57 protein-coding genes, 2 tRNA genes and 1 pseudogene (2 of these 60 only partly in view) are annotated in these 56,357 nt (G+C 69.4%); 30 read left to right on the top strand and 30 right to left on the bottom strand.

Annotation, left to right across the window (positions count from 1 at the left end):
* The 5 genes in view from AU194_RS09545 to AU194_RS09560 are tightly spaced (at most 56 nt apart) and all read left to right on the top strand, a layout consistent with a single transcriptional unit that may run on beyond the window.
* Positions 1-1,281: the 3' portion of a hypothetical protein gene (locus AU194_RS09545; RefSeq protein ID WP_059089077.1), read on the top strand. The gene continues 474 nt to the left of window position 1, outside the view; 1,281 of the gene's 1,755 nt are visible here — the last part of the coding sequence; its start codon lies off the left edge, out of view; the stop codon is at positions 1,279-1,281.
* Positions 1,282-1,337: 56 nt separating this feature from the next.
* Positions 1,338-3,593: an EspA/EspE family type VII secretion system effector gene (locus AU194_RS09550; protein ID WP_059088971.1), complete on the top strand. Its 2,256-nt coding sequence runs from the start codon at positions 1,338-1,340 to the stop codon at positions 3,591-3,593.
* Positions 3,590-4,399, top strand: coding sequence for a hypothetical protein (locus AU194_RS31715; RefSeq protein ID WP_157575965.1), 810 nt, complete (start codon positions 3,590-3,592; stop codon positions 4,397-4,399). Before AU194_RS09550 ends, AU194_RS31715 begins: the two co-directional genes overlap by 4 nt.
* Before the next feature lie 19 nt (positions 4,400-4,418).
* A complete protein-coding gene (locus AU194_RS09555) occupies positions 4,419-4,790 on the top strand; it encodes a carboxymuconolactone decarboxylase family protein (RefSeq protein WP_059088972.1) in 372 nt (123 codons plus the stop codon).
* Positions 4,787-5,659, top strand: coding sequence for an alpha/beta fold hydrolase (locus AU194_RS09560; protein ID WP_059088973.1), 873 nt, complete (start codon positions 4,787-4,789; stop codon positions 5,657-5,659). The genes AU194_RS09555 and AU194_RS09560 overlap by 4 nt, the downstream gene beginning before the upstream one ends.
* 58 nt (positions 5,660-5,717) lie before the next feature.
* Here AU194_RS09560 and AU194_RS09565 read toward each other — a convergent pair.
* Both AU194_RS09565 and AU194_RS09570 read right to left on the bottom strand, forming a co-directional pair.
* Positions 5,718-5,790 (bottom strand) — tRNA-Thr (locus AU194_RS09565).
* 55 nt (positions 5,791-5,845) lie between these two features.
* A complete protein-coding gene (locus AU194_RS09570; RefSeq protein WP_059088974.1) occupies positions 5,846-7,054 on the bottom strand; it encodes a DNA polymerase III subunit delta' in 1,209 nt (402 codons plus the stop codon).
* 81 nt (positions 7,055-7,135) lie between these two features.
* Between AU194_RS09570 and AU194_RS09575 the strand changes: the two genes are divergently transcribed.
* Positions 7,136-8,722, top strand: coding sequence for an adenylate/guanylate cyclase domain-containing protein (locus tag AU194_RS09575; protein WP_059088975.1), 1,587 nt, complete (start codon positions 7,136-7,138; stop codon positions 8,720-8,722).
* A 4-nt stretch (positions 8,723-8,726) separates the two neighbouring features.
* Here AU194_RS09575 and topA read toward each other — a convergent pair whose 3' ends face one another.
* From topA to AU194_RS09590, 3 genes are all read right to left on the bottom strand, one after another.
* Positions 8,727-11,561 carry a type I DNA topoisomerase gene (gene topA / locus AU194_RS09580; RefSeq protein ID WP_059088976.1) on the bottom strand — a complete coding sequence of 945 codons (2,835 nt, stop codon included), beginning with the start codon at positions 11,559-11,561 and terminating at the stop codon, positions 8,727-8,729.
* Positions 11,562-11,658: 97 nt separating this feature from the next.
* The gene (locus tag AU194_RS09585; RefSeq protein WP_059088977.1) at positions 11,659-12,252 is read right to left on the bottom strand and encodes a hypothetical protein; all 594 of its coding nucleotides are present in this window, start codon (positions 12,250-12,252) and stop codon (positions 11,659-11,661) included.
* A 136-nt stretch (positions 12,253-12,388) separates the two neighbouring features.
* Entirely contained in the window at positions 12,389-12,592 is a 204-nt protein-coding gene (locus AU194_RS09590) for a cold-shock protein (protein ID WP_011562175.1), read from the bottom strand.
* 303 nt (positions 12,593-12,895) lie between these two features.
* Here AU194_RS09590 and AU194_RS09595 point away from each other — a divergent pair, with 303 nt between their 5' ends.
* Together AU194_RS09595 and AU194_RS09600 are read left to right on the top strand one after the other, a co-directional pair.
* The gene (locus AU194_RS09595; RefSeq protein WP_157575966.1) at positions 12,896-15,229 is read left to right on the top strand and encodes a DEAD/DEAH box helicase; all 2,334 of its coding nucleotides are present in this window, start codon (positions 12,896-12,898) and stop codon (positions 15,227-15,229) included.
* 182 nt (positions 15,230-15,411) lie between these two features.
* Positions 15,412-16,446, top strand: coding sequence for a PAS domain-containing protein (locus AU194_RS09600; protein ID WP_059088978.1), 1,035 nt, complete (start codon positions 15,412-15,414; stop codon positions 16,444-16,446).
* Here the strand turns inward: AU194_RS09600 and AU194_RS32545 are convergent.
* The 7 genes from AU194_RS32545 to ssd are packed head-to-tail and all read right to left on the bottom strand — an operon-like array spanning position 16,435 to position 20,940.
* A complete protein-coding gene (locus tag AU194_RS32545) occupies positions 16,435-16,785 on the bottom strand; it encodes an Rv3654c family TadE-like protein (RefSeq protein WP_231743248.1) in 351 nt (116 codons plus the stop codon). The two genes, AU194_RS09600 and AU194_RS32545, sit on opposite strands and share 12 nt — an antisense overlap.
* On the bottom strand, positions 16,775-17,053 hold the full coding sequence (locus AU194_RS32550; RefSeq protein ID WP_369804063.1) for a TadE family type IV pilus minor pilin: 279 nt from the start codon (positions 17,051-17,053) through the stop codon (positions 16,775-16,777). The genes AU194_RS32545 and AU194_RS32550 overlap by 11 nt, the downstream gene beginning before the upstream one ends.
* Before the next feature lie 50 nt (positions 17,054-17,103).
* A complete protein-coding gene (locus tag AU194_RS09615; RefSeq protein WP_059088979.1) occupies positions 17,104-17,310 on the bottom strand; it encodes a DUF4244 domain-containing protein in 207 nt (68 codons plus the stop codon).
* A 48-nt stretch (positions 17,311-17,358) separates the two neighbouring features.
* A complete protein-coding gene (locus AU194_RS09620) occupies positions 17,359-17,934 on the bottom strand; it encodes a type II secretion system F family protein (RefSeq protein WP_059089081.1) in 576 nt (191 codons plus the stop codon).
* The gene (locus AU194_RS09625) at positions 17,931-18,719 is read right to left on the bottom strand and encodes a type II secretion system F family protein (protein ID WP_059088980.1); all 789 of its coding nucleotides are present in this window, start codon (positions 18,717-18,719) and stop codon (positions 17,931-17,933) included. The genes AU194_RS09620 and AU194_RS09625 overlap by 4 nt, the downstream gene beginning before the upstream one ends.
* Positions 18,716-19,882, bottom strand: coding sequence for a TadA family conjugal transfer-associated ATPase (locus tag AU194_RS09630; protein WP_059088981.1), 1,167 nt, complete (start codon positions 19,880-19,882; stop codon positions 18,716-18,718). The genes AU194_RS09625 and AU194_RS09630 overlap by 4 nt, the downstream gene beginning before the upstream one ends.
* Positions 19,879-20,940: a septum site-determining protein Ssd gene (gene ssd, locus AU194_RS09635; RefSeq protein ID WP_059088982.1), complete on the bottom strand. Its 1,062-nt coding sequence runs from the start codon at positions 20,938-20,940 to the stop codon at positions 19,879-19,881. Before ssd ends, AU194_RS09630 begins: the two co-directional genes overlap by 4 nt.
* A 467-nt stretch (positions 20,941-21,407) precedes the next feature.
* Here ssd and AU194_RS09640 point away from each other — a divergent pair.
* Positions 21,408-22,231 (top strand): annotated as a pseudogene (locus AU194_RS09640) (HAD-IB family hydrolase).
* A gap of 405 nt (positions 22,232-22,636) precedes the next feature.
* Here AU194_RS09640 and AU194_RS09645 read toward each other — a convergent pair.
* Positions 22,637-23,368 carry a hypothetical protein gene (locus tag AU194_RS09645; protein WP_059088984.1) on the bottom strand — a complete coding sequence of 244 codons (732 nt, stop codon included), beginning with the start codon at positions 23,366-23,368 and terminating at the stop codon, positions 22,637-22,639.
* Positions 23,369-23,482: 114 nt separating this feature from the next.
* Between AU194_RS09645 and acs the strand changes: the two genes are divergently transcribed.
* On the top strand, positions 23,483-25,438 hold the full coding sequence (gene acs, locus AU194_RS09650) for an acetate--CoA ligase (protein WP_059088985.1): 1,956 nt from the start codon (positions 23,483-23,485) through the stop codon (positions 25,436-25,438).
* A 3-nt stretch (positions 25,439-25,441) separates the two neighbouring features.
* Here the strand turns inward: acs and AU194_RS09655 are convergent, their stop codons facing one another.
* Positions 25,442-26,146 carry a S1 family peptidase gene (locus tag AU194_RS09655; RefSeq protein ID WP_059088986.1) on the bottom strand — a complete coding sequence of 235 codons (705 nt, stop codon included), beginning with the start codon at positions 26,144-26,146 and terminating at the stop codon, positions 25,442-25,444.
* Positions 26,147-26,273: 127 nt separating this feature from the next.
* Between AU194_RS09655 and AU194_RS09660 the strand changes: the two genes are divergently transcribed.
* Positions 26,274-26,786, top strand: coding sequence for a phage holin family protein (locus tag AU194_RS09660; RefSeq protein ID WP_059088987.1), 513 nt, complete (start codon positions 26,274-26,276; stop codon positions 26,784-26,786).
* Positions 26,786-27,739: an alpha/beta fold hydrolase gene (locus AU194_RS09665; protein WP_059088988.1), complete on the top strand. Its 954-nt coding sequence runs from the start codon at positions 26,786-26,788 to the stop codon at positions 27,737-27,739. Before AU194_RS09660 ends, AU194_RS09665 begins: the two co-directional genes overlap by 1 nt.
* Position 27,740: 1 nt before the next feature.
* Here the strand turns inward: AU194_RS09665 and marP are convergent, their stop codons facing one another.
* The 4 genes from marP to nth are packed head-to-tail and all read right to left on the bottom strand — an operon-like array spanning position 27,741 to position 31,036.
* The gene (gene marP, locus AU194_RS09670; RefSeq protein ID WP_059088989.1) at positions 27,741-28,928 is read right to left on the bottom strand and encodes an acid resistance serine protease MarP; all 1,188 of its coding nucleotides are present in this window, start codon (positions 28,926-28,928) and stop codon (positions 27,741-27,743) included.
* On the bottom strand, positions 28,925-29,701 hold the full coding sequence (locus AU194_RS09675; RefSeq protein WP_059088990.1) for a CoA pyrophosphatase: 777 nt from the start codon (positions 29,699-29,701) through the stop codon (positions 28,925-28,927). The genes marP and AU194_RS09675 overlap by 4 nt, the downstream gene beginning before the upstream one ends.
* Positions 29,698-30,345 (bottom strand): TlpA disulfide reductase family protein, encoded by a 648-nt coding sequence (locus AU194_RS09680; RefSeq protein WP_059088991.1) that lies wholly within the window; start codon positions 30,343-30,345, stop codon positions 29,698-29,700. Before AU194_RS09680 ends, AU194_RS09675 begins: the two co-directional genes overlap by 4 nt.
* A gap of 10 nt (positions 30,346-30,355) precedes the next feature.
* Positions 30,356-31,036, bottom strand: coding sequence for an endonuclease III (gene nth / locus AU194_RS09685; RefSeq protein WP_059088992.1), 681 nt, complete (start codon positions 31,034-31,036; stop codon positions 30,356-30,358).
* A 239-nt stretch (positions 31,037-31,275) separates the two neighbouring features.
* On the opposite strand from nth, the gene AU194_RS09690 reads away from it, so the two are divergent.
* Together AU194_RS09690 and crp are read left to right on the top strand one after the other, a co-directional pair.
* Complete coding sequence (locus AU194_RS09690; RefSeq protein WP_059088993.1) at positions 31,276-31,551, top strand: hypothetical protein; 276 nt, start codon at positions 31,276-31,278, stop codon at positions 31,549-31,551.
* Between the two features lie 102 nt (positions 31,552-31,653).
* On the top strand, positions 31,654-32,328 hold the full coding sequence (crp, locus tag AU194_RS09695; RefSeq protein ID WP_011562195.1) for a cAMP-activated global transcriptional regulator CRP: 675 nt from the start codon (positions 31,654-31,656) through the stop codon (positions 32,326-32,328).
* A gap of 59 nt (positions 32,329-32,387) precedes the next feature.
* On the opposite strand, the gene AU194_RS09700 is transcribed toward crp, so the two are convergent.
* Genes AU194_RS09700 through AU194_RS31720 form a run of 3 tightly spaced genes read right to left on the bottom strand, consistent with a single transcriptional unit; the run spans position 32,388 to position 33,788 of the window.
* Positions 32,388-33,167, bottom strand: coding sequence for an MBL fold metallo-hydrolase (locus AU194_RS09700; protein ID WP_059088994.1), 780 nt, complete (start codon positions 33,165-33,167; stop codon positions 32,388-32,390).
* A gap of 4 nt (positions 33,168-33,171) precedes the next feature.
* On the bottom strand, positions 33,172-33,630 hold the full coding sequence (locus AU194_RS09705; protein WP_059088995.1) for a RidA family protein: 459 nt from the start codon (positions 33,628-33,630) through the stop codon (positions 33,172-33,174).
* Entirely contained in the window at positions 33,627-33,788 is a 162-nt protein-coding gene (locus AU194_RS31720; RefSeq protein ID WP_157531067.1) for a DUF4177 domain-containing protein, read from the bottom strand. The genes AU194_RS09705 and AU194_RS31720 overlap by 4 nt, the downstream gene beginning before the upstream one ends.
* A 45-nt stretch (positions 33,789-33,833) precedes the next feature.
* Between AU194_RS31720 and AU194_RS09710 the strand changes: the two genes are divergently transcribed.
* The gene (locus AU194_RS09710; protein WP_197417566.1) at positions 33,834-34,856 is read left to right on the top strand and encodes an ArsA-related P-loop ATPase; all 1,023 of its coding nucleotides are present in this window, start codon (positions 33,834-33,836) and stop codon (positions 34,854-34,856) included.
* Entirely contained in the window at positions 34,853-35,983 is a 1,131-nt protein-coding gene (locus AU194_RS09715; RefSeq protein ID WP_059088996.1) for an ArsA family ATPase, read from the top strand. The genes AU194_RS09710 and AU194_RS09715 overlap by 4 nt, the downstream gene beginning before the upstream one ends.
* 24 nt (positions 35,984-36,007) lie before the next feature.
* On the opposite strand, the gene AU194_RS09720 is transcribed toward AU194_RS09715, so the two are convergent.
* Entirely contained in the window at positions 36,008-36,364 is a 357-nt protein-coding gene (locus AU194_RS09720; protein ID WP_059089083.1) for a WhiB family transcriptional regulator, read from the bottom strand.
* 295 nt (positions 36,365-36,659) lie between these two features.
* Between AU194_RS09720 and ponA2 the strand changes: the two genes are divergently transcribed.
* The 4 genes from ponA2 (at position 36,660) to AU194_RS09740 (ending at position 41,553) form a co-directional block, all read left to right on the top strand.
* On the top strand, positions 36,660-39,104 hold the full coding sequence (gene ponA2 / locus AU194_RS09725; RefSeq protein ID WP_059088997.1) for a transglycosylase/D,D-transpeptidase PonA2: 2,445 nt from the start codon (positions 36,660-36,662) through the stop codon (positions 39,102-39,104).
* A gap of 56 nt (positions 39,105-39,160) precedes the next feature.
* Positions 39,161-40,123, top strand: a complete 963-nt coding sequence (locus tag AU194_RS09730; protein ID WP_059088998.1) for a metallophosphoesterase — start codon at positions 39,161-39,163, stop codon at positions 40,121-40,123.
* Entirely contained in the window at positions 40,120-41,226 is a 1,107-nt protein-coding gene (locus tag AU194_RS09735; protein WP_059088999.1) for a PLP-dependent cysteine synthase family protein, read from the top strand. The genes AU194_RS09730 and AU194_RS09735 overlap by 4 nt, the downstream gene beginning before the upstream one ends.
* A gap of 253 nt (positions 41,227-41,479) precedes the next feature.
* Positions 41,480-41,553 (top strand) — tRNA-Pro (locus AU194_RS09740).
* Between the two features lie 61 nt (positions 41,554-41,614).
* On the opposite strand, the gene AU194_RS09745 is transcribed toward AU194_RS09740, so the two are convergent.
* The gene (locus AU194_RS09745) at positions 41,615-43,054 is read right to left on the bottom strand and encodes a cytochrome P450 (protein WP_059089000.1); all 1,440 of its coding nucleotides are present in this window, start codon (positions 43,052-43,054) and stop codon (positions 41,615-41,617) included.
* Between the two features lie 54 nt (positions 43,055-43,108).
* On the opposite strand from AU194_RS09745, the gene AU194_RS32185 reads away from it, so the two are divergent.
* Positions 43,109-43,804, top strand: coding sequence for a TetR/AcrR family transcriptional regulator (locus tag AU194_RS32185; RefSeq protein WP_369804066.1), 696 nt, complete (start codon positions 43,109-43,111; stop codon positions 43,802-43,804).
* Here the strand turns inward: AU194_RS32185 and AU194_RS31725 are convergent.
* Positions 43,710-44,270, bottom strand: a complete 561-nt coding sequence (locus tag AU194_RS31725; RefSeq protein WP_157575968.1) for a hypothetical protein — start codon at positions 44,268-44,270, stop codon at positions 43,710-43,712. The two genes, AU194_RS32185 and AU194_RS31725, sit on opposite strands and share 95 nt — an antisense overlap.
* A gap of 71 nt (positions 44,271-44,341) precedes the next feature.
* Between AU194_RS31725 and AU194_RS09755 the strand changes: the two genes are divergently transcribed.
* Both AU194_RS09755 and AU194_RS09760 read left to right on the top strand, forming a co-directional pair.
* Positions 44,342-45,151: an acyl-CoA thioesterase II gene (locus tag AU194_RS09755; protein WP_059089001.1), complete on the top strand. Its 810-nt coding sequence runs from the start codon at positions 44,342-44,344 to the stop codon at positions 45,149-45,151.
* 45 nt (positions 45,152-45,196) lie between these two features.
* A complete protein-coding gene (locus AU194_RS09760) occupies positions 45,197-46,216 on the top strand; it encodes an iron-containing redox enzyme family protein (protein WP_059089002.1) in 1,020 nt (339 codons plus the stop codon).
* On the opposite strand, the gene AU194_RS09765 is transcribed toward AU194_RS09760, so the two are convergent.
* Positions 46,196-46,423, bottom strand: a complete 228-nt coding sequence (locus AU194_RS09765) for a CDGSH iron-sulfur domain-containing protein (RefSeq protein WP_059089003.1) — start codon at positions 46,421-46,423, stop codon at positions 46,196-46,198. The two genes, AU194_RS09760 and AU194_RS09765, sit on opposite strands and share 21 nt — an antisense overlap.
* Entirely contained in the window at positions 46,420-47,115 is a 696-nt protein-coding gene (locus AU194_RS09770; protein ID WP_059089004.1) for a HemK2/MTQ2 family protein methyltransferase, read from the bottom strand. Before AU194_RS09770 ends, AU194_RS09765 begins: the two co-directional genes overlap by 4 nt.
* A gap of 39 nt (positions 47,116-47,154) precedes the next feature.
* On the opposite strand from AU194_RS09770, the gene AU194_RS09775 reads away from it, so the two are divergent.
* On the top strand, positions 47,155-47,880 hold the full coding sequence (locus tag AU194_RS09775; protein WP_082698557.1) for a phosphodiesterase: 726 nt from the start codon (positions 47,155-47,157) through the stop codon (positions 47,878-47,880).
* Here the strand turns inward: AU194_RS09775 and AU194_RS32190 are convergent.
* From AU194_RS32190 to AU194_RS09785, 3 genes are all read right to left on the bottom strand, one after another.
* Positions 47,877-48,035 (bottom strand): hypothetical protein, encoded by a 159-nt coding sequence (locus AU194_RS32190; protein ID WP_197417567.1) that lies wholly within the window; start codon positions 48,033-48,035, stop codon positions 47,877-47,879. The genes AU194_RS09775 and AU194_RS32190 overlap by 4 nt on opposite strands.
* 49 nt (positions 48,036-48,084) lie before the next feature.
* Positions 48,085-49,071 (bottom strand): LLM class F420-dependent oxidoreductase, encoded by a 987-nt coding sequence (locus AU194_RS09780; RefSeq protein WP_059089006.1) that lies wholly within the window; start codon positions 49,069-49,071, stop codon positions 48,085-48,087.
* A gap of 68 nt (positions 49,072-49,139) precedes the next feature.
* Positions 49,140-49,604, bottom strand: coding sequence for a GatB/YqeY domain-containing protein (locus AU194_RS09785; RefSeq protein ID WP_059089007.1), 465 nt, complete (start codon positions 49,602-49,604; stop codon positions 49,140-49,142).
* Positions 49,605-49,667: 63 nt separating this feature from the next.
* Here AU194_RS09785 and AU194_RS09790 point away from each other — a divergent pair, with 63 nt between their 5' ends.
* The 5 genes from AU194_RS09790 to AU194_RS09810 are packed head-to-tail and all read left to right on the top strand — an operon-like array spanning position 49,668 to position 54,921.
* On the top strand, positions 49,668-50,846 hold the full coding sequence (locus AU194_RS09790; RefSeq protein ID WP_059089085.1) for a hypothetical protein: 1,179 nt from the start codon (positions 49,668-49,670) through the stop codon (positions 50,844-50,846).
* A gap of 1 nt (position 50,847) precedes the next feature.
* Entirely contained in the window at positions 50,848-51,498 is a 651-nt protein-coding gene (locus AU194_RS09795; protein ID WP_059089008.1) for a DUF4129 domain-containing protein, read from the top strand.
* A complete protein-coding gene (locus AU194_RS09800) occupies positions 51,495-52,637 on the top strand; it encodes a DUF4350 domain-containing protein (protein WP_197417568.1) in 1,143 nt (380 codons plus the stop codon). Before AU194_RS09795 ends, AU194_RS09800 begins: the two co-directional genes overlap by 4 nt.
* Entirely contained in the window at positions 52,634-53,599 is a 966-nt protein-coding gene (locus AU194_RS09805) for a MoxR family ATPase (RefSeq protein WP_059089009.1), read from the top strand. Before AU194_RS09800 ends, AU194_RS09805 begins: the two co-directional genes overlap by 4 nt.
* On the top strand, positions 53,599-54,921 hold the full coding sequence (locus AU194_RS09810; RefSeq protein ID WP_059089010.1) for a DUF58 domain-containing protein: 1,323 nt from the start codon (positions 53,599-53,601) through the stop codon (positions 54,919-54,921). The genes AU194_RS09805 and AU194_RS09810 overlap by 1 nt, the downstream gene beginning before the upstream one ends.
* Here the strand turns inward: AU194_RS09810 and AU194_RS09815 are convergent, their stop codons facing one another.
* The gene (locus tag AU194_RS09815; protein ID WP_059089011.1) at positions 54,922-55,914 is read right to left on the bottom strand and encodes a stage II sporulation protein M; all 993 of its coding nucleotides are present in this window, start codon (positions 55,912-55,914) and stop codon (positions 54,922-54,924) included. It abuts the gene before it with no gap.
* Positions 55,915-55,940: 26 nt separating this feature from the next.
* On the opposite strand from AU194_RS09815, the gene AU194_RS09820 reads away from it, so the two are divergent.
* A protein-coding gene (locus tag AU194_RS09820; RefSeq protein ID WP_059089012.1) for an RDD family protein crosses the window boundary here: on the top strand, positions 55,941-56,357 show its 5' portion. It continues 417 nt past the right edge of the window; only the first 417 of its 834 coding nucleotides appear in the window; its start codon is at positions 55,941-55,943; the stop codon falls past the right edge of the window.

Raw genomic sequence — 56,357 nt, forward strand, 5'->3', positions numbered from 1 at the left:
CGCTACGCGGTGACGGCCGTTGCGGTGTACGTCGGCGGGTTGCTGTTCTTCGAGAAGGCGGCGGTGATCCCGTTCGTCGCGTTCGCGGTCGCGGCACTGCTGGCCTACGTCACGGGGACATCCTCGGCTTTGGTTGCGGTGTGGCGGCGCGGTTTTCGGCTGTGGGTCGCGGCGTTGGCGGTCACGGCCGCGTGGATCGGGGTGTACCTGCTCGTCGTCGACCAGAAGCGGTGGAGCTTCGATCTCGCGATGACGTGGGATCTACTGGCCCGGTCGTTCACGCATGGCATCGTGCCGGGGTTGGTTGGCGGGCCGTGGGATTGGCAGCGGTGGGCGCCGGCCTCCCCCTGGGCCACACCGCATCTGGCGGTGATGGTGCTGGGGTGGGTGGCGTTGGCCGCCGTAATCGCGGTGTCGTTCGCGCGGAAGCGGCGGATCGGACCGGTGTGGGCGGTGGCGGTCGGATATGCGGTGGCCTGCCAGGTGCCGATCTACCTGATGCGCTCATCGCGGTTCACCGCACTCGAGTTGGCGCAGACGCTGCGGTATCTGCCGGATCTGGTGGTGGTGCTGGCGCTGCTGATGGCGGTCGGCTTCTGCGCGCCGAATCGGGAGGGTGTGCGGTGGCTGGACGCCTCGCGGGCGCGGGCCGCGGTGGTGGCCGGGCTGACCGTGGTGTTCGTGGCGAGCAGCCTGTATTCGACGGTGACGTTCTCCCGCATCTGGCGCGACAGTCCGGTGCCGGAGTATCTCGCCAACGCGCGGGCGGGTCTGGCCACGGTGGCCGAGCCGATGCTGGACCAGGAGGTCGATCCGCTGATCATGCAGCGGGTGGCGGCGCCGGAGAACCTGGCCAGCCATATGTTCGCGTTGTTCGATGAGCGGCCGGAGTTCGCGGAGAGCACGACGTCGCTGCGGATGCTGGACCGGTCCGGGCATGTGGTCGATGCGTTGGTGACGTGGGTGCGGGCGATCCGGCCGGGGCCCGAACCGAACTGCGGGTATCTGGTGCAGCCGGACTTCCCGGTGCGGATGGAGTTGGACGGGCCGCTGCTGCCCGCGGACTGGACGGCGGAGATCAACTACCTGGCGAACAGCGACGGGTCGCTGATGATGGCGCTGTCGGAGGGTCCGGAGGTCAAGGTGCCGGTGCGGCCGGGCCTGAACCGGGTTTTCGTGCGGTTGCCGGGCGCCGGGGACGCAATCAATGTCAGCGCGAGCACCGCCGCGCTGTCGGTGTGCATATCGCCCGGTCCCGTCGGATTCGTGGCACCGAGGTAGTACGGGGTACGGGATACTGGGCAAATGACGTTGCGACGCGGAGAGGTTGCGCGCCGGTGAGCGCCCTCGACGGTTTCTACACGACCTGGAACAACGCCAGGCAGACGTTCGGGCAGGGCACCCCGCAAAGCGGTTCGGACTTCGACAAGAGCCCGCAACTGACCACCCTCGGATCGGGTCTGGACGCCGCCGCGCCCGGGTCGCAGTGGTCGGGGGCCGCTGCGACGAACTACGGCAAGGCCAACACCGACCACCAGGTCGTGTTCACGAAGCTGGCCGAGCTGGACCGCAAGATCGCCCAGCAGGTCGACCAGTCCGCGCAGGTGGTCGCGACCGGGCGGCAGAACCTCGACCAGCTGCGGCAGTGGGTGACCGACGCGGCGAACAGCGTGCCGCCGGGCAAGCAGCGCGACGCGATCCTGATGCAGATCGCCAACCGCGGGCTCGGGCAGTTGACCGAGGTGGTGCAGAAGACCAATGCCGAGTCGAATGTCGTCGCGCAGAATCTCGCCAAGCTCGGGCCGGAGTTCGAGGCGGTCTCGCGCGAGCAGAAGTTCGGGAACGGGGACAAGGACGACAAGAAGGACGACGTCCAAACGCTCGGAAATGAGGAGATGCACGCGGTTCCCGAGAATGAGCGAGCCGAGCGAGACGTGCAGGCCGCGCTGGCCGGCGATCAGGGTGCTGCCGCGCGGGTCGATGCTGTACTGAGCAAGATCGACCTGGAAAAGGGACTATCTCCCGAGCAAGGGTCCTACCTGAGCCAAATGCAGGCCCAACAGAACGGCATGAGCGTCGATGATCTCCATAAGGCCGAAGAACGGCTCGGGGACCACAAGAACATCATCGGCGACTCATGGCAGCTCATGAGCAACGAAGACGTGTGGATGCCGCACACCGAACTCGAAGAAGGCGCTCTCGACGACCCCAGTTGGCGGGTCAAAGGTGGCTTCGACCAACTCCCGGTAAGCGTTCAAGAAACGCTGCGGGAGGCAGACAAATTGACTCCCCTTGGTGAGGGCGTTGCCGGCCTCACCCATGACCAAGAGTTGCAGCGCATCTCCGAAATCGTCCGCGACGGCAATGATTCATTCCAAACCGGCACAGCGATTGATCGCGAGATGATCAACGCCGCCGACAAGATCATGGACACAAACCTCGGACCGTTGCAGCCCATGGGCGATCCCGAAGTGGTCCAAGGCTTATTCGACGCTGTCAACACCGATCATCAGGTGATCCATGACCACCTCATCGGCTCTGGCGGCGACGATTTCCTCCATGACGTCAACGCAGTCGAATGGAAGGACGACGGCAAGTCCGCCGCATCGCTGTTCAGCTGGACTCATGACGCCGCCGGGGGGCCCGAGCAAGTCATCGCAGGGGAAACAGCGGAGAAGTACGCGGCCTACGTCGGGTCACATAAGGATCTGATGAACATCGATGGTGAAACCCTGGGTCAGGTCAATCCCGAGTTGGTCAAAGGCTACGCGCACGGCTTGACGCCATACATCGCTGACATCGCCGGTTTGTCGACTGCGGACGCCCATAATGGTTTCGACTCAATCGATCTCGAGAGCCCGGCGGAACGGCCCGTCGCGAAAGGCTTGTTCTCGGTGCTGAGCACTCAATCTGACGCGTATACAGAGTTCCAGGGCGCAACTAATTCACACATCTTGGCTGAGAGCAAGTCATGGGCGGACGAGGTCAAGCAGGGTCACCCGATGAGCGCGCACGACGCGCGCCTAACCGATTGCGCGACTCTCAAGGCACTGGGAATGACTGGTACTACCGAGGCCGCTCGAGCGCTGGGCCTCAACGCGGAGCAGGTCTACAACCAGCAGAAAGCAGCTTACGACTTCGGCCTCGCAGCGTTGAGCGGTGGCGGAAGTGTCGTGCCCGGCGTTGGTCCGGCTCTCGGCCCCGGGTTGGACGTCTTCGGCACCGCCATGGCCAGCTCGATCCTCGGGCCGCCACCCGACACGAATTCACCCACCATCGCGAACATGTACGACGAGGAGGGGGCACGGTTCGTGGTCAACGCTCTGATCGCAAACGGAGTCGATGTTCCCGGGATAGATGCTCAATGGATGGCGAACCTGCCAGTCAACCCGAGCGACCCGAATGGCCCCACCGGGCAGCAGGTACTTCCCTTCGAGGAGCTCGCAAAGTTAGGAGTGACGCAGGCACAGATGAGTCAGGGTTTGAATGATCTACTCACAAACCAGCTCGGCGCTAGCAATCCAGCCGCGGCCTTCATCAGCCAGTACAACAACGTCATCAAGAATCCTTCGCCTCACGGGTCCGGCACATGACGGATTCCCCGAAGAGACTGCTGGCAGTACTAATGGCCTGCGGCACGTTGGGTGCGTGCGGGTCGGATGACACTTCGACGGAAACCGACCGTTGGAGTGGAAATCTCGATGGTTTGACTGTGCAGTGGAGCGCGGCTCCCGGCATCGAATTGGAAGGGGGCGTGTCGGTTCCGGTCCGGGCTTATTTCGAATCCCGCCTGCTAGCGCAATACAAAGGAACGTTAGATGCCGCGTACCCGGGTTTCACTGAAGCCGTTCCGCCGAACGAACCCGATGACAGTCCCACTATCAGCGCACGGGACCGCAGACCGCCGCTCAACGTCCCAGTGACATCTCCGGTGGTCGGAACCAACCGGTTCCTGATCCAATCGGCCGCCGAGCAGAACGGGCGCTACACCGTCACGGTTTGCAACTTCCTCTACGCCGCCGCGGAGCGTCAACCGGGCGGGGCCTACCGAACGCTCACCCGAGGCGGCGCACCAGCGACTCGCGGGATCGTCGCTATGCAGCTGCAGCTCACCGCCCCTTCGGAAGCCTCGTCATCCGCTCTTCCTCCACAGTCTGGGCCCTCTCCCGAACCCGGGCAGAACGTGTTCGGGGACTGGCGCATTACCGGATTTCTGGCTGCCACTACGGATTATGTTCGACCAGAGTGGGATGACTATTCCGAAGCCGCAAAACGATGTGTCGACGAAGCCCCGGATCCACTCGAGCGCCGAGCCTTCCTCACATCCGGTGAACATCCCCGCGAAGACTTTCCGTCGCTTCCACCCGAACCAGGCTGGCCCGACGCTTTATCCCAATAGCCGTGCCACTCTGTAGCCCATGACAGACACGCGCGAACAGGGTCAGCAAGTCCTCCGTGAACTCCTCGCCGGCTCCATTCCCGAGGACACGGAGTTCGCCAAGGACGGCCGCTTCGGGGATGACCTGTTGGAGATCGGCATCGAGAACATCTTCGGCCGCCTCTGGACGCGCGAGGGCCTCAGCCGCCGCGACCGCAGCCTCGTCACCATGGGCATCCTCATCGCGATGCGCGCCACCGACGAGTTCAAGGCGCACGTCAAAATCGGCCTCAACAACGGCCTCACCGAGGACGAGATCGCCGAGGTCATCTACCACGCCAGCGGCTACGCCGGATTTCCCAACGCCAACTCGGCATTGACTGCCGCCCGCGAGGTGTTGGAAGGGGCGTGAGCCCCGTCACCCACCACCGCACCACCGTCGCCGGCGTCGACACCTTCTACCGCGCCGCCGGACCCGCCGACGCGCCCGTCGTGCTGCTCCCCCACGGCTACCCGGCGTCGTCGTACGTCTACCGCAACCTCATGGCCGCCCTCGGCGATCGCTGGCGCCTCATTGCACCCGACCTTCCCGGATTCGGTTACAGCGCAACACCTTCCGCCGACGACTTCGCCTACACCTTCGCCGGCTACGCGCACTTCCTGCAAGCCTTCGTCGACGCCATGCACCTCGACCGCTACGTCATCTGGCTGCACGACTACGGCTCCCAGTTCGGCTTCCAACTCGCCCTGGCCCACCCCGAACGCGCCGCCGGCCTCGTCATCCAGAACGGCGACATCTACGAAGACGCGTTCGGCCCCAAGTACGACTTCCTCAAGGAATCCTGGAACAACCCCGGCCCCGACGCCCGCCGCCGCATCGCCCAACACGTCAGCCCGCACGGCTTCGAGACCGAGTTCCGCGGCGAACTGCCCGCCGACATCGCCGACCGCATCAGCCCCGACCTGTGGACCCTGCACTGGTCTCTGATGAACACCCCCGAGCGGATCGCCAACCTCGTCCGGCTCCTCGAGGACCAGCCCACCACCTTGGGATGGTTCGCAGACGAACAGGCCTACCTACGCGAGCACCGGCCACCCACGCTCATCGTCTGGGGCCGCCACGACGGATACATGCCCGAGCAATCCGCCCGCGCCTACCACCGCGACCTGCCCGACGCGCCGCTGCATGTATTCGACGGCGGCCATTGGCTGCTGGAGACCCACCTCGACGAGGTCGTACCTCTGCTCGACGAGTTTCTTCGCCGAGCCTACGGTTGTTGACCGGAAATGCGAGTAACGGCGTCAACAACCGTAGTCTCGCGCTCCACACACAAAAGAGAGCCGCCTAGGAGAATCGAACTCCTGACCTATTCATTACGAGTGAATCGCTCTACCGACTGAGCTAAGGCGGCGTGCCCGGCACACCGGGCGGCACGAGTCTACGGCAGCCCCCGCCCACGACCAAAGTCAGTCCCGCAGCGCCTGCCCGACGGTGGCCACCATCGCGTCGACCGCGAACTTCGGCTTGACGTTGACGGCCAGCGCCTCGCGGCACTCCAGCACCGCCTCGATGCAGCGCAGCAGCTTGTCAGCCGACGCGTGCGCGGCCAGCGCCGCCACCTTGTCCGCCATGTCCGGATGGTTGGCCTGCACGTGGCCCGCCCCCGACGACACCAGCAGCGCATCCCGGAAGTACGTCGCCAGGTCGATCAGCGCTCGGTCCAACGCATCGCGCGACGCCCGCGTCTGCCGCGACTTCTGCCGCTTCTCCAGCTCCTTGAGTGCGCCGGCCGACCCGCGCATGGTGCCCGCGGTGCCCTTGCCCGTACCGCCCGCACCGAGGGCGGTACGCAGCTCCTCGGCCTCGGTCTCGTTGCGGTCCACCGTCAGTGCCTTGGCCTCGGCCTCCGCCGACGCCACGAGCTCCTCGGCCGCGGCGTAGGCCCGCGACGGGGTGGCCGCATCGCGCGCCAGGCTCAGCGCCCGCTTGCGCCGGTCCCTCGCCTGCTCGTCGACCACCAGCCGCCGCGCGCGCCCGACGTGCCCCCCGCTCACCGACGCCGCCCAGCGCGCGTCCTCGATCGACAGCCCGTCGCCCTCGATGAGCACCTGGGTGATCGCCTCGACCGATGGCGTCACCAGCGCCACGTGCCGGCACCGCGACCGCAGCGTGATCGCGATGTCCTCGGGGTCCACCGAGGGCGCGCACAGCAGGAACACCGTCGACGGCGGCGGCTCCTCCACCACCTTCAGCAACGCGTTGGCGGCGCCCTCGGTGAGCCGGTCGGCGTCCTCGATCACCACGATCTGCCAGCGCCCGGTACCCGGCCGCCGCGACGCGATCTGCACGATCGAGCGCATTTCGTCGACGCCGATCGACAACCCCTCCGGGATGATGCGCCGCACGTCGGCGTGGGTGCCCGCCATCGTCGTGGTGCAGGCGCGGCAGTCACCGCAACCGGGCGTCCCCTCGGAGGTGCACTGCAGCGCGGCGGCGAAACACAGCGCCGCGATCGACCGTCCAGACCCCGGCGGACCCGTGATCAGCCACGCATGTGTCATGGTCCCCGTGGTCGACGCACTGTGAGCGGCGTCACCGCGGGCGGCCTGTGCGGCGCCCACGAGCTCTGCTTCCACTGCGTGTTGTCCCACCAAACGGGAAAAAACTCCGGCCATCACGGCCAACAGTAATGGTCAGCCCGACACAAACAGCTGACAGGAGCGCTGAAGGTCGGCTCGGCCCGATACGGTTAACAGGTGGCCTCGGAAGCGATACCGATCGGGCGGATCAGCGCATTCGTCCGCTGGGTCGCGCGTACGCCCTGGCCGGTCTTCACCCTCGGCATGCTGCAGGCCGACATCATCGGCGCGCTGTTCGTGCTCGGCTTCCTGCGCTTCGGCCTGCCGCCCGAGGACCGCGTGCAGCTGCAGGACCTGCCGGCGTTCAACCTGGCGATCTTCCTCGGCTACCTGTTCGTGTCGTTCACCGTCGGCGCCTACCTGAGCCTACGGCTGCTCATCCCGGTCATCCGCTGGCAGCGCCGCGACACCCTGCTCGCCGACGGCGACCCCAATACCACCGATCTGGCGCGGGCGCGGGCCCTGCGGATGCCGTTTTACCGGACGATCATCAGCGTCGCGAACTGGTGCCTGGGGTCGGTCGTCTTCATCGTCGCGAGTTGGCCGGTCGCCAGTAAGTCCGCCCCCGTCGTGGCCGTGGCCACCGCGCTGGGCGCGACGGCCACCGCGATCATCGGCTACCTGCAGTCCGAACGCGTGCTGCGCCCGGTCGCCGTGGCCGCCCTGCGCGGCGGCGTCCCGGAGAATTTCCGGGCCCCGGGCGTCATCCTGCGGCAGGTGCTCACCTGGGTGTTGTCGACCGGTGTTCCGGTGCTGGCCATCGTGCTGGCCCTGGTGGCCAGCCAGTTCGACATCCTGGAGGCCCCCGCCGACCGGCTCACCATGCCGATCCTGCTGCTGGCGATCGCCGCGCTGGTCATCGGCCTGGCCGGCACCGTCCTGGTGGCCATGTCGATCGCCGATCCGCTGCGCCAGCTGCGCTGGGCCCTCGGTGAGGTGCAGCGCGGCAACTACAACGCCCACATGCAGATCTACGACGCCAGTGAGCTGGGCCTGCTGCAGGCCGGCTTCAACGACATGGTGCGCGACCTGGCCGAGCGGCAGCGGCTGCGCGACCTGTTCGGCCGCTACGTCGGCGAGGACGTCGCCCGCCGGGCCCTGGAGCGCGGCACCGAGCTCGGCGGCCAGGAACGCGATGTGGCGGTGCTGTTCGTCGACCTGGTCGGTTCCACCCACCTCGCCGCGACCATCCCGGCCGCCGAGGTGGTCAACCTGCTCAACGACTTCTTCCGCGTCGTCGTCGACACCGTCAACCGTCACGGCGGGTTCGTCAACAAGTTCCAGGGTGACGCGGCGCTGTGCATCTTCGGCGCCCCGATCGAGCACCCGGACGCCTGCGGCGCCGCACTGGCCGCGTCCCGGGAACTGCACGACGATCTCATCGAGGTCCTCGGCGAGACCGAATTCGGCATCGGGGTGTCGGCAGGCCGCGCGATCGCCGGGCACATCGGCGCCCAGGCGCGCTTCGAGTACACGGTCATCGGCGACCCGGTCAACGAGGCCGCGCGGCTGACCGAGCTCGCCAAACTGGAGCCGGGCCACGTGCTGGCGTCGGCGATCGCCGTGAGCGGGGCCCTCGACGCCGAGGCGCTGTGCTGGAACGTCGGCGAGACCGTCGAACTGCGCGGGCGCATCGCACCCACCCAACTGGCCCGTCCGGTGAACCTGCTGTCACCGCGCGAGATCAGCGACGTCTCCAGCTAGCGGATCACGCCTTCTTCGCGGCGGCCTTCTTGGCCGCGGTCTTCTTGGCCGGTGCCTTCTTGGCCGTCTTCTTGGCGGCCTTCTTCTTCACCGGACCCCGGGCGCGCCGGTCGGCGAGCAGTTCGGAGGCCCGCGCATCGGTGATCGACATGACGTCGTCGCCCTTGCGGAGGCTGGCGTTGGTCTCACCGTCGGTGACGTACGGGCCGAAGCGTCCGTCCTTGATCACCATCGGCTTCTCGGAGACCGGGTCGACGCCGAGTTCGCGCAGCGGCGGCGTCGCGGCGCCTTGGCGGCCACGGCGTTTCGGCTCGGCGTAGATCTTCAGCGCCTCGTCGAGCGTGATGGTGAACATCTGCTCTTCGGTCGCCAGCGAGCGAGAGTCGGTGCCGCGCTTGAGGTATGGGCCGTAGCGGCCGTTCTGCGCGGTGATCTCCTCGTTCGTGTCGGGGTCGACACCCACCACTCGGGGCAACGACAGCAGCTTGAGTGCGTCCTCGAGCGTCACCGTCTCGAGATCCATTGTGCGCAACAGCGATCCGGTACGCGGCTTCGGACCGGTGGGTTTCTTGCCCTTCTTCGCCGTCGTCCCCGCATCGGGATCCTCCGGCGGCTCGGGCAGCACCTCGGTCACGTACGGTCCGTACCGCCCGTCCTTGGCGACGATCTCGTGCCCGGTTTCCGGGTCGATGCCCAGCGAGCGGCCCTCTTGCGGTGTGGAGAACAGCTTCTCGGCCAGTTCGAGGGTCAGCTCGTCCGGCGTCAACTCGTCTTTGAGGTTGGCGCGCTGCGGTTTCAGCTCACCCGGGTTGTCGTCGTCGGCGATCATCCGCTCCAGGTACGGGCCGTTCTTGCCGACGCGCACATAGATCGGACGCCCCTCGGCGTCGTCGAAGAGCTTGATGGAGTTGACTTCTCGCGCGTCGATCTCTTCGAGGTTGACGCCGACCAGTCGCTTCAGGCCACCGGCACGAGCGATCGAATCACCTTCACCGTGCTCGCCGCCGAAGTAGAAGTTCTTGAGCCAGTTGGTCCGCCGTTCGGCCCCGGCGGCGATCTCGTCGAGCTCGTCCTCCATGGTGGCGGTGAACTGGTAGTCCACCAACCGGCCGAAGTGCTGTTCGAGCAGCCCGATCACCGCGAACGCCACCCACGACGGGACGAGCGCGCTGCCCTTCTTGTGGACGTAGCCGCGGTCCTGAATGGTCTTGATGATCGACGAGTACGTCGACGGCCGCCCGATGCCGAGGTCCTCGAGCGCCTTGATCAGCGAGGCCTCGGTGTAGCGCGCGGGCGGGCTGGTCTGGTGCCCGGCCGGGGTGAGGTCCTTGGCGTCGACACGCTGACCCTGAGTCAGGTTCGGCAGCCGGCTCTCGGCGTCGTCGGCCTCGCCGCCGGCCTGGTCATCGATGCTCTCGACGTAGGCCTTGAGGAAGCCGGCGAAGGTGATGGTGCGACCGCTGGCGGAGAACACCACCGACTGACCGTCCCGCGACTCCCCGGCGATGCGCAGGCTCAGCGTGGTGCCGCGGGCGTCGGCCATCTGCGAGGCGACGGTGCGCTGCCAGATCAGCTCGTAGAGCCGGAACTCGTCGGTGTCGAGCTGGGCGTGTAGCTGGCCCGGGGTCTGGAACACGTCGCCGGCCGGGCGGATCGCCTCGTGCGCCTCCTGCGCGTTCTTCACCTTGCGCGTGTACTGACGCGGCGTCGGGTGTACGTACTCCTCGCCGTAGAGCTGGCGGGCCTGGGCGCGTGCCGCATCAACAGCGCTCGCCGACAGCGTGGTCGAGTCGGTACGCATGTAGGTGATGTAGCCGTTCTCGTAGAGCCGCTGCGCGATGCTCATCGTGCGCTCGGACGAGAACCGCAGCTTGCGGCCCGCCTCCTGCTGCAGCGTCGAGGTCATGAACGGCGCATACGGCTTACGGGTGTAGGGCTTCTGCTCCACCGACGAGACCGACAGCTGCGCGCCGCGCAACCCCGTGGCCAGCGCACCGGCGGCCGCCTCGTCGAGGACGAGCACCTCGTCGGGCTTCTTGACCGCACCGAGGGAGTCGAAATCGCGGCCGGTGGCGACGCGGCGCCCGTCGACCGTGGTGAGTTTGGCGGTGAACGTCGGCGGCGTGGCCTGCGCATCGGACACGCTGGCGTCGAGTTCGGCGCTGACGTCCCAGTAGCCGGCCGTGCGGAACGCCATCCGCTCGCGTTCGCGCTGGACGATGATGCGGGTGGCCACCGACTGCACCCGGCCCGCCGACAGCTTCGGCGCGACCTTCTTCCACAGCACCGGGCTGACCTCGTAGCCGTAGAGGCGGTCGAGGATGCGGCGGGTCTCCTGCGCGTCGACCAGGTCGTTGTCGAGGTCGCGCGGGCTTTCGGCGGCGGCGCGGATCGCGGGTTCGGTGATCTCGTGGAACACCATCCGCTTGACCGGGATGCGCGGCTTCAGCGTCTCCAGCAGGTGCCAGGCGATCGCCTCGCCCTCGCGGTCACCGTCCGTCGCGAGGTAGAGCTCGTCAACCCCCTTGAGGAGGTCCTTGAGTTCCGAAACGGTGCCCTTCTTGTCCGGGCTGATGATGTAGAGCGGTTCGAAGTCGTGTTCGACATCGACGCCGAGGCGGGCCCACGGCTCCGATTTGTACTTCGCGGGCACGTCAGCGGCGGCTCGGGGCAGGTCACGGATGTGTCCGCGCGACGATTCGACGATGTAATTCGAGCCAAGATACCCGGCGATCTTGCGTGCCTTCGTCGGCGACTCGACAATGACGAGTCGCCGCACGCTCCCGTTTCCGCTTCTGCGGCTACCGTCAGCCAACTGGATCCTGCTCCAATTCTTCATTTGCCATTCGGCGCCGGATGCCTGCGTCGGCGCCTGTCGGCACCTGACAATTTCGCACCCTACGCTGGCCGACGCAAACTGACCCCTTCGTCACCGGTCAGGGCACACCGGGCCAATGGGTCAACGCCGCGGCCTGCTCCGGAGGTTCCCCCACCGTCTCTACCAGGCGTGTCAGCCGCCGACGGCCACTGATCCGCAGCGCCGGACGCGACCCTCTGGTGCCGATCAAAGTCGGGGCGATCCCGACGCGCATCATCGCCGACGCCAGCGGCGAATGGGTGTCGGGAGCGTGCGGATCGAGCCCGAGTAGATAGCCGTTCGGTTCCCGGGTACCGGCCGCCAGCACCCAGGCCCGGAGTTCACGGGGGCCGGGCAACCACTGCGGCGGCACCGTCTTGACCGCACCACGCGTCCATTCGGCGGCGATCGCCACCAGACGCGGCTCGACGGCGGTGCGCACCAGCGGGTTGTTCTCGTCGGTGCGGGCGATTTCCGGGTGCAGCCCGGCGTCGGTGATCATCTCCGCCAGCGCCTCGGCCCGCCACAGGTCGTCGACGACCACCGACAGGCGCGCACCCTGCTCACGGCCAGCACCGACCAACACCACCTGCCCGGGCGCGGCGAGCAACCCGGTCAGGTCGGCGACGGCGGGGGGTACCGCCTCGGCCGAGAAGAAGGACAGCTGGCTCACGAGACCGACAGTAAGCCAGCCAGGCGTCCGCCGTGAGGTGCCCCGCGCACGGGAGGCGGACGTCACGTCAAAACGAGAACACCCCCGCGGCTCCGTTCACACGGATCAGCGGGGGTGTGTCTTCAGGCTCGCTGTACTAGATGGTGCGCACACCCGTAGCTTGCGGCCCCTTGGGGCTCTGGCCGACCTCGAACTCGACCTTCTGGTTCTCCTCCAGGGTGCGGAAGCCGCTGCCCTGAATTTCCGTGTAGTGGACAAACACGTCCGCGGAACCGTCTTCAGGGGCGATGAAACCGAACCCCTTCTCCGCGTTGAACCACTTCACAGTTCCCTGTGGCATTTCCAGTTGTTTCCTTTTCTTCTTCACCGGGTGCGGTCCACCGTTTCGGTACACCGGGCCCGTTCCGACCGCCATCCTTCGTGGAGTCGCCGGAACTCACCCGACCTACAACCCTCGCAGGAACCGCGATCGCAACGTCGATCCTGCGAGTGCGAGTACACGAACACAGAAGCTGCGACCGCGATAAGTCAACCACGTTCAGGGCTGGTGCGACAGTCTCAAGTCGGTTCCTTGGGGAACAATTCACCTGTGCATGGGCGTTGACGGCCGACGCACTGTTACAGGCGTGTTTCGAAAGGGTGGATGGTGTCGGATTTCGGCCGGGAACTGCTGTCGTGCGCGGTGGCCGGGGTCGGCGCCGACGAGCAGCCGCTGCGCCATGTCGCCGACCTGCCGCCGCGCACCGGGCGACCGGAATCCTGGCCGGAGTGGGCGCACCCAGATGTGGTGCAGGCGTTCATTGATCGGGGCGTCCGGACACCGTGGTCGCATCAGCGCGCTGCGGCCGATCTCGCCCACGCCGGTAGGCACGTGGTGATCAGCACCGGCACCGCATCAGGCAAGTCACTGGCCTACCAGCTGCCGATCCTGTCGGCGATGGCGTCGGAGCGCCGTACGCGCGCACTGTATCTGTCGCCGACCAAGGCGCTGGGCCACGATCAGTTGCGCACTGCCCAGACGCTCACCGACGCCGTCCCCGCCCTGCACGACGTGGCGCCGTCGTCCTATGACGGCGACTCGCCCGCAGACGTCCGGCGTTTCGCGCGGGAGCGCTCCCGCTGGATCTTCTCCAACCCGGACATGATCCATCTGTCGCTGCTGCGCAACCACGCCCGCTGGGCGGTTTTCCTGCGCCACCTCAAGTACATCGTGGTCGACGAATGCCATTACTACCGCGGCATATTCGGGTCCAACGTGGCGTTGGTGCTGCGCCGGCTGCTGCGGCTGTGCGCGCGCTACTCGGCCGAACCCGGCGGTCCGACGGTGATCTTCGCCAGCGCGACGACGGCCTCCCCCGCCGAGACCGCGGCCGAGCTGATCGGGCAGACGGTCAGCGAGGTCACCGCGGACGGCTCACCGCAGGGCGCCCGCACCGTCGCACTGTGGGAGCCGGCGCTGCTGACCGAGCTGATCGGTGAGAACGGCGCTCCGGTACGGCGTTCGGCGGGTGCGGAGGCCGCGCGGGTGATGGCCGATCTGATCGCCGAGGGCGCCCGCACGCTGACGTTCGTGCGGTCGCGACGCGGCGCGGAACTCACCGCGCTGGGCGCGCGGGCCCGCCTCGAGGATGTCGCCCCCGAGTTGGTCGAGCAGGTCGCCTCCTACCGCGCCGGGTACCTCGCCGAGGACCGCCGTGAACTCGAACGGGCACTGGCCGACGGGCGGTTGCGCGGTCTGGCGACGACGAACGCACTGGAACTCGGCGTCGACATCGCGGGACTGGATGCGGTGGTGCTGGCCGGCTTTCCCGGTACGGTGACGTCGTTCTGGCAGCAGGCGGGTCGCTCTGGCCGGCGCGGTCAGGGGGCGCTGATCGTGCTCGTCGCCCGTGACGATCCGCTCGACACCTACCTGGTGCACCACCCGCACGCGCTGCTCGACCGCCCGATCGAGCGGGTGGTGATCGACCCGTCGAACCCGTATGTGCTTGGTCCGCAACTGCTGTGCGCCGCCACCGAGTTGCCGCTGACCGATGCCGAGGTGCGGATGTGGGATGCCGAAGCGGTGGCCGACTCGCTGGTCGACGACGGGCTGCTGCGCCGCAGGCCGCACGGGTACTTTCCCGTACCGGGGCTGGATCCCCATCCGGCGGTGGACATCCGGGGGTCGATCGGCGGGCAGATCGCCATCCTCGAGGCGGACACCGGACGCATGCTCGGCAACGCCAACGCCGGGCAGGCCGCGTCGTCGGTGCATCCCGGCGCGGTGTATCTGCACCAGGGTGAGAGCTACGTCGTCGACTCGCTGTCGTTCGAGGACGGGGTCGCCTTCGTGCACGCCGAGGACCCGGGCTACACCACATTCGCCCGGGAGATCACCGATATCGCGGTCACCGGACGGGGTGAACGGGAGACGTTCGGCCCGGTGACCGTCGGGCTGGTCCCGGTGTCGGTGTCCAACACCGTCATCGGTTATCTGCGCCGCCAACTGACCGGTGAGGTCATCGATTTCGTTGAACTCGACATGCCGACCCGCACCCTGGACACCATGGCGGCCATGTGCACGATCACTCCGGAAGCATTGCTGGACAACGGGATCGACCCATTGCGTTTCCCAGGGGCGCTGCACGCCGCCGAACACGCCGCGATCGGTCTGCTCCCACTGGTGGCCAGCTGCGACCGCGGTGACATCGGTGGGGTGTCCACCGCGGTGGGGCCGGAGGACGGACTGCCGACGATCTTCGTCTACGACGGCCACCCCGGCGGGGCGGGGTTCGCCGACCGCGGGTTCCGGCAGCTGCGCACCTGGTGGTCGGCGACCGCGGATGCGATCGAGGCGTGCGAATGTCCGAGCGGGTGTCCGTCATGTGTGCAGTCACCGAAGTGCGGTAACGGCAACGACCCGTTGGACAAGGCCGGCGCGGTGACGGTGCTGCGCCTCGTGTTGCGGGCGCTGGCGGATCGTCGCGATCGCTGAGGGCGGACACGGGGAACCGACCGACCCCTCGACGGTCGACTCCTCCCACGTGATCACCGCGCGCCCAGACTCGGGCGTGGAAGCAAAATACCCCGTTGTGGCAGAGGCCGCCACTAAAACCGCGCTACCAGCGCAATCATGATCAACAGGGCGGCCGCGGCGCGACACGTAAAATCGACGGAATGAGCCACGACTGGCTGCTGGTGGAGACACTCGGTAGCGAGCCCGTCGTCGTCGCGCGGGGCGCCCATACCGAGCATATGGTCCCCATCAGGGCATTCCTGCGGCGCAACCCTCATCTGATGGCGGTGCAGACCGCGATCGCCGAGACCGTGCGCGCCGGTCAGGGGCTGTCGAGCATCACCCCCAAGAACGACCGCGTCATCCGCACCGAGGTGGTGCAGATGTCCGACGGGCGCATCCACGGTGTCCACGTGTGGATCGGGCCGCCGGACCTGGAGCCACCCGTGCGGCCGTTGCCCGGCCCCCTCAAATGGGACCTCGCGACGGGTATCGCGACGGCCACCCCGGAGTCGCTGGCGAACAGCGGGCGCGATCCGGAGGCCGAGGACACTCATGGCCGGGCGCTCGCCGAGGACCTGCCGATCCTCGACCTCAATCCGAGCGAGACCAAGGTGCTGTCGATGGCGATCCGGCCGGAGCCGGGTCAGACCTACTGCAGCACGTGGGACGTCACCGATCATCGGGGCGAGCAGATCGCGGTCGGGTTCACCGCGCGGGCCCTGCTCGAGCCCGACGAACGCGGGGGTGAACGGCTGGTGTGCCGCGCGATGAACTGGCGTGCCGAACACGACGGGCCGGCCCAGCCGCCACCCGATCAACTGGCGCGCCGGATCCTCGACGGGCTGGCCCAGAACGGAATCCATCGCGCGCTGGTCGACCTGGACACCTGGAAGCTGCTCAAGTGGCTCGATCCGCCCGCCCCGTTCTACGACTGGCGCGCCAACGAGGTCCACCCCGACGACAGCGACCGTCTCACCCGCATGTTCGTCGAGCTCGCCCAGGCGGGGACGACGACGGTGCTCAGGTTGCGCACCGCCGACGGCGACTGGACGCCGGTGCACGTGGCGATCAACCGCATCGAACTCGAACCCGACACCTTCGCCGGGCTGGCGTCGCTGCGGCGGGCCACCGACGAGGAGGTCCGCGAGGCGGGCCTGTCGGTGGGCGTGGCGCAACAGGCGTCACCGGACTGACACCGGTCCGGCGCGGGCGCCCGCACGCGCGTACCCGAACCGCCAGGCGCCGAGCCCCGGTGCGGCCTCGACGGTGACGACCGCCTCCAAACCCTCGACCGTGCAGTCGGCGACCGCGGTACGCATCGCCCGCGCCACCGAAGCAGCCTGCGCACAGGCGGATTCGGCGCCGTCGGCGACCCGGTTCGCCGCGGCCAGTGCGGCGAGGTCGGCGGCGGCCTGCGCCCGGTGGCGCGCGACGACCACCGCGCCCACCTGCACCATGCCACCGGTGACGACGAGCAGCACCGCGATGGCGGCGACCGCAGTGAGTGTGGCCGCGCCGTGGTCATCGGACACCGGGTTCGGTCGCGGCGACTGCCTGCGCGGTGATCGTGACGCCGAACAGCAGTGCCGGTCTGCTGCTGACGCGCGCGACCACCACTCCCCCGTCGCGGGTGAGGTCGACCCGCGCGCCGTCGGGCGCGATCCGGGCGGCCACCCGTGTCGCGGACCCGTCGTCGCCGCGGGCGGCGAGCCGGGCCGCCTCCCGCGCGGCGTCGATGCAGCGCACCTGCGCACCGACCGCCGACACGCCTGACACACACATGGCCAGAACGACCACCACCGCGGCGATCGCGAACGCGGCCTCGACCGTGGCGCCACCGGCATCGTCACTCAGACACTGGTGTTGAGCGCGCGGCTGATGATGTTGGTCAGTGCGCTGACGATGGAGTCGCCGGTGACCACGGTGTAGAGGATGGCGCCGAACGCCGCCGCGGCGATGGTGCCGATCGCGTATTCGACCGTCGACATCCCCGTCTCGTCGACCGCCAGCAGCGTCAGACGCGCCTTGATCTCGGCCAGCATCGGTTCCAGTGCCATCGTGCCCTCCCTTACTCCCGTCCGCGGACCGTCCGCGCACGCGTGTTCTCACCACAACCCCGCCTGCAGGACGTCACCGGCGAGCCCCGCGACCACCGGCACGATGCCCAGACACAGGAATGCCGGCAGATAGCAGACCCCCAGCGGCGCGGCGATCAGCACACCCGCCCGTTCGGCGGTGCTGCGCGCGGCATCGGCTGCATCGCTTCGGGATTCGTTCGCCAGTTCCGCGACGCCGTGCGCCAACGCGGTTCCCGACTCCGCCGACCGGCGGGCCAGGCGCAGCAGGGCGCGGGCGTGTTCGTCGAGCGGCGGACCGGGGTCCGACCAGGCCGTGGCAGCGTCGGCGCCGAGGGCCAGCATGTCGGCCGCCCTGGCGAGAACGCGGGCGAGGCCTGCCGGTGCGGATCCCGCCGCGGCGGCCGCCGCAGCCGACACCGCCATTCCCGACGACAGACATGCCGCGAACACGTCGAACGTCGACGCCGCCGCCAGCGGATCGGCCGAGGACCGCTCGACCGCACCGGTGCTGCTACTCCCCGGCCGCATCGTCCGTAGGCGGACGCCGCCGTCGCGTCCCGCGAGCAGCATCGCCACCGCGAGCAGCACCGCCGCCGCGCTCACGTGGTCACCCCCGCCGTGATGCGGTCCGACCACAGCAGCCCGGCGCAGGACAGGGTCACCCCGACCAGAAGCAGCCATTCGCCCGCGCCTGTGCCGCACAGGAACCGCACCGGATCCGCACCGATGAGTTGCCCGAGCCCGATACCCAGCACCGGCAGACCCGCCAGCACGGCGGCGGTGGCCCGCGCCCCCGCCATCCCCGCGTGCACCCGCGACGAAAATCGTTGCCGCTCTGCGATATCGCGCTGCGCGGTCTGCATCAGCGTCGCGATCGACAGCCCGTGGGTCTGAGCCAGCTGCCAACACACCGCGATGCGGTCCCAGTGCGGCGCGAGCGGCGACGTGGGCGCGGTGTCGCGCAGACCGGCCGCGACATCGGCGCCCAATCGCGCGCGGGCGGCCACCGCGTGCAGCGCACCGGCGACCGGCTCGTCGGTCTCCGCGGCCGCGGCCTCGAACGCGGTGACCGGGTGCGCGCCCACCCGCAGTTCGCCGACCAACACCTCCAACGCCGACTGCAGGGCGTCGGCCTCCCGGTCGCGCTGCCGCACCGCACGCCGGTGCCGCCACCGCAGCGCGGCGGTGCCCCCTGCCACGCATGCCGCCAGCACCACACCGGCCGTCGCCACCGACCACAGCGCCACCGCCGACACCGCGATGAGAACCACCAAGGCTCGCTTCGTCCCACCGCCCGCGGTGCGGGCAATCGGTGGCCGCAGCCGCCGGCCGACGTCGACGGGGTCGAGCAGCACCGCCAGCGCGAGGGCGAGCGCGGCGGCGCTCATGTCGCCCGCCGGGAGCTGACGAGGCGTTCCAGATCCGCGGCGCCGTCGGCCATCCCGCTGCCGTACCGCCACACCGGAACCACGCGGACCCGACCGTCGTCGTGCGGACGGAGCACCGCGATCTCGGTGAGCCGGCGCACCCCGGCGCTGTCCCGCGCGACGTGCAGCAGCACCTGCACCGCGGCCGCGAGCTGGCTGTGCAGCGCCGGGCCGGTGAGCCCGCCGACCGCGCCCAGCGCCTCCATCCGCGCGGGCACCTCGGCGGGATTGTTCGCGTGCACGGTGCCCGCTCCGCCGTCGTGGCCGGTGTTGAGCGCGGCCAGCAGGTCGACGACCTCCGCGCCGCGGACCTCCCCGACGACGATCCGGTCCGGCCGCATCCGCAGCGCTTGACGCACCAGATCGCGAACGGTCACCTCACCGGCGCCCTCGACGTTCGCGGCGCGGGCGATGAGTTTGACGACGTGGGGATGCTGCGGCGCCAGTTCGGCGGCGTCCTCGACGCAGATGATCCGCTCGTGGGCGGGCACCGCGCCCAACGCCGCGGCCAGCAGCGTCGTCTTACCCGCACCGGTGCCACCGCTGACCAGGAACGCCAACCGTGCCGCGATGATGTCGCGCAGCAGCGGATCGGCCTCGGCCACGATCGTCCCCGCGGCGGTGAGCGCGGCCAGATCCTGACGCGCCGGGCGCAACACGCGCAGGGACAGGCAGGTGCCGCCGGCCGCGACGGGCGGGAGCACGGCGTGCAGCCGGACGGTGAACTCTCCGGTGCCCAGCCCGTGCAGATGCCCGTCGACCCAGGGTTGGGCCTCGTCGAGACGCCGCCCGGCGGCCAGCGCCAACCGCTGCGCCAACCGGCGCACGGCCGACTCGTCGGCGAACCGGACCTCGGTGCGGCGCAGACCGCCACCGTCGTCGACCCACACCGCATCCGGCGCGGTGACCAGCACGTCAGTGGTTCCGTCCGCGCACAGCAGCAGGTCGAGTGGTCCGGCGCCGGTCAGCTCCGTCTGCAGGGCCCGCAGGTTGGTGAGCACCTCGGTGTCGCCGAGCACGCCGCCCGATTCGGCGCGGATGGCCGCCGCGACGACCGCGGGCTGCAGGGGCGCGGCCTCGGCGGCCAGGCGTTCCCGAACGCGGTCGATCAACGACGCGGTCATGCCGCCACCTCCGCGGGGTGGCGCTGCAGCACCGTCAACACGCGGTGCGCGGCGGCGGCCAACGGCGACCGCCGCGGAAGTTTCAACCCGCCCCGTTCGAGCGCCTCGGCGAGCCCGGGTTGCGGGCGCATCGCGGCCAGCAGTGGCAGCCCGACCGCGGCCGCGACTTCGGACGCGCGCAAACCGCCCGGCGCCGGCCCGCGAACAACCAGACCGACGTTCGGGTTGACCGCCGAGACCCAGGACGCCATCGCGCTCGCCGCCGCACAGGCGCGGACCTCGGCGGTGACGACGACGACCACCAGATCGGCCGCGTCGAGTGCGGACTCCGCCGCCGGCGTTGATCGGCGCGGCATGTCGCACACCACCGTCGCGCCCCCGCGGCTGCCCGCGGCCACCACCGATGTCAGGGCGGCCGGGTCGATCTCCCCGCCGCCGCGACCGTTGGCCAGCAGCGTCACCCCGGCGCGGCTGGGCAGCGACTTTTGCAGCGCCTGATAGCCGATCCGCCCACCGCCGAGCGCGAGATCCGGCCAGCGCAACCCGGGCGTGGTCTCGGCGCCGACCAGCAGGTCGAGGCCGCCGCTCCATGGATCGACATCGACGAGTAGCGGTTCGGTGGCGCTCAACGCGAGGGCGGCGGCGAAGACCGATGCACCCGCACCCCCACGACCGGCGACGACGGCGGCGACCGGCCCCCGGTGGGCGTTGTCGCGCACGGTGTCGGCCGCCTCGGAGAGCAGGACCACCAACTCGCCCTCCTGCTCCGGCAGGGTGAGGACGTGTTGCGCGCCGAGCGCGATCGCCGCGTGCCAGTGGTCGTCGGTGAGCGGCGCGTGTCCGATGAGGACGACCCGGTCCCGTCTCGGCAGCTCCCGTGCGGCGCACTTCCGCGCGGAGTCGACATCGAGGAGGACGACGGCCGCGGCGCTCCATGCCTTGCGGCTCGATGGCTCAGCGGTGTGCACGACCGTCACCGCGGCCGCCGCGGCGACCCGGTCGACGTCGTCGCGCAGCTGCGGACTGCTCGACATCACGAGCACGCCAGGGGTGGTCATGGCGCCCACTGTGCCGCGCGGTCGCGACGGTTCAGCGCCGTCCGGCGCCCGTTCCGCTACCTACTGTGGATGAATCAGCAACTGTGGACAACTCGTCGCCATACGCCCCGAGAGTCTCGTTCGGGCAACGTTTCCGCATCGGTTGAGTTATCCGGATTGCGAATGAAAGACCCCAGAAAAAGGGACGACCCCCGCCAGGGGGGGAGGAGGCGGAGGTCGTCGTGTATCAGCCCCGGGGGGTCGGGCTGATGCACACCCGGCATAACCCGGGTAACGCCCACTATACACACGGTACGTCTACGGAATGCAAGTCCCAGACGGGTTTGTCATCACTGATTCTTGCGAAAAGTGCGCATTCTGACACGTGTCTTGATCTGCCAATTTGTACATTCGGCACCCCGGATGTCACGAGAATCCCGTTTATGCTGGCCGCGTGAGCGCATCTGAGCCGCACGCCGCCCCGTCGGATGGTCCCCCAGCGGCATCCGAGCCCGACCGCCCCGTGCGGACCGCGGCATTCTTCGATCTTGACAAGACCGTGATCGCCAAGTCGAGCACGTTGGCTTTTAGCAAACCTTTCTTCGATCAGGGCCTGCTCAACCGGCGGGCGGTGCTCAAGTCGACCTACGCACAGTTCCTGTTCCTGATGTCGGGCGCCGACCACGAACAGATGGATCGCATGCGGTCCTACGTGACGAACATGTGCACCGGGTGGGACGTCGAACAGATCAAATCGATCGTCGGCGAGACGCTGCACGACATCGTCGACCCGCTCGTCTTCGCCGAGGCCGCCGACCTGATCGCCGACCACAAACTCTGCGGGCGTGACGTGGTGGTGGTGTCGGCCTCCGGCGAGGAGATCGTCGCGCCGATCGCCCGCGCACTCGGCGCCACCCACGCCATGGCGACCCGGATGGTCGTCGAGGACGGCCGCTACACCGGGGAGATCGCCTTCTACTGCTACGGCGAGGGCAAGGTCGAGGCCATCCGCGCGCTGGCCGCACGCGAGGGGTACGCGCTCGAGCACTGCTACGCCTACTCCGATTCGATCACCGACCTGCCAATGCTCGAGGCGGTCGGTCACCCCACGGTCGTGAACCCGGACCGTGCCCTGCGCAAGGAGGCGGTGGCCCGCGGCTGGCCGGTGCAGACCTTCACCAAGCCGGTGTCGCTGCGCGACCGGATTCCGGCCCCGTCGGGCGCGGCGGTCGCCACCACCGCGGCGGTGGGGATGAGCGCGCTCGCGGCCGGCGCGCTGACATACTCCCTGCTGCGTCGCTTCGCGCTCTGAGCGATTGCTGGATGGATCCGCCGTAACGATCCGGAATCGGGTGCGAGCCCCACTTGATGTGACAGTCGTCACGTAGTACAAAGGAAGGCAAGGAAGCCCGGGGAGGCCAAGATCTCACCGGAGGAGAAGGTGACATCTCCCGAACCAGGCGACCCAGCACGGAACCCCGGCACCCACGCGGAGCACATGCCGCGGAATAGGCAAAAGTGTTGCGGGCCTGCGTAATTGCGAAAAGCGAACGACATGGCGACTCCTTGGGCGGAGAAGTCGGTCGAGGCGCATCGCAACGACGCCGAGGCCGCCCCACGCAACCCCATCAGCACGCATGGTAACCGGGGCCCGTGCTAGCGGGCGGCGAGCCGAACTCGGATCGGGTCGTCGCCCGCTTTTGCGTTTGCTGGGCGGTCAGCCCGCCGCGATCTGCAGCGCCTCGCGCGCACCGGCGTGCAACGCCCGGCAGCTCAGCAGCAGCCACGCCGTGAGGCCGTCCGGCGTGCCGGAGGAGAAACCCCGCGCGGCGGCCTGGTAATCCCCGGACTGACGCATCCAGTAGACCTCGGGAACGCCGAGCCCGTGCGGGTCCAGGCCGCTGGTGATCGTCACCAACCGAGACACTCCCCTGGCCACCACCCCGTCGCCCGTCCCGAACGGCGCCAGCGTCAGCAGCTCGCCGTGGGCGACCGCCGCGCGCACCGGGGCCGGCACCCGCGACCCGCCGGTGAGGATCTCCACCAGCAGCTCCAGCCGCCTACCCACCCCGGGGTCGGCCCGCGGCCGGCCCAGGTGTTCGTCGTCGGTGAGGTCGGCCGCGGCCAGCGCGTGCAGCCGGGCCAGCGCCTGCAGCGGGGCGCGCTGCCAGACGTCGACGAGCGCGGTGGCGCCACCCTCGAGTGCCTGGGAGACCCGCAGCGCACCGGCGAGCACCGGATCGGGTTCACCGGCGTCGTCCAGTTGCAGCGAGCCACCGTCGAGCACCGATGACGCCCGTGCGGCCCGCAGCGCGGCCTCGGCCGCGGTGGCCGGCCAGCCCCGCAGGTTGGTCTTGTGCCGGTGTGCGCGTCCGAGCGCCTCGCGCGCCTCCTCGCTGGCCTCCCGCACTCCGGGCAGGTCGACGAGCGGGGCCAGCGGATCGGTCATGGCAGCCCACGGTAGTCGACCGCTGGGCCGCCGATTTTCCACGCTCGTCGCGTCACACCGGCCGTCTGCCAGGTATGCACCGGCGCATTGCATCGGGTGACTACGCTCACATACATGTCCGAGGCGCAAACCGAAGTCCAGTCCAGCTACCCGCCGGCCCCCGAGTTCGCCGAGCAGGCCAATGCGACCGCGGAGTTGTACCGCGAAGCCGAGAACGACCGACTCGCCTTCTGGGGCAAGCAGGCCGAGCGGCTGTCCTGGGACACCCCGTTCACCGAGGTGCTGGACTGGTCGGACGCCCCGTTCGCCAAGTGGTTCGTCGGCGGCAAGATCAACGTCGCCTACAACTGCGTCGACCGCCACGTCGAGGCGGGCAACGGCGACCGCGTCGCGATCCACTGGGAGGGTGAGCCCGTCGGCGACTCCCGCACGCTGACCTACGCCGAGCTCAAGGACGAGGTCTGCAAGGCCGCCAACGCGCTGACCGATCTCGGCCTGACCGCGGGCGACCGCGTGGCCATCTACATGCCGATGGTGCCCGAGGCGATCGTGGCGATGCTGGCGTGCGCACGCCTGGGCGTCATGCACTCGGTGGTGTTCGCGGGTTTCTCGTCCTCGGCGCTGCGGGCCCGCATCGAGGACGCCGAGGCGAAACTCGTCATCACCACCGACGGGCAGTACCGCCGCGGGAAGGCCGCCTCACTGAAGAACGCCGTCGACGAGGCGGTCGAGGGGCAGGATTCAATCGAGCACGTTCTGGTGGTGCGCCGCACCGGGATCGACGTCGACTGGACCGACGGACGCGACCTGTGGTGGCACGAGACCGTCGACGGCGCATCGACCGAGCACACCCCCGAGGCGTTCGACGCCGAACACCCGCTGTTCCTGCTCTACACCTCCGGCACGACCGGTAAGCCCAAGGGCATCATGCACACCACCGGCGGCTACCTCGTGCAGTCGTCGTACACGCATTACAACGTCTTCGACGTCAAACCCGAGACCGACGTGTATTGGTGCACCGCCGACATCGGCTGGGTCACCGGGCACACCTACATCGTCTACGGCCCACTCTCCAACGGCGTGACCCAGGTGGTCTACGAGGGCACCCCGACCTCGCCGAGCGAGCACCGGCACTTCGAGGTCATCGAGAAGTACGGCGTCACCATCTATTACACCGCGCCGACTCTGATCCGCACGTTCATGAAGCTGGGCCGCGCGATCCCCGATGCGCACGACCTGTCGAGTCTGCGGCTGCTCGGCTCGGTGGGTGAGCCGATCAACCCCGAGGCGTGGCGGTGGTACCGGGACGCCTTCGGCGACAAGAAGACTCCGATCGTCGACACCTGGTGGCAGACGGAGACCGGCGCCATCATGATCTCCCCGCTGCCCGGTGTGACCGCGGCCAAGCCGGGTTCGGCGATGGCCCCGCTGCCCGGCATCAGCGCCAAGATCGTCGACGACGACGGCAATCAGCTCGCCCCCGGCAGCGACCACGGCGAACAGGCCAACGGCTACCTCGTCCTCGACCAGCCGTGGCCGGCAATGCTGCGCGGTATCTGGGGTGACCCGCAGCGGTTCAAGGACACCTACTGGTCGCGGTTCGCCGAGCAGGGCTGGTACTTCGCCGGGGACGGCGCGCGCTACGACGCCGACGGCAACATCTGGGTGCTCGGCCGCATCGACGACGTGATGAACGTGTCCGGCCACCGCATCTCCACCGCGGAGGTGGAGTCCGCATTGGTCGGGCACTCGCACGTGGCCGAAGCCGCGGTCGTCGGCGCCACCGATGACCAGACCGGACAGGCGATCTGTGCGTTCGTCATCCTCGAATCGTCGGCAGCCGACAAACCGCACGAGCACATGGTCGAGGAGCTACGCGCCGAGGTGGCCAAGGAGATCTCCCCGATCGCCCGCCCCCGTGAGATCCATGTCGTGCCCGAGTTGCCCAAGACCCGTAGCGGCAAGATCATGCGCCGCCTGTTGCGCGACGTCGCCGAAGGCCGTGAACTCGGCGACACCTCCACCCTCCTCGATCCGGGCGTCTTCGAGGCGATCCGCGCCAGCAAGTAGGGCTCAGCCGACCGGGACGAACCCCGCTCCCGGTCGGTTCTTGGCGACGATGTCGGCCAACTGCGCGTTGAACGACATCGTCACCGCGGGGGTGTGCAGCGGGATGTACTTCACCACGCACGTCGGCAGACCCTCGGTGTAGGCGCCGTGGAGCATGCCGACCAGCCGGTTGTCGACGGTCACCGGGGCGCCCGAGTCCCCGGGCTGACCGCAAACCTGGTTGACGATCGTGCCCGGCGCCTCCCCCGGCCCCCACGTCACGCCGCAGGAGTAGCCGGTGGTGCGGCCGAGCTTGCAGGCGACCTGACCGAACGCGGGATCGGCGCCGAGCCCGTCGATCTGGAAGCCGTTGACGTTCTTGGTCGGCGTCACCTTCTGCGGATCGAACTGGATCACCGCGTAGTCGAGCGCCTCGTTACCCGCGACCATGGTGCCGAGCACACCGGCGTCCGGCACGCCCTCGGCCGACACCGTCGCGCCCGGGCCGCCGCAGTGCGCGGAGGTGAAGCCGATGAGGTTGCCGCGATTGTCGTTGCCGATCGTGGTCAGCGTGCAGAACGATTCGCCGTTGACGACGATGCCCGACCCGCCGCCGAGGACCACGGGTCCGGCCGCACCGGCCGTCGGCGCGACCGCCAGCAGGTAGACGGCCGGCCAAACAGCGAAGGCCGCGACGATCAACGCCAGTCGGCGGTGTCCGGTCCGCAATGTGCTCCCCCATCGATGTGCCCGACCCGCCTGATGATCAACAAGTCTATCGTCGGGCGGAATCGTTTAGCCGATTCCCACATGGCAACATGAACCGCGACTGTCATCACAGCGGGAGGAAGCGTCAGTGAGCCGAGGCGATCGCAAGACCGGCGTGCCCACCACCGTCACGTCGATCCCGCTGGTGGATCCACATGCGCCCAAACCGGACCCATCGATCGGCGATCTGGTCAAGGACGCCACCTCGCAGGTGTCGACGCTGGTGCGCGCCGAGGTGGAACTGGCCAAGGCGGAGATCACCCGCGACGTCAAGAAGGGGCTGACCGGCAGCGTCTTCTTCATCGCCGCGCTGGTGGTGCTGTTCTACTCGACGTTCTTCTTCTTTTTCTTCGTCGCCGAACTGCTCGACACCTGGCTGTGGCGGTGGGCGTCGTTCCTGATCGTGTTCGGTGTGATGGTGGTCGTCACCGCGTTCCTCGCGCTGCTCGGCTATCTGAAGGTGCGGCGCATCCGCGGTCCGCGGCAGACGATCGAATCGGTCAAGGAGACGCGCGAGGCGCTGACCCCCGGCCATGACAAGGCACCGAAGGCCGTCGCGATCACCGACGGTCAGAAGACCGGCGACCCGTCCGGCTGGTAATGCCGCCACCCGATCCGTCGGTCGTCCGGATCGACGGTCCCTGGCGTCATCTCGAGGTGCACGCCAACGGCATTCGTTTCCACGTCGTCGAGGCGGATTCTCCTGATGCGGCCACCGTCCCGGTGACCGAACGTCCGCTGGTCATCCTGCTGCACGGGTTCGCATCGTTCTGGTGGTCGTGGCGCCATCAACTCGAGGGCCTGACCGGCGCGCGGGTGGTGGCCGTGGACCTGCGCGGCTACGGCGGCAGCGACAAACCGCCCCGCGGATACGACGGTTGGACGCTGGCCGGCGACACGGCCGGGCTGGTGCGCGCGCTGGGCCATCAGACCGCGACGCTGATCGGACACGCCGACGGCGGGCTGGTGTGCTGGGCGACGTCGGTGCTGCATCCCCGGGTCGTGAAGGCGATCGCGGTGGTCAGTTCTCCGCATCCGGTCGCACTGCGGTCGTCGGTGACCCGGCGCCGCGATCAGGGCCGGGCGCTGCTGCCGTCGCTGCTGCGCTACCAGACCCCCATGCGGCCCGAACGCGTACTCACCCGGCACGACGGCGCCGAGGTCGAGAACCTGGTCCGCGCCAGGTCCAGCGTGGAATGGCAAGCGACGGACGATTTCTCGGAGACCATCCGACATCTCCGCAGGGCGATCCAGATCCCGGCGGCCGCGCACTCCGCGCTGGAGTACCAGCGGTGGGCGGTCCGCAGCCAGCTGCGCGCCGAGGGCCGCCGCTTCATGCGGTTGATGAACCGGCCGCTGGTCGTTCCGATGCTGCACCTGCGCGGCGAGGACGACCCTTACGTCCTGGCCGACCCGGTGTACCGCACCCAGCGCTTCACCCCGCACGGACGCTACGTATCGCTGCGCGGTGCAGGCCATTACGGCCACGAGGAGGCCCCGGGCGAGGTCAACGACCAGCTCGGCCGGTTCCTCGACCAGGTGTACCGCCGCTAGGTCAGCTGACGCAGACGCCGGTGGCCACCCGCGCGGTGTTGCCCACCTTGGTCAGCTGACGGCCCACCTCGTCGGAGGTCAGCACGAACCCGGTGTCGGCGTCGTCGACCGCGGCGCCGAACACCACGCCGAGCACCTTGCCGCCGCGGTTGATCATCGGCCCGCCCGAATTACCCTGGCGCACAGTCCCTCTGATCGTGTACACCTCACGGGTGACCGTGGTCTTGCGGTAGATGTCGGGCCCGTTGAGTTCGATGGTCTCGCGCACGCGGGCCGGTGTGGCGGTGAAGTCGCCGCCGCCGGGATACCCCATGACGATCGCATCGGTGCCGGGGGGCGCCAACTCGTCGACGAACTGCAACGGCGTCGCGGGCAGATCCGGGACGTCGAGGATCGAGATGTCGGCATTGGGGTCGTAGGAGACCACGAACGCGTCGTAGGTCTGCCCGTCGACGTCGACGGTGACGCTCTCGGATCCGGCGACCACGTGCGCGTTGGACATCACCCGGTTGGGCGCCACCACGAAACCGGTGCCCTCGAGCACCTTCTGGCAGCCGGGCGCCACCCCGCGGATCTTCACCACGCTGCCGCGGGTTGCGCCGACCACCGCGTCGGTGGCCAGGGCGGCGTCCGGGGCGTCGACGGTCGCGATCGGGGTGCGGCCGAACGGTTCGAGGACCTCGGGCAGACCGGAGGTGTCGAGCAGACTCGACAGCCGGGTGGGCACCGTCTTCAGCCACGGCGGCGCGACCTCGTCCACCTCGGCCAGCACCCGGGAACCCTTGACCGCGGCCACCAGGTTGGGTTGGTCCGACGACGTCAGCGGGGTCGCCAACAACCACGACGCCAGCAGCACCGCGACGATCTGCAGGCCGACGCCGATGACGGAGTCGAACAGGCGCAGCGTGCGGTTGCGGATCGCGCCGCGGACGGCGCGGCCGAGCACGACGCCTGCGATCTCCCCGATCACCACCAGCGCCAGGATCAGGAACAGTGCGGCGAACAGTTTCGTGCGGGGACCGCTGATGTGGGTGACCACGTGCGGTGCGAGCAGCACCCCGGCGACGGCGCCGCGCACCACGCCGATGAACGACATGAGGGACCCCAACGCGCCCGACCGCCAGCCGGAGACGGCGGCGACGAAGGCGACGGCGAGGACGAGGAGGTCGAGCCACTGAGACGGTGTCATTGTTGGGACTCACCGTATCGGTCATCGTGCCCGACGAGCGCCATTGCCTCGTCGAGTTCTCGAACGTCGTCGGTGTCCCACGGCACCGCCCACCCGGCGACGTCGAGGATCGCAGAGATGACCTGACCGGTGAAACCCCACACCAGCATCTCGTTGAGCAGGAACGCCGGACCCGCCCACCTGCGGGAATTGGCGTCGCGGTAGACCATCAGCCGGTTCTCCGGGTTGACGAACGCGCGCACCGGCACCCGCGCGACGATCGCGGTCTCGGATTCGTCGACCACCCCGACCGGACCCGGGTCGGGTGAGTAGGCCAGCACCGGCACCACGTGAAACCCCGACGGCGGGATGAACATCCGCTGCAGGGTCGCCAGCGGGCGGATGCGGCCGGTGTCGAGGCCGGTCTCCTCGGTGGCCTCGCGCAGCGCGGTGTGCACCGGACCGTCGTCGCCGGGATCGGTCGCGCCGCCCGGGAAGGCCGCCTGACCGGCGTGGTGGCGCAGGGTCGACGCCCGGACCGTCACCAACAGGTCGGCGTCGTCGGGCAGCCCGTCCCCGGACTCGGGTCCGGAGAACAGCACCAGCACGGCGGCGTCCCGCTTGGCGCGGGTGACGGTGGCGGTCGCGTTGGCCGCGGTGATGGCGGCGAGCACGTCCGGCGGGACGCGGCGGCGGTAGGCGCGGGGCACGCCGTCGGTGTTGTCGACCAGCGGGGTGAGCCACGGCGGGGCGGCGTCGGGCGTCAGGCGGTAGCCGTCGCGTGTGGCGCTCACCCCAGCTCTCCCATCGTCTGGTCCACCGCAACCTCGATCTCGTCGGCGGTGGCGAAGGAGCGCGGCAGAATCCCGGCAACGCTACCGTCCGAGCGCACGACCACCGTCGCAGGCATGACGTTCGGCGATCTGACCGCGGCGGCGATCAGGCGGCGGCCGTCCTGCAGGGTCGGCAGCCGGACGCCGAGTTCGGCCAGCCGCAGCAGCCCCGCCGCCTCGTTCTCGTCCTGGTGGACGGTCACCACGGTCACCGCGTCACCGACCCGGCGCTGATACTCCGCCATGGCGGGCAGTTCGTCGGCGCACGGTCCACACCAGTAGGCCCACAGGTTGAGCACCACGGTGCGGCCCGCCAGTGCACGGGCCACGTCGACCGGTAGGCCGTCACCCGCGCATTCGAGGGTGATCCCGCGCAGCGATTCGGGGCCGTCCCCGGTGCCGGGGCCAGGGCACGGCGGCAGATCGGCCTTCGCGCGCGGGCCGGCCAGCGCCTCGGGGGTGTCGGCGTCGCGGTGGTCACGCGCCTGCGCGGGCCCGTCGCGCCGGGTGGGCGCCGGGTCATCGGCCAGCTGCAGCGACAGCGCGACGATCAGGGCGAGCGCCACGGCGAGTGCGGCGACAGTCCACCGGGCCGTGGCGCTCATAGCGCGGGGGTCACAGGCCGGCGAGGGCGAGCAGGTGTTCGGTCTCGGGCCCCTTGACCAGCGCCGCGGCGGCCTCGCGATCGGTCGGGCCGATGCCGTAGGACGGGCAGTCCTTGGCGAGCACGCAGACACCGCACGCCGGCTTACGGGCGTGGCAGACGCGACGGCCGTGGAAGATCACCCGGTGGCTCAGCAGGGTCCACTCCCGGCGCTCGATGAGCTTGCCGATCGCGTGCTCGACCTTGACGGGGTCCTCCTCGGCGGTCCACCGCCAGCGGCGCACCAACCGGCCGAAGTGGGTGTCGACGGTGATCCCGGGGATGTCGAACGCGTTACCGAGGATGACGTTGGCGGTCTTGCGGCCCACCCCCGGCAGCGTCACCAGATCCTCGATGTTCCCGGGCACCTCACCGTCGAAGCGTTCGACGAGTTCCTGGCCCAGGCGGATCAGCGAGTTGGCCTTGTTGCGGTAGAACCCGGTCGGCCGGATGAGCTCCTCGAGTTCGGTGCGGTCGGCCTGCGCGTACTCCAGCGCGGTGCGGTACTTGGCGAACAGCGCCGGGGTGGTGAGGTTGACCCGTTTGTCGGTGCTCTGCGCCGACAGGATGGTGGCCACCGCCAGTTCGAGCGGATTGGTGAAGTCGAGTTCGCAGTACACATGCGGAAACGCCTCGGCCAGAGCGCGATTCATCCGGCGCGCACGACGCGTCAGTCCTATCGGGGTCTCCCCCTCCCATTTCTTGGCCGCCCGCCCCTTTGCGGCAGCACGCCGAGCCGGTTTCGGATCGGCCTTCGGGTCGGCGGGGGACGCACCTGCGGTCACGGAAGCCAGCGTAGGCCAGGGCCCGGACATCGATCGCGGTCAAGGTGCTCGATACCGGTGACGATTCGTGATCCCGCTGAGACCTTGAGCCGGTTTACTTCTGCGTTGTGTCCTGGTTGCTCGTGGCTTTCATCCCCTGGTTGCTGATGGTGGCAACATTCGGGCTCGAGCGCCTGGAGTCCGGTCTCACCCGCGACGCGGCGTCGACCGCGGATGTGGACGCCTTCCTCCAGCACGCCGAGGCGGAACGCCAGCAACGTCGACTGGATCCGGTGGAGACCCTTCCGACCCGCTCGACGACGGCCGGGGAGCCCGCGCGGGTCTACATCCCGCACCGGGCGAATACACAGTTTCAGCAGACCCGCCAAGCCAATCGTGTGTAGCGTTGGCACGTTGCGAAACGGCATACCTCTAGACTGGGCACGCTAACCAGTAAGACGGTCGGCTTCGTAGGTCATTCAAACCCAACAGCTAAGAGGGGCAACGTGGACGAGATCCTGGCGAGGGCCGGAATCTTCCAGGGAGTCGAACCCAGCGCCGTTTCAGCGCTCACCAAGCAATTGCAGCCTGTGGACTTCCCGCGCGGGCACACCGTGTTCGCCGAGGGCGAGCCCGGCGATCGGCTCTACATCATCATCAACGGCAAGGTGAAGATCGGCCGCCGCTCTCCGGACGGCCGCGAGAACCTGCTGACGATCATGGGGCCGAGCGACATGTTCGGTGAGCTCTCGATCTTCGACCCGGGTCCGCGTACGTCGAGCGCCACCACGATCACCGAGGTGCGCGCCGTGTCGATGGATCGCGAAGCGCTGCGCGCCTGGATCGCGGACCGCCCCGAGATCGCCGAGCAGCTGTTGCGCGTGCTGGCCCGCCGGCTGCGCCGCACCAACAACAACCTCGCCGACCTGATCTTCACCGACGTCCCCGGCCGCGTCGCCAAGCAGCTGCTGCAGCTCGCGCAGCGGTTCGGCACCCAGGAGGGCGGCGCGCTGCGCGTCACCCACGACCTGACGCAGGAAGAGATCGCCCAGCTCGTCGGCGCCTCCCGCGAGACCGTGAACAAGGCGCTCGCCGACTTCGCGCACCGCGGGTGGATCCGCCTCGAGGGCAAGAGTGTGCTGATCAGCGACTCCGAGCGGCTGGCCCGCCGAGCCCGCTAGTTTCCCGTGATTTCGGTGTAGTTCGTTGCGGTGAGCGCAACCAACTACACCGAAATCGCTCAGGGGCGCAGGTAGTCGAGCTGCGCCTGCACCGATTTCTCGGCGGCGTCCCACAGCTTCTGGTCGACGTCGGTGTACACGTGCTCGACGACCTGACGTGCCGACGCGTCGTCGCCGAGCTCCCGTAACGCGTCCCGCACCTGGTTCAGGCGCTCCTCGCGGTGCGCCAGGTACATCGCGGTGACGGCTTCGAGGTCGGGCAGGTCGGGTCCGTGGCCGGGCAGCACCGTCCGGCCGCCCAGGCCCTGCAGCCGGTGCAGCGATTCGAGGTAGTCGCGCAGGCTGCCGTCCTCGGTGTCGATGACGGTGGTGCCGCGCCCGAGCACGGTGTCGGCGGTCAGCACCGCGTCGTCGAGCACGAACGACAGCGAGTCGACGGTGTGGCCGGGGGTGGCCATCACGGTGATGCGCAGGCCCGCGGCGTCGATGACCTCACCGTCGGTGAGCGGACCGCCGAGGCCGCGCAGGAACCCGCTGCCGACCGCGCGGACGACGGCGCCGGTGCGTTCGACGATCTTGTCGATACCGCCGGTGTGGTCCTCGTGTTTGTGGCTGATCAGCACGAGTGCGATGCGCCCGAGCTCGGCGACCTTGGCGATGTGTTCGTCGTCGTCGGGTCCGGGGTCGACGATCACGATCTCGTCGCTGCCCGGGCCGCGCAGCACCCAGGTGTTGGTCCCGTCCAGCGTCATCAGGCCGGGGTTGTGGCACAGCAGGACCGAGGCGGTCTCGGTCACCGGGCGTAACAGCCCGTATGCCGGATGCTCGGGTGCGCTCACCGGACTACGCGACCTCGACGATGATTTCCACTTCCACGGCGGTGTTGCGCGGCAACTCCGACACTCCGACCGCCGAGCGGGCGTGCGCACCGGCGTCGCCGAAGATCTCCCCGAACAGTTCCGAGGCGCCGTTGATGACGCCGGGCTGGCCGTCGAAGCCGGGCGCCGAGGCAACGAAGCCGACGACCTTGACCACTCGCGTGACCGCGTCGATGCCCACCAGTGCGTGCACGGCGGCCAGCGCGTTGAGCCCGCACACCCGCGCCAGCGCTTTGGCGTCCTCGGGAGTGACGTCGGCGCCGACCTTGCCGGTCCCGGTCAGCTCACCGGCGACGATCGGCAGCTGACCGGAGGTGTAGACCAGATTTCCGGTCCGCACCGCGGGGACGTACGCCGCCAGCGGCGCCACCACCTCGGGCAGCTCGATCCCGAGCTCCGCGAGGCGTTCCGACCAGGCGCTCACTTCGGCCGCTTCAGGTAGGCGACGTGCTGCTCACCGGTCGGGCCGGGCAGCACCGCGACCAGCTCCCAGCCGTCGGCGCCCCACTGATCGAGGATCTGTTTGGTGGCGTGCGTCAGCAACGGCACGGTGGCGTATTCCCACTGGGTCGGTTCGCTCATGGGGCTGAGCTTATCGGTCCTCGATGGGCTCACAGCTAGCATGCAGTGGTGGCAACAACTACCAATGGCGGTAGAGCCGTCGGCTGGCCCTCGCGTCTGACCAAGGCGAAACTGCATTTCGTCACCGGGAAGGGCGGAACGGGCAAGTCGACGATCGCCGCGGCGCTGGCCCTGGCGCTCGCCGCAGGCGGCCGCAAGGTGCTGCTCGTCGAGGTCGAGGGCCGTCAGGGCATCGCCCAGCTCTTCGATGTGCCACCGCTGCCCTACAAAGAGGTGAAGATCGCGACCGCCGACGGCGGCGGCCAGGTCAACGCGCTGGCCGTGGACACCGAGGCGGCGTTCCTCGAGTACCTCGACATGTTCTACAACCTCGGGCTGGCCGGCCGGGCGATGCGCCGCATCGGCGCCGTGGAGTTCGCGACGACGATCGCCCCTGGCCTGCGCGACGTGCTGCTCACCGGCAAGATCCGCGAGGTCGTCACCCGCGCCGAGAAGGGCAAGCAGCCGGTCTACGACGCGGTGGTGGTGGACTCGCCGCCGACCGGCCGCATCGCGCGGTTCCTCGACGTCACCAAGGCGGTGTCGGACCTCGCCAAGGGCGGTCCGGTGCACTCGCAGGCCGAGAGCGTGGTCAAGGTGCTGCACTCCGACATCACCGCGATCCACCTGGTCACCCTGCTCGAGGCGCTGCCGATGCAGGAGACGCTGGAGGCCATCGACGAGCTGCGCGAACTGGGCCTGCCCATCGGCAGCGTCATCGTCAACCGCAACATCCCCGCCTACCTGTCGCCCAGCGATCTGGCCAAGGCGGCCGAGGCGGACATCGACGCCGACGCGATGCGCGCGGACCTCAAGGCGGCCGGCGTCGAGTTGTCCGACGCCGACTTCGCCGGTCTGCTCACCGAGACCATCCAGCACGCCACCCGGATCACCGCCCGCGCCGAGACCGCCGAACAACTCGAGCAGCTCGACGTGCCCCGGCTGGAACTGCCCGCCCTGCCCGAGGGGGTCGACCTGGGCAGCCTGTACGAACTCGCGGAAGTGCTTGCCCACCAAGGAGTCAGATGAGTACGACGCCACCCGCCCTGGACATGGGCGAGATCCTGCGCGACACCTCCAACCGCGTGGTGGTCTGCTGCGGCGCCGGCGGCGTCGGCAAGACGACCACCGCCGCGGCGATGGCACTGCGGGCCGCCGAATACGGCCGCACCGTGGTGGTGCTGACCATCGACCCGGCCAAACGCCTCGCGCAGGCGCTGGGGATCAAGGATCTGGGCAACACCCCGCAGCGGGTGCCGCTGGCACCCGAGGTGACCGGTGAACTGCACGCGATGATGCTCGACATGCGTCGCACGTTCGACGAGATGGTGATCCAGTACTCGGGCCCCGACCGGGCCGATGCCATCCTGGACAACCAGTTCTACCAAACGGTGGCCACGTCGTTGGCGGGCACGCAGGAGTACATGGCGATGGAGAAGCTGGGACAGCTTCTCGCCCAAGACAAGTGGGATCTGATCGTGGTGGACACGCCGCCGTCGCGCAACGCACTGGACTTCCTCGACGCGCCGAAACGGCTCGGCAGTTTCATGGACAGCCGGTTGTGGCGGATGCTGCTGGCGCCCGGCCGCGGCATCGGCAAGCTGGTCACCGGCGCGGTGGGGCTGGCGATGAAGGCGATGTCCACCATCCTCGGCTCTCAAATGCTCTCGGACGCAGCCGGTTTCGTGCAGTCACTGGACGCGACGTTCGGCGGATTCCGGGAGAAGGCCGACCGCACCTACGATCTGCTCAAGCGGCGCGGCACCCAGTTCGTCGTGGTGTCGGCGGCCGAACCGGATGCACTGCGCGAGGCGGCGTTCTTCGTCGACCGACTGTCCTCGGAGCGGATGCCGTTGGCGGGCTTGATCTTGAACCGTACGCACCCGACGCTGTGCGCGCTGCAGGCGGAGAAGGCGACCGAGGTCTCGTCGGCGCTCGCGGACCAGGACCCGGAGTCGTTGACGGCCGCGGCGCTGCGGATCCACGCCGACCGGACGCAGACGGCCAAGCGTGAGGTGCGGTTGCTCTCCCGGTTCACGGGGGCCAACCCGCATGTGGCGATCGTCGGCGTTCCTTCGCTGCCGTTCGACGTCTCAGACCTCGACGCGTTGCGCGTGATCGCCGATCAGATCACGGGAACGGCCGACGCCGCCTGACGGCGCAGGCCGGAAAGAGGAGACTCAGACCGCGCTGCGGTGTTTGCGCTGCGCGGAGAAGAACTCGGCCCAGGAAACGACTTCGGGGTGTTGCTTGAGCAACGCCCGACGCTGACGTTCGGTCATCCCACCCCACACGCCGAACTCCACCCGGTTGTCGAGCGCGTCCGCACCGCATTCGAGGATGACGGGGCAGTGGCGACAGATGACGGCGGCCTTACGCTGCGCGGCGCCGCGGACGAACAATTCGTCCGGGTCGGCCTGTCGGCAACGGGCCTGGGACACCCAGGCGATCCGTGCTTCGGCCTCTGCACCGTGAACGGGGGTCGAGGTGGGGACGGTTGAGGTGGTAGTGCGCACCGCGGGCCGGATACTTGACACCAGCGATCCCTTCGTTCCTGCCGCCGCAACGACGGCGAGCCCCTCGGCGCAGATTGCTGCTGCGACCTGCGCCACATTGCGCCAGAAAGTGTGTCCTGGATCGCACTGTGTGTCCAAGCTAGGTGGTCAGGACGCATTTACGCAACTGTTTGTGGTCCCCTTTTTTGGGACGACCGTGCCGTCTGGCCAACTTCTTGAAGATCACCTGTTCCGCACGGGCCGGTGAAAAGACCGCAAACCGGTCCAATCGTGCTGCTCCGGCGATCCCGTCGGGCGGCGTCGTTACTCTGTACACATGCCGGAGCGCCCGCCAACAGCCGTCACGGTCGTCAAGCTCGCGTGGTGCTGCTTGCTGGCCAGCGTGCTGACGGCCGCATTCATGTTCCCCGTGGTCGGCGGTATCGGGCTGATGTCCAACCGAGCCTCCGACGTCGTCGCCAACGGTTCGGCCGCCCTCGTCGAGGGCGAGATCCCGCAGGTGTCGACGATGGTCGATGCCAAGGGCAACACGATCGCGTGGCTGTACTCCCAGCGACGTTTCGAGGTCCCCAGCGAGCAGATCGCCAACACGATGAAGCTGGCGATCGTCTCCATCGAGGACAAGCGGTTTGCCGAACACAACGGCGTCGACTGGCAGGGCACGCTCACCGGCCTGGCCGGGTATCTGCGCGGCGATGCCGACACCCGCGGCGGGTCGACGCTCGAGCAGCAGTACGTCAAGAACTATCAGTTGCTGGTGGTGGCCCAGACCGACGCCGAGAAGCGGGCCGCCATCGAGACCACCCCGGCGCGCAAGCTGCGCGAGATCCGGATGGCGCTGACGCTGGACAAGACGTTCACCAAACCCGAGATCCTCACCCGGTATCTCAACCTCGTGTCGTTCGGCAACGGTGCGTTCGGCATCCAGGACGCCGCCCAGACGTACTTCGGGGTGAACGCCTCGGAGCTCAACTGGCAGCAGTCCGCGCTGCTGGCCGGTCTGGTGCAGTCGACCAGCACACTGAACCCCTACACCAACCCCGACGGCGCGCTGGCCCGCCGCAACCTCGTGCTCGACACGATGATCGAGAACTTGCCCAACGAAGCCGAGGCGCTTCGCGCGGCCAAGAACGAGCCGCTGGGCGTCCTGCCGGTGCCCAACGAACTGCCGCGCGGCTGCATCGCCGCCGGTGACCGCGCATTCTTCTGCGATTACGCGTTGGAGTACCTGGCCCGCGCCGGCATCAGCAAGGAGCAGGTGGCCAAGGGCGGTTACCTGATCAAGACCACGCTCGAACCCGATGTGCAGGCCTCCGTCAAGTCCGCGGTCGACCAGTTCGCCGATCCGACCACACCCGGTGTGGCCAGCGTGATGAGCGTGATCCGGCCCGGTAAGGGTTCGCATCCGGTGCTGGCGATGGCCTCCAACCGTGCCTACGGCCTCAACCTCGACAACTACGAGACCATGCAGCCGCAGCCGTTCACACTCGCCGGTAACGGCGCCGGGTCGGTGTTCAAGATCTTCACCACGGCCGCGGCCATGGAGATGGGCATGGGCATCAACACCCAGCTGCAGGTCCCGGGTTCGTTCCAGGCCAAGGGTCTCGGCAGCAGTGACCGCCCGGGCTGCCCTGCCGCGACGTGGTGTGTGAGCAACGCAGGCGGCTACCGGGGTTCGATGAACGTCACCGATGCGCTCGCGACCTCGCCCAACACCGCCTTCGCGAAGCTGATCTCGCAGGTCGGCGTTCCGCGTGCGGTCGACATGGCGGTCCGCCTGGGGTTGCGTTCCTACGCGCTGCCCGGCACCGCCCGCGACTACGACCCGGAGAGCAACGAGAGCCTTGCCGACTTCGTGAAGCGGCAGAACATCGGCTCGTTCACCCTCGGGCCGATCGAGGTCAACGCGCTGGAGCTGTCCAACGTCGCGGCCACGCTGGCCTCCGGCGGCACGTGGTGCCCGCCCAACCCCATCGCCCAGGTGGTGGACCGCAACGGCGAAGAGGTGTCGGTGACCACCGAGACCTGTGAGCAGGCCGTGCCCGAGGGTCTGGCGAACACGCTGGCCAACGCGTTGAGCAAGGACGACAAGGGTGCGGGCACCGCGGCGGGTGCGGCCGGGTCCGTCGGCTGGGATCTGCCGATGTCCGGTAAGACGGGCACCACGGAGTCCAACCGGTCCTCGGCGTTCCTCGGCTTCACCAACCAGCTGGCCGCGGCGAACTACATCTACGACGATTCGCCCAGTCCCGGTGAGCTCTGCTCGTTCCCGCTGCGTCAGTGCGGGTCGGGCAACCTGTTCGGCGGTAACGAGCCGGCGCGGACGTGGTTCGCGGCGATGAAGCCGATCGCGACGAACTTCGGCCCGGTCACGCTGCCGCCCACCGATCCCCGCTACGTCGACGGCGGTCCGGGCTCGCAGGTGCCGAGCGTGTCGGGCCTGACCGTGGACGCGGCCCGCCAGCGCCTGCGGGACTCCGGCTTCCAGGTCGCCGACGGCACCGCCTCGGTGAACAGCACGTCGCGGGCCGGGACGGTCGTCGGCACCAATCCCAGCGGCCAGACCATTCCGGGTTCGATCGTCACGATCCAGGTGAGCAACGGCATTGCGCCCGCGCCGCCGCCGCCGACGTTCAACCTGCCGAATCTGCCGGGTGGCGGACCCCCGCCGCCGATCGGCCAGACCGTCGTGGAGATCCCGGGCCTGCCGCCGATCACTGTCCCGGTGCTCGGTCCGCCGCCTCCTCCGCCGCCGCCGTGACCAAGGTGACCGGGCGGGAGGCGGTCAGCGACGCGATCTGGCAGTAGGCTGCAGCCATGGCTGCTGCTCTGCCAACGCTGCTCAAGAACACCGCCGCGGTGACGGCCGGCTCGCTGGTCGCGGGTGTCGGCTACGCGTCCCTCATCGAGCGCAACGCGTTCACGCTGCGTGAGGTGACGATGCCGGTGCTCACGCCCGGGTCGACGCCGCTGCGCGTACTGCACCTCAGCGATCTGCACATGCGCCCCAACCAGCGTCGTAAGCAGGCCTGGCTGCGGGATCTGGCGCGGCTGGAACCCGACCTCGTCGTCAACACCGGCGACAACCTCGCGCACCCGCGGGCGGTGCCCGCCGTGGTCCAGTCGCTCTCGGAGCTGCTGTCGGTGCCCGGCGTATTCGTCTTCGGCAGCAACGACTACTTCGCGCCGCGGATGAAGAACCCGCTGAACTACGTCACCAAGCCCACCCACCGCATCCACGGTCAGCCGCTGCCCTGGCAGGACCTGCGGGCGGCGTTCACCGAACGCGGGTGGCTCGACATGACTCACACCCGCCGCGAACTCGACGTCGCTGGGCTGCGCATCGCGCTGGCCGGGGTGGACGATCCGCACCTCAAGCGCGACCGGTACGACACCATCGCCGGTGCGGCCACGCCGACCGCGAACCTGTCGCTGGGGCTCACCCACTCCCCCGAGCCGCGCGTGCTCGACCGCTTCGCCGCCGACGGGTACGACCTCGTGATGGCCGGCCACACCCACGGTGGCCAGCTGTGCCTGCCGTTCTACGGTGCGCTCGTCACCAACTGCGAACTGGACCGGTCGCGGGCCAAGGGCGCATCGCAGTGGGGTGCCGACATGGCGCTGCACGTCTCGGCGGGGATCGGCACGTCGCCGTTCGCGCCGGTGCGGTTCTGCTGCCGTCCGGAGGCGACGCTGCTGACGTTGGTGGCCGCACCGACCGGCGGCCGTGACGCCGACGCCCAGGTGGGACAGTCGCCGTCGACCGTCTCGGCGCGGTGACCGGGCGGTCCTCGATCGCCACCCACAGTCAACCCCGTGCGTGGGTCGACAATGCCGTTCGTCTGATCGAGGCCGACGCCCGGCGCAGCGCCGACACCCATCTGCTGCGGTATCCCCTGCCGTCGGCGTGGGGTGAGGGCTGCGGTGTCGCGCTGTACCTGAAGGACGAGTCGACGCACATCACCGGCAGCCTCAAGCACCGGCTGGCGCGTTCGCTGTTCCTCTACGGGCTGTGCAACGGTTGGATCGACGAACACACGACGGTCATCGAGGCCTCGAGCGGGTCGACCGCGGTGTCGGAGGCGTACTTCGCGGCGCTGCTCGGGTTGCCGTTCATCGCGGTGATGACGGCCTCGACCAGCCCCAGCAAGATCGCGCTGATCGAATCACAGGGTGGCCGTTGCCATTTCGTGGACGAGTCGTCGCAGGTGTACGCGGAGGCCGAGCGCCTTGCGGAGGAGACCGGCGGGCACTACCTCGACCAGTTCACCAACGCCGAGCGGGCGACGGACTGGCGCGGCAACAACAACATCGCCGATTCGATCTACCAGCAGATGGCCGCCGAGGAGCATCCGATCCCGGAGTGGATCGTGGTGGGGGCGGGCACCGGCGGGACGAGCGCGACGATCGGCCGCTACATCCGGTACCGGCGCTACGCCACCAAGTTGTGCGTCGTGGACCCGGAGGAGTCGGCGTTCTACCCCTCCTACGCCCAGCACGACCCGACCGTCGTCACCGGTGCCTCGTCACGGATCGAGGGGATCGGCCGCCCGCGGGTGGAGCCGTCGTTCCTGCCCGGGGTGGTGGACCGGATGGTCGCGGTGCCCGACGGCGGTTCGGTGGCGGCGGCCCGGCACGCGAGCAGGGTCCTCGGACGACGGGTCGGCCCGTCGACCGGGACGAACCTGTGGGGTGCGTTCGGACTGCTCGCGGAGATGAAGGCGCAGGGGCGTTGCGGTTCGGTGGTGACGTTGATCGCCGACAGTGGCGACCGCTACAGCGACACCTACTTCTGCGACGAGTGGCTGACCAGCCAGGGCATCGACCCGTCGGAATCGGCGGAACTCCTCGTCGACTTCGAGCGGTCCGGCGCCTGGCGCTGATTGTCGGACCCGCCGGAGAGCGGACCGTCGGCGGTCAGGAAGAGCCAGATCGCCGCCAGAGCGAAGAACCCCAGGTAGATGGAAGCTCCCAACCCGGTCATGTCTGCCTCGTTTCACCAGTTGTGCGGCGCTCTGCCGTCATTGTGGACAACGCCACCGACAAGCCCCGGCATTCCATGCTGGGGCGTGACTCGTGTCGGGAGGCCGTTTGGCTTTCCGAGGCACAGGTGCGATACCCTTTCAAAGCTTCACGCGGGGTGTGGCGCAGCTTGGTAGCGCGCTTCGTTCGGGACGAAGAGGTCGTGGGTTCGAATCCCGCCACCCCGACTCGCGTCAAGTCAGAGGCCCCGATCCGGTTCGTCCGGTCGGGGCCTCTTGCGTGGCCGCGTCAGGTGCGGGCGCGCAGTGTGATCGGCAGTTCGTCGGCCGGCGTCGGTCCGGTGCCCCACGTCAGTGGAATCCGGTAGCCGTCGGCCACACTCCACTCGAAGCGCCGCAGCATCTGGTGCATGGTGGCCTTGACCGTCATGTCCGCAAACTGCTGGCCGATGCACTTGTGCGCACCGCCGCCGAACGGCGCGAACACGTACCGGCTCACCGCGGCCTGGCGCTGGGGTTCGTCGACGAAGCGCGCCGGGTCGAAGGTGTCGGGGTCGGGCCACCAGTCGGCCAACCGCATCGACGCGTGGACGTTGATCGCGACCTGTGTCTTGGCGGGGACGTAATGGCCGAGGATGTCGGTGTCGCGCGTCGTCTGCCGGAACAGCGTGCCCGCGGGGGCGTACATGCGCAGGATCTCCTTGAACGCCGCATCGAGCAGCGGATAGGCGTCCGGATCGGCGAGGCCGGGCGCGTCCACGGGTCTGTCGAGCGCCTCCTCCCGGAGCATGTTCTGCCACAGAGGATTTCGGCCCAACTCGTAGACGAGCATGGAGATCGCGATCGCGGTGGTGTCGTGGGCGGCCATCAACAGGAAGATCATGTGGTTGACGATGTCGGCCGCGCTGAACCGAGCGCCGTCGTCGTCCTCGCTGCGGCACAGCATGGAGAACAGGTCGGTGCCCGCACCACGCTGCCGGTCCGGGATCTGCGCGCCGAAGTACCGTTCGAGCCTGCGCCTGGCGCGCAGCCCCCTCGCCCACACTCCCCCGGGCACCTCCGCCCGCACCAGCGCCTGTCCGCCGCGCACGGTATCCCGGAAATCGGCCGACAGCTGATCGGACTCCGGCCCCAGGTGCGTACCGACGAACACCTCGGCGGCCTGTTCGAGCAGCAGGTGCTTGATCGACGGATAGAACGGGAATCGGTCGCCGGCCGACCAGTCGCCGAGGGTCCGGTCGATGCTGGGCCGCATGAGTTCGAGGTAGCCCTCGAGCGCGCTGCGGGTGAACGCCTGCTGCATGATCCGGCGGTGGTCGCGGTGTTCCTCGAAGTCCAGCAGCATGATCCCGCGGTGGAAGAACGGCCCGATGACGGGCGCCCAGCCACGGGTGCTGGAGAACACCTTGTCCCGGTTGATCCACGCGGTCTCCAGCGCGTCGGGCCCCATCAGCGCGACGACGCGGAATCCCACACCGCCCGCCCATGAGACCGGGCCGTACATCTCGTACCGGCGACGCGCGAACTCGAGCGGTTCGGCCAGCGCGCTGAGCGTGTGGCCGAGGAACGGGAACCCGTAGTTGCCCAGCACCGGTTTGAGGTTCGACCCGGGCGGCGGCGGGGCCAGCGGCTCCTCGCGGCTCGGGAAGCGGGAGGTCAGCGCGGCGCCGGCGACGTGCAGGCGGTGGGTGTTCGTCGGTGCCGTGAGCTGCGCGGTCAGTGCCGTCATCCGCCGTTCCCCTCGTCGGGTGCATCTGGTACCGAACCGTGCCAGAATGCGGAGGTGGTGTCAACGGGTGAACGGGCCTACGGCGGGCAGTCCGCCGACGCGCGCCGCCGGCAGCGCAGGGCACGCCTCCTCGACGTCGCGATGGACGCCATGGCCCGCAACGAATGGCGCGGCACGACCGTCGGCGGACTGTGCGCCGCGGCGGGCCTCAACAAGCGGTACTTCTACGAGAGCTTCGCCGACCTCGACGCGCTGTCGGCCGCCGTCGTCGACGACATCGCCGAAACCGTCCGCACTGCAACGGTTCTCGCCGCGAACGCACACGACGGACTGGAGGCGCAGGCGTACGCCGCCGTCGCCGCGGCGGTGCACGCCCTGGTCGACGACCCCCGCCGCGCCCGGGTGCTGTTGGGCGGCGTGGCCGCATCCCCGGAACTGCACGACCACCGGGCCGCGGTCATGCGCCGGCTGACCACGGTGATGATCGACAACGGCCGCCGCGTGCACGGCGTCGAACTCGACGCCGATCCGCTGGCCAGGGTGGCCCCGGCGTTCATCGTCGGCGGCACCGCCGACGCCATCCTCGGCTACGTCGACGGCCGCGTCGGCCTGCCCTTCGACGAGTTCGTCGCCCAGCTCGCGACGCTGTGGCTGATCACCGGGAACGGCGCCGCGGAGGTCGCGCGCGCCCGGATGCCGTCGTCAGCCGTCGGTTCCACCACCCCGGGTCGCGCTGCGCCTGAGCCGTGAGGCGGCCGAATTCGATCCGCTGCGCACGAAGCAGGACGGGCACCAGGACCACCGGGACCACAGCGCCCCGCCGCCCCGCCCTGCCGTTCTCGACCAGACCGGCCGCCGCGGCGAGCGCCGAGGTGTAGAGAATCCCGTTGTAAGGCACCACCACCCAGCCACGCATTCCCTCGCACTCGACCAGCCAGGGCACGCCGGCGCCCCGGCGGGTGGGCCAATACGTGAAATGCGCGGCGACCGCAGCCAGAAAGACCCCGTTCATCAGCGCGAAGAACGCGTCGGACCGGTGATCCCGCCGACCGGCGGCGGTATACGACAACGCCGTGCCGGTCGCCCACACCGCCGCCGCAGGCGCGGGGCCCGCGACCGACGCGAACGGCATCGCGACCCCGGCGGCCAGTTCGTAAAAGACGTGCGCGCCCATCGTCACCACTCCGAGACGCGTCCACGGCCGACGGGTGTTCATCACGACTCCGGCTTCCCCGAGTGCGCCCCCGCAAACTGCTCCCAACCAGTTGGTCGATAGGCTGTCGAACGATGACCGCCCTTCCCGACACCTCCGAGCCGCAGAGCTGGATCGCGCGTCTGCTCGAGTTCGACCGCGACGGCGACACGTTCATCGCACCGCAGGTCACCAGTGGTCCGGCGCACCGTCTGTTCGGTGGGCTGATCGCCGCGCAGGCGCTCGGCGCCGCGGGCGCGACCGTCGACCCGGACAAGCGGGCGCAGTCGTTGCACGCCTACTTCGTCCGCGGCGGAAAGTACGGGGTCGACGTCGAACTGCAGGTCGAGCGCACCCGCGACGGCCGCTCGTTCGACACCCGCCGCGTCACCGCGATCCAGGAGGGCAAGGTGATCCTGGAGATGATCACCTCGTTCCACCGGCCCGAGGACAGCGCCGACTGGCACCCGCAGCGGCCCGCGACGCTGCCGTTCGACGCCGCGCGGCCCAAGTCCCCCGACCTCGAGGCGGTGGACCGGTTCGACGTCCGCACCGATCCCGCCGATACGTCGCCGTTCGCGATCCCGCCGTTCTGGATCCGCTCCCTCGAGCCGATCGAGGAGGATCCACTGGTCCGGGCGTGTCTGCTGGTGTACATGTCCGACCTGGGCCCGGTGCCCGCCGCGCGTCCGGCGGGCGCCCCCGACGAACCCGGCGCCGGAATGGCGGCGTCGCTGGACCACTCGGTGTGGTTCCACCGGCCGTTCGATCCGCACCGCTGGCATCGCTATGAGGTCAACGGCGTCAACAACAGCGACGCGCGCGGTCTGGCGGTCGGTTCGTTGTACGACGACGACGGGGTGCTGATCGCCAGCACCACCCAGGAAGCTCTCTGGCGATTCTGATCTTCGAAGCGATTGGACAGACCAAGTAGCGGGTAGTTCAGCGGCGTGACTTTTGCGCCCATCCTGGTTGAACCGACGTTGCCGGACGCACGTGGCCCGCTTTCGCTGGCCGTGGTGAACACTCTCACCGAACGTGCCCCCCGCAACCACCTGTCCCGCATCGAGGCGTCGCTCGCCGACACCGACCCCTACGGACTCGATCTGCATCTGGCGCTCTACGTCTGCTACGAGCTCCACTACCGCGGCTTCGCCGGCGTGGACCCGCACTGGGAGTGGAACGCCGGGCTGCTTCACCTGCGCGGTCAGATGGAGCAGACCTTCCTGGGCGCGGTGCGGCGCGACGTCGGTGAGATCGATCCCGCGCACACCGCGGCCGCCGAGATGGCGGCTCTGGCGGTCGAACCGGTCGACGGTGAGGGCCCGTCGTACTACCTGCGCGACAAGGGCACCTGGGAGCAGATGCGCGAGTACTTCGTGCACCGCTCGCTCTACCACCTCAAAGAGGGCGATCCGCACGCGTTCGCCATCCCCCGGCTCACCGGCCAGGCCAAGGCGTCGTTCGTCGCGGTCGAGTTCGACGAGTTCGGGGGCGGCCGCGGCCCGCAGCTGCACCAGCAGCTGTTCGCCGATCTGATGGCGGCCGCGGACCTGGACAACACCTACCTGGGCTACATCAACGAGGTGCCCGCCGAGGCGCTGGCCGCGGTGAACCTGATGTCGATGTTCGGGCTGCACCGCTCGCTGCGGGGCGCCGCGGTCGGCCATTTCGCCTCCACCGAGATCACCTCGTCGCCGGGGTCGCGGCGGCTGGTCGAGGCGTTGGAACGGATGGGCGCACCGGACACCTGCGCGGCGTTCTACCGCGAGCACGTGGAGGCCGACGCCGTGCACGAGCAGGTGGTCCGCACCGACGTGGTGGGGGACCTGGTGGCCCGTGAGCCGCATCTGGACGCCGACGTGGTGTTCGGGATCCGCGCGCACGCGCTGGTCGAGGACCGGCTGGCCGATCACCTGATGGAGCGCTGGACGGCGGGCGAGAGCTCGCTACGCCGGCCGCTGGCCTGACGACGCAGCCGCGTCGGCGTCGCCACGGCGGCGCCGACGGTGGCTGGTGTCGCACAGCGGATAGGTCTTACTGCGCTTGCACGCGCAGATCGCGACCATGAACCGGTCGGACTCCACGACGCTGCCGTCGGGCATCTCGATCCGGACCGGCCCCTCCACCATGATAGGGCCGTTCTTGACGACGCGGACGGTGCGCCGTTCACTCACGGCTTGTCCGCGCGGATCACGAGGAGTTCCTCTTCCCGCCTGCCCGGATCCAGGCGGCCGGTCTCCTCGAGCCACTCGGCCCGGGCGTTCATCACTGGCCCGAACGGAATCCACTGCCAGGCAATGACTTCCGCGTCGAGGCCGGCGCTCGACAAAGCGGCCAGGGTGGCGCGCGGATCGGCGAACTCGGACTGCACGAGCAGCAGGCTGCCGCCCTCGGCGAGCAGGTGCGGCACGGCCTCGCAGAGCGGGTCGAGCACCATGCGGCCGTCGTAGCCGGCATCCCACGCCCGGGCCGGACCCACGGTCGACGGTACCGGCTCGCGGTCGGCCTCCGGTGCGTGCGGCACGTACGGCGGATTGCAGGTCACCAGATCGAACGGCGCGAATTCGACTGCGCGCGCCCATGATCCGAGATGGACGTCGAGTTCGGCCCCGACGGATGCGGCATTGCCGCGCGCGCACCGCACCGCCTTCGGGCAGATGTCGAAGGCACTCACCGACGAGGCGCCCTGCAGGGCGGCGTTGACGGCCACCACTCCGCTGCCGGTGCACAGATCGGCGACGCGGCGATCGACGGCAAGCCCGGTCTTCTCCATGATGTCGATCAGCAGCTGCGAATCTTCTTGCGGGGCGTACACGCCGTCGACGGCGACAACGGTGTCGCGCTCGTCGGAATATGCAGTGGTCACTGGGGCCTCTCGACTTCAGGGGGCATTGCTCGATCACTAATGCCCTGTCTCGGGATTGTTAAACCAGCACATGCCGTTTGCGCTGCTGCTATGGCGGGCACCCGAATCCGCGTGAAAGTCTCAGATCTCCTCGCCCTGCCGGTGGAAGTCGGAGCGGCGGTACGCCAGGGCAGGCTGTTCCACCCCGACGGAGTCCTCGCACGCGGTCGCATCGAACGGGTCGCACCGCCGGGACAGGGTCTGCCGATCGAGGACGGTGACGTCATCGGCCGGGTCTCCAAGGCCGTCGGGCTGCCGGGATCGGTGCCCGACATCGCGGGGCTGGCGTTCCGGATGACCAAGGACTCCGGCCCGTGGGACGTGCTGCTGGCCACCACCGCGCTCAACCGTTTCCTGCTGCTGCCCACCCTGTCGTGGGACAACACCACCTATTCGAGCCTGATGCCGCTGCGCTACGAGGGCGGGGTGTGGTGGGTGCGCGCCCACCTGACCACCAAACTGGACAACCCGGGGCTGTCACTGGACACCATCACCGATCAGCTGGGGCGGGGTGAGCTGGTGTTCAGCATCGATCATGCCGCGGGCACAGGGGAATTCGGCCCGCTGGCCCGGTTGACGCTGTCCGAGGTCATCCCCCCGGACCGCGACATGTCCTTCGATCCGACGCTCAACACCGCCCCGGGGGTGTCACTGGCGCCCGGCTGGTTGACCGATTTCCGCCGGGCCGCCTACCGCCGCAGCCGCGAGGGCCGCGACGCCGACTAATCCGGCGACTCCTCGGTGTCGTCGGATGTGGTGATCTCCGGGGCGACCTCGCGGGACGCCATACCGCCCTCGCGCCCTTCGTCCTTGGGTCCGGGCCTGCCGCCCTTGGGTTCCTCGGAGTGTTCCTCGTCGTAGATGCCTTCTCCACGGGGCACGGCGGCCCTCCTTCCCGTCAGCGCGCGGACTACCCGCACGACCATCGGTCTAACCGGCGGCGCTGCGCAACTTCTCGAGCAGCGGGGCCGCCGCCTCGGCCAGGAAGCGGTCCTGGCCCTCGTCGCCCACCTGCACCAGCGCGATGTCGGTGAACCCGGCCTTCCAGTACTCGCTGACGGATTCCACGATCTCGTCGAGGTCGGGTCCGCACGGGATCGAGTCGGCGGTGTCCTCGGGCCGGACGAACTGCGTCGCACCGGCGAACCCGGCCGTGGTCGGCAGGTCGGCGTTGACGGCCCAACCGCCGGCGAACCACCGGAACTGGTCGTGGGCGCGGGCGATCGCCGCGTCCTTGTCGGGGTCCCAGCAGATCGGGATCTGACCGATGACCCGCACGTGCCCGGGCAGGCCGGTGGCGCGGCGCGCGTCATGCCATGCGTCGACGAGCTCCTTGTCCGGTTGGACGGCGATCAGGTGGTCGGCCAGTTGGGCGAACGCGTCGACCGACCGCTCGCCGGACACCGCGGCCGCGATCGCGACGGGCGTCTCGGGCAGATCCCACAGGCGGGCCGAGTCGATCTCGAAGTACTCGCCGCGCCAGTCCACCACCTCGCCGGTGAACAGTTCGCGGATGATCTGGATGGCCTCGCGCAGCATGTCCTGCCGCCGGGCGATGGTCGGCCAGCCCTTGCCGACGACGTGTTCGTTGAGGTTCTCCCCCGTGCCGAGGCCGAGGGTGAAGCGGCCGTCGGCGAGGATCTGCAGCGTCGCGGCCTGCTGGGCGACGATCGCGGGGTGGTACCGCATCGTCGGGCACGTCACGTAGGTGAACAGTTCGACCCGTTCGGTGACATGGGCGACGGCGCCCAGGGTGGTCCAGGCGTTGGGTGCGTGCCCCTGGGCGGCGAGCCACGGCGAGTAGTGGTCGCTGGAGACCTCGAAGTCGAAACCCGCGCTCTCCGCCGCGGCGGCGTAGCGAACCAGATCCTTGGGTCCGCTCTGCTCGGTCATCAGGGTGTAGCCAAAGCGCGTCATGGCGTCCGGATAGCCGGTGACGGAGGGGTGCAAACGACGGCGACCAGATGGGCTGTGCCGCAGCCGTTCTAGAGGCGCGCCTTGACCGCGGCGGACAGCCGGGCACCGTCGGCCTTGCCCGCGGCGATCGCGGTGGCGGCCTTCATCACCTGGCCCATCTGCTTCATCGAGGGACGCTCCCCGAGTTCCTCGGCGACCTGGGCCATCGCGGTGTCGACGACGTCGGCGAGTTCGGCCTCGGTCAGCGGTGTCGGCAGGTATTCGTCGATGATGCGCGCCTCGGCGTGTTCGTTGGCGGCCAGTTCGCCGCGCCCGTTCTGGGTGTAGACCTCGGCCGCCTCACCGCGCTTACGGGATTCGCGCGCGAGGACTTTGAGCACCTCGTCGTCGCTGAGATCGCGGGCCTGCTTACCGGAGACCTCTTCGGTCTGGATGGCCGCCAGCAGTAACCGCAGGGTGGCCGTGCGGAGTTTGTCCTGAGCCTTCATCGCCGCCGTGAGGTCCGCGCGCAGCCGAGCTTTGAGTTCCGCCATGACACCGAACGTACCCCCGCCACCCTGCGCGGCACGTTGCCGATCGGCGCGGTGATCGACAGGATGGTGGCCATGAGCAACGACGCCGGTTGGCCCGGTCCGGGCTACCCGACGCCCGGCTACCCGCAGGGCTATCCCCCACCCGGTTATCCACCGCCGGGTTATCCGCCACCCGGCTACGGCCCACCCGGGTACGCTCCGCCGGGATACCCGCCACCGGGATTCCAGCCGGGATTCCAACCCGGCTTCCAGCACGGGGGTGGCGTACTCAAGCCGGGGGTCATCCCGCTACGGCCGCTGGCACTTTCGGACATCTTCAATGGTGCGGTCAACTACATCAGGCGCAACCCCAAGGCCACCCTCGGGCTGACCGCCATCGTGGTGGTCGTCGCCCAGGTGATCTCGCTGATCCTGCAGATCTTCGGACCGTTGATCGCCACCGGCGAGATCGATCCCACTTTGCAGGGTGAGTCGGCGAGCGTCGGTGACATCGCGGTGCTTTCCGGATCGTCGCTGGCCGGCTCGATCACCACCGCGGTGGCGTCGGTGGTGCTCAGCGGTATGTTGACCGTCATCGTCGGCCGTGCGGTGTTCGGCGCGGACATCACCATCGGTGAGGCGTGGCAGCGGGTGAAGAGCAGGGTGCTCGCGCTGCTCGGCTTCACCCTCCTGGAGACGCTCGCGGTCATCCTCGTCATCGCGATCGTGGTGGTGGCCATCGTGGCGGTCAACGCGATCGGCGGCGGTGTCGCGGCGTTCCTGGTCGGGGCGCCGCTGGTCATCGGGGCGGTCGCGCTGGTCTCCTTCGTCGCGACGTCGCTGCTGTTCGCGCCCGCGCTGATCGTGCTGGAACGCCTCGGCATCGTGGACGCGGCGCGTCGGTCGTTCACGCTGGTCAAGAAGGACTTCTGGCGGGTGTTGGGCATCTGGCTCCTGGCCGCGCTCGCCGCAGCGGTCATCGCGGGTGCGGTCGGCGTGCCGTTCAGCTTCGGCGGCGGACTGCTTTCCTCGGCGGCGAATTCCGGGGGCGCCGCGGTGGCAGGCCTCGTACTCATCGCCGTCGGCGGGGCGATCGGCCAGATCCTCACCGCGCCGTTCAGCGCGGGCGTGGTCGTCCTGCTCTACACCGACCGCAGGATCAGGGCCGAGGCGTTCGATCTGGTGCTGCGCACCGGCGCCGCGGCGGGCCCCGGCGTCCCCGCTCACTCCACCGACCACCTGTGGCTGATCCGCCACCCGTGACGTGCCGACGGTAGACATCGATCGGGACGCCGCCCACGAGGCCGCCCAGCGCGAACTCGACAAGCCGATCTACCCGAAAGCCTCACTGACCGACCGGCTCTCGGAATGGCTCGACGACCTGGTCTACCGGATCGCGCAGGGCGGGGCCGGTGTGCCGGGCGGTTGGTTGACGATCGCCGTGCTGACCCTGCTCGTGGTGATCGCGGTGGTGGTGGCCGTGCGCATCGCCCGCAGGACCATGCGCACCGACCGGAGTGCACAGTCGCTCTACGGCGGGCACGACCTGCGGGCGGCCGAGCACCGCGGTACCGCCGAGCAGTACGCCGCGGCCGGACAGTGGGCGCTGGCGATCCGGCACCGGTTACGCGCGGTGGCACGCCAATTGGAGGAGAACGCGGTCCTGCCGGTGGTGCCCGGCCGCACCGCCACCGAGTTGGCCGCCGACGCCGGACGCGAGCTCCCCGAGTTGACCGGCGAATTCCGCACGGCGGCAACGACGTTCAATGACGTCACCTACGGTGACCTGCCGGGCACCGAAGCCGAATACCGCGCCGTCGCCGCACTCGACGACCACGTCCGCAGGGCGGGCCCCGGCGCGGGTCGACCGGCCGCAGCGGCGTACGGCGAAAGCGGTTGGGCGGAGGTGCGATGAGCGCGCCGACGACCGCGGTCGGGCCGACCCTGCGCCAACGCTGGCGCACCGGCCGCTGGGTGTTCCTCACGCTGTTCGTCGTCGTCGCCGTCGCCACGATCGGCACCGTGCTCACCGCACCCCGGCCGGGCACCCCGATGGACCCGCAGTCCACGTCCCCCGACGGGGCGCGCGCACTGGTCACCCTGCTGCGCGATCACGGTGTCGAGGTCGTGGAGGCGGGCAGCAGCGCCGAGGTCGAACGGGCCGCCCGCGACGACACCCTGATCGTGTACACCGACACCCGCCGCCTGACCGACGAGGACCAGTTGCGTCGCCTGGCCGACCTCCCCGGCGACCGCCTGCTGGTGGAACCCGTGTCACGGGCGCGCGAAGCACTGGCGCCCGGGGTGCGCACCGACGGGGTCAGTTCGTTCACCGTCACCCCGGATTGCGATCTGCCGGAGGCGAACCGCGCCGGCGACGCGCAACTGGGGCTCGTCGAGAGCTTCCGCGCCGCCTCCCCGGACGTCCGCCTGACCCGCTGCTACGACGGCGCACTCGTCCGCTATACCGACGCCGGGCGCACGGTCACCGTCGTCGGCGCCGCCGGTTTCATGACCAACGGCCAATTACTCGAGTACGGCAACGCCGCGCTCGCGATGAACCTGGCGGGTAGCGCCCCACGCGTGGTGTGGTTCCTGCCCCGGGAACGGGAAGGCGAAGGCGGCGACGCGAGTCTGGGCAGCCTCATCCCCGATCAGGTCGCCTGGATCGTCCTGCAACTCGCCCTCGCGGTGGTCCTCCTCGCGGTCTGGCAGGGCCGCAGGTTGGGACCGCTTGTCGCCGAACAACTTCCGGTGGTCATCCGGGCATCCGAGACGGTCGAGGGCCGCGGCAGGCTGTACCGGTCGCGCCGGGCCCGCGACCGCGCGGCCGACGCGCTGCGCACGAGCACCCGGGCCCGCCTGCTGCCCCGGCTCGGTCTCGGCGTCGACGCACGGGAGGCCGCGGTGGTGCACGCCGTCGCCCAGCGGACCGGCACCCACGCCGACACCGTCGCGCAGATCCTCTTCGGACCTCCCCCGGCGACCGACGCCGACCTGGTCACCATCGCCCATCAACTCGACGACATCGAAAGGCAGGTCACCCACTCGTGACACAGCCATCAACGCAGGCCGATTCCGCGCGCCAGGCTCTGCTGGACCTGCGGCAGGAGATCGGCAAGGCGGTCGTCGGCCAGGACGCCGTGGTCAGCGGGCTGGTGATCGCGCTGCTGTGCCGCGGGCACGTGCTGCTCGAAGGTGTTCCCGGCGTGGCGAAGACGCTGCTGGTCCGCACGCTGGCCGCCACTCTGCAGCTGGAGTTCAAGCGGGTGCAGTTCACCCCCGACCTGATGCCCGGCGACGTCACGGGTTCGCTGGTGTACGACGCACGCACCGCCGAGTTCGAGTTCCGCGCCGGGCCGGTGTTCACGAACCTGCTGCTGGCCGACGAGATCAACCGCACCCCGCCGAAGACGCAGGCAGCGCTGCTCGAGGCGATGGAGGAACGGCAGGTCAGCGTCGAGGGCGACGCCCGCGCACTACCCGACCCGTTCATCGTCGCCGCCACCCAGAACCCGATCGAGTACGAGGGCACCTACCAGCTCCCCGAAGCGCAGCTGGACCGGTTCCTGCTGAAACTCAACGTGCCGCTGCCGCCGCGCGATCAGGAGATCGCGATCCTCGACCGGCACGCCCGCGGATTCGATCCCCGCGACCTGTCGGCGGTGCGCCCGGTGGCCGGTCCGGCCGATCTGGCCGCGGGCCGCGAAGCGGTCCGGCAGGTGCACGTCGCCGACGAAGTGCTCGGCTACATCGTCGACATCGCGGGGGCCACCCGGCAGTCGCCGTCGCTGCAGCTGGGCGTCTCCCCGCGCGGGGCGACCGCACTGCTGGCCACGTCGAGATCGTGGGCGTGGCTGTCCGGGCGCAACTACGTCACCCCCGACGACGTCAAGGCGATGGCCCGGCCCACCCTGCGGCACCGCATCGCGCTGCGTCCGGAGGCCGAGCTGGAGGGCGCCACCCCCGACGGTGTGCTCGACGGCATCCTCGCGGCGGTGGCGGTGCCCCGCTAGTGGTCCTCACCGGGCGGGCGGCGCTGATCGCGCTGTTGTGCGTGGTGCCGATCGCGCTGGCGCCCGCACCTGCGGTGGCGTTCGCGGTGCTGGCCGCGGTGCTCGCGGTCGCCGTCGTCGTCGACGTCGCGCTGGCGGCCGGACCCCGCGGGCTGGCGGTGACGCGCGGCGGGGACACCGCCGCCCGGCTCGGGCAGGCGGTGGAATCGGCGCTGACCGTGCACAATCCGGGGCGACGACGGTTCCGCGGTGCGGTCCGCGACGCCTGGCCGCCCAGCGCGCACGGCCTGCCACGCCACCACGACGTGAATCTGCCCGCCGGACAACGCATCACGCTGCGCACCACGCTGCGCCCGACGCGGCGCGGCGATCTACGGTCGGCCCTGGTCACCGCGCGCTCGATCGGCCCCCTCGGCCTGGCGGGTAGACAGGCGTCGCACCGAATCGACGGCACGATCCGGGTGCTGCCACCGTTCCTGTCCCGCAAGCACTTACCGTCGCGGCTGGCCCGGTTGCGCGAACTCGACGGGTCCACCCCCGCGCTGATCCGCGGTCAGGGCACCGAATTCGACTCCCTGCGGGAGTACGTCGTCGGCGACGACGTCCGCTCGATCGACTGGCGCGCCACCGCCCGCCGCTCGGACGTCGTGGTGCGCACCTGGCGTCCCGAGCGCGATCAGCGCATCGTGATCGTCCTCGACACCGGCCGCACCTCGGCCGGACGTGTCGGGGTCGACCCCACCGCTTCGGATCCCGGCGGGTGGCCCCGGCTGGACTGGTCGATGGACGCCGCGCTGCTGCTGGCCGCACTCGCCGCCCGCGCCGGCGACCACGTCGACTTCCTCGCCCACGACCGGGTGACCCGCACCGGGGTGTTCAACGCCTCGCGCACCGAACTGCTGGCCCAGTTGGTCTCCGCGATGGCGCCGCTGCAACCCGCGCTCGTCGAATCCGATCCCGCCGCGATGGTGTCGGCGGTCCAGCGGCGGGTGCGGCGCCGCGCGCTCGTGGTGTTGCTGACCGACCTCAACGCCTCTGCGCTGGAAGAGGGGTTGATGGAGGTGCTGCCCCGCCTGGCCGCCCGCCACCACGTCCTGATCGCCGCGGTCGCCGATCCCCGGGTGGACACGCTCGCGGCCGGTCGCGACGACGCCGCCGCCGTATACGACGCCGCGGCCGCCGAACGCTCCCGCGGCGACCGGCACCGCATCGCCGCGGCACTGCGCCAGGCCGGTGTCGATGTGGTCGACGCACCACCCGAGGAGTTGGCTCCGGCGTTGGCCGACCGCTATCTGCAGCTCAAGGCCACCGGCCGGATGTGATCAGCCGGTCGGCACCACGTCCGGCGCGTCCTCGATGTCGCCGGACTCGTCGGCCCGCTCGGCTCTGCGCCCGAAGTACACGATGTAGCCGAGGAACGCGACCTCGGCGAGAACGCCGATCCCTATCCGGGCGAATGTCGGCAGCGGGGACGGCGTCACCAACCCCTCGATCAGCCCGGACACCAGCAGCATCACCACCAGCCCGGCGGCGACGGCCACCACCGCTCTGCCCTGTTCGGCGAGCACCTGGCTCCGCGGCCGGTGGCCGGGGGCGATGACCATCCAGCCCAGCCGCATGCCGGCCGCCGCGGCAAGGAACACCGCGGTCAGCTCGAGCAGCCCGTGCGGGGTCAGCAGGCCCAGGAAGATGTCGCCCTTGCCCGCGTCGAACATCAGGCCGCCGACGAGGCCGAGGTTGGCGGCGTTCTGGAACAAGATGTACGGGATCGGCAGGCCGAGCAGGATCGAGAACCCGATGCACTGCGCGGCCACCCAGGCGTTGTTCACCCACACTCGCAGCGCGAACGAGCCCGCGGGGTTCTCGCTGTAGTAGGAGGCGAAGTCGTTGTTGACGAGTTGGTCGATGTCGCTGGGCGTGCCGACCGCCGACTGCACCTCGGGGCTGCCCGCCACCCAGAACCCGATGAGCGCGGCGACGGCGAAGAACGCCACGGCCGAGCCGAGCCACCACCGCCACGCGCGGTAGGCGACGACCGGGAACGACACGGTCCAGAACCGCAGGAACTCCCGCCACAGCGGCGCGTGCGCGCCGGTCACCGCGGCCCTGGCCCGCGCCACCAGGGAGGAGAGCCGTCCGACGAGCACCGAATCGGTGGACGCCGACCGCACCATCGACAGGTGCGTCGACACCCGCTGATAGAGGTCGACGAGTTCGTCGACCTCCGCTCCGGTCAGTCGGCGGCGCCGCTTGACGAGGTCCTCCAAACGCTCCCAGGTGGGACGGTGGGCCAGCACGAACGCGTCGACATCCACGCCGGCCAGCCTAGTAGCGTGGCCGTATGGTCTCCCAGCCCGAACCGGTGGTGACCGGCGATGCCGTGGTACTCGACGTGCAGATCGCCCAGCTGCCGATCCGCGCGCTGTCGGCGATGATCGACATCCTGGTCATCCTGATCCTGTACGTGCTGGGCGTCGTGCTGTGGGCGCTCACGCTGGCCGACTTCGACACCGCGCTGTCGGCCGCGGTGCTGATCATCTTCACCGTGCTCACGCTGGTCGGGTATCCGCTGGTGTTCGAGACCGCGACCAGGGGCCGGACGCTGGGCAAGATGGCGCTGGGACTGCGGGTGGTCAGCGAGGACGGTGGCCCGGAACGGTTCCGCCAGGCCCTGTTTCGCGCGCTCGCCGGTTTCATCGAATTGTGGATGCTGGCGGGCGGGCCCGCCGCGGTGTGCAGCCTGCTGTCTGCGAAGGGC

The sequence above is a fragment of the Mycobacterium sp. GA-2829 genome (genome assembly GCF_001499965.1).
Lineage (GTDB): Bacteria > Actinomycetota > Actinomycetes > Mycobacteriales > Mycobacteriaceae > Mycobacterium.

What these genes read in the sequence shown, in the direction of transcription:
- AU194_RS09665 (WP_059088988.1), top strand. Translation starts at nt 26,786, where the DNA reads ATGCCGCCACCCGATCCGTCGGTCGTCCGGATCGACGGTCCCTGGCGT.
- AU194_RS09790 (WP_059089085.1), top strand. Translation starts at nt 49,668, where the DNA reads ATGGTGGCCATGAGCAACGACGCCGGTTGGCCCGGTCCGGGCTACCCG.
- marP (WP_059088989.1), bottom strand. Translation starts at nt 28,928, where the DNA reads ATGACACCGTCTCAGTGGCTCGACCTCCTCGTCCTCGCCGTCGCCTTC.
- AU194_RS09625 (WP_059088980.1), bottom strand. Translation starts at nt 18,719, where the DNA reads ATGAGCGCCGCCGCGCTCGCCCTCGCGCTGGCGGTGCTGCTCGACCCC.
- AU194_RS09785 (WP_059089007.1), bottom strand. Translation starts at nt 49,604, where the DNA reads ATGGCGGAACTCAAAGCTCGGCTGCGCGCGGACCTCACGGCGGCGATG.
- AU194_RS31725 (WP_157575968.1), bottom strand. Translation starts at nt 44,270, where the DNA reads ATGAACACCCGTCGGCCGTGGACGCGTCTCGGAGTGGTGACGATGGGC.
- AU194_RS09645 (WP_059088984.1), bottom strand. Translation starts at nt 23,368, where the DNA reads ATGACCGATCCGCTGGCCCCGCTCGTCGACCTGCCCGGAGTGCGGGAG.
- AU194_RS09630 (WP_059088981.1), bottom strand. Translation starts at nt 19,882, where the DNA reads ATGACCGCGTCGTTGATCGACCGCGTTCGGGAACGCCTGGCCGCCGAG.
- AU194_RS09755 (WP_059089001.1), top strand. Translation starts at nt 44,342, where the DNA reads ATGACCGCCCTTCCCGACACCTCCGAGCCGCAGAGCTGGATCGCGCGT.
- AU194_RS09555 (WP_059088972.1), top strand. Translation starts at nt 4,419, where the DNA reads ATGACAGACACGCGCGAACAGGGTCAGCAAGTCCTCCGTGAACTCCTC.
- AU194_RS09680 (WP_059088991.1), bottom strand. Translation starts at nt 30,345, where the DNA reads ATGAGCGCCACGGCCCGGTGGACTGTCGCCGCACTCGCCGTGGCGCTC.
- nth (WP_059088992.1), bottom strand. Translation starts at nt 31,036, where the DNA reads ATGAATCGCGCTCTGGCCGAGGCGTTTCCGCATGTGTACTGCGAACTC.
- topA (WP_059088976.1), bottom strand. Translation starts at nt 11,561, where the DNA reads ATGAAGAATTGGAGCAGGATCCAGTTGGCTGACGGTAGCCGCAGAAGC.
- ponA2 (WP_059088997.1), top strand. Translation starts at nt 36,660, where the DNA reads ATGCCGGAGCGCCCGCCAACAGCCGTCACGGTCGTCAAGCTCGCGTGG.
- AU194_RS09570 (WP_059088974.1), bottom strand. Translation starts at nt 7,054, where the DNA reads ATGGCCGGAGTTTTTTCCCGTTTGGTGGGACAACACGCAGTGGAAGCA.
- AU194_RS09715 (WP_059088996.1), top strand. Translation starts at nt 34,853, where the DNA reads ATGAGTACGACGCCACCCGCCCTGGACATGGGCGAGATCCTGCGCGAC.
- acs (WP_059088985.1), top strand. Translation starts at nt 23,483, where the DNA reads ATGTCCGAGGCGCAAACCGAAGTCCAGTCCAGCTACCCGCCGGCCCCC.
- AU194_RS09745 (WP_059089000.1), bottom strand. Translation starts at nt 43,054, where the DNA reads ATGACGGCACTGACCGCGCAGCTCACGGCACCGACGAACACCCACCGC.
- AU194_RS09600 (WP_059088978.1), top strand. Translation starts at nt 15,412, where the DNA reads ATGAGCCACGACTGGCTGCTGGTGGAGACACTCGGTAGCGAGCCCGTC.
- AU194_RS09775 (WP_082698557.1), top strand. Translation starts at nt 47,155, where the DNA reads ATGCCCTGTCTCGGGATTGTTAAACCAGCACATGCCGTTTGCGCTGCT.
- AU194_RS09615 (WP_059088979.1), bottom strand. Translation starts at nt 17,310, where the DNA reads ATGGCACTGGAACCGATGCTGGCCGAGATCAAGGCGCGTCTGACGCTG.
- AU194_RS31720 (WP_157531067.1), bottom strand. Translation starts at nt 33,788, where the DNA reads ATGAGCGAACCGACCCAGTGGGAATACGCCACCGTGCCGTTGCTGACG.
- AU194_RS31715 (WP_157575965.1), top strand. Translation starts at nt 3,590, where the DNA reads ATGACGGATTCCCCGAAGAGACTGCTGGCAGTACTAATGGCCTGCGGC.
- AU194_RS09800 (WP_197417568.1), top strand. Translation starts at nt 51,495, where the DNA reads ATGAGCGCGCCGACGACCGCGGTCGGGCCGACCCTGCGCCAACGCTGG.
- AU194_RS09590 (WP_011562175.1), bottom strand. Translation starts at nt 12,592, where the DNA reads ATGCCACAGGGAACTGTGAAGTGGTTCAACGCGGAGAAGGGGTTCGGT.
- AU194_RS09780 (WP_059089006.1), bottom strand. Translation starts at nt 49,071, where the DNA reads ATGACGCGCTTTGGCTACACCCTGATGACCGAGCAGAGCGGACCCAAG.
- AU194_RS09730 (WP_059088998.1), top strand. Translation starts at nt 39,161, where the DNA reads ATGGCTGCTGCTCTGCCAACGCTGCTCAAGAACACCGCCGCGGTGACG.
- AU194_RS09595 (WP_157575966.1), top strand. Translation starts at nt 12,896, where the DNA reads ATGGTGTCGGATTTCGGCCGGGAACTGCTGTCGTGCGCGGTGGCCGGG.
- ssd (WP_059088982.1), bottom strand. Translation starts at nt 20,940, where the DNA reads ATGACCACCCCTGGCGTGCTCGTGATGTCGAGCAGTCCGCAGCTGCGC.